The sequence below is a fragment of the Pseudomonas sp. GL-B-19 genome (genome assembly GCF_019956415.1).
Taxonomy (GTDB): Bacteria; Pseudomonadota; Gammaproteobacteria; order Pseudomonadales; family Pseudomonadaceae; genus Aquipseudomonas.
On the sequence record NZ_JAHBDK010000043.1, the window covers coordinates 1 to 48,001 of the forward strand.

The window sequence follows — 48,001 nt, forward strand, 5'->3', positions numbered from 1 at the left end:
TGCCGCGCTGCTGGAAGGCACGCACCGCAGGACGTTGCTGGGTATTGCACAGGTGGTGATGCTTGGCGAGCTGGCGGTGAACAAGGCGCTGGATAACGTCGATCCTGCTGCATAACCCTGTGGGAGCGAGCCTGCTCGCGATAGCGGTGGGTCCGTCAATGAAGATGCTGGATGGGCCTGCCTCATCGCGAGCAGGCTCGCTCCCACAGTATTTCCGGGGTACCTGAAGTCGTTGCGTACACCGCTGAACCTGTGGGAGCAGGGCTTGCCCGCGATAGCGGTGGGTCAGTCGATGAAGATGGTGGATGGGCCGGCCAAGTCCGGGCCAAAAAAAGGCGCCCCGAAGGACGCCAAAAAATTCACCTCTTTCCAAAGGAGCAAGGAGCTTCTAAAGGTGAATAGTGGAGACGCGGTAAACCTAAAGAATCGCCAACGGATACTCGACAATCACCCGCACTTCATCCAGATCCGACTCGAACGCCGTGGCGCGGGTAGTGGCCTGGCGCAGACGCAGTGACATGTCTTTCAACGAGCCACTCTGCACTACGTATTTGACTTCGATATCACGCTCCCAGCGCTTCTGATCGGTCAGCGGATTGCCGTCGGCATCGCGGCGCATGTACACGCTGTTGGCGTTGGAATAGTCGGCGTCAGTGCCGCGGGCGTAACGGGTCATTAACGACAAACCGGGCACGCCATAGGTGGTCATGTCGAGGTCGTAACGCGCCATCCACGAACGCTCCTTGGGCGCGTTGAAGTCGCTGTACTGGAGGGAGTTGTCGAGGAAGATCGAGTCGGACTGACGCAGGTAGTCGAAGTCGTCATTACCGTTGTTGCGCTGGTGGGATAATGCGACGGAGTGGGCGCCGAGTTTCACGCCGACCCGGCCGCTCCAGATGTTGTTGTCAAACTTGCCGAGCAACTGTTTGCCTTCATCGACCGCCTTGTAATAGTTAAGGCCGCCAAACAGCGACAGCTCATCCGACAGCGGGTAAGTCCATGCGGTGCCTGCGTAGTGTTGATTCCAGGCATCCTTGAGGCGGCTGGAATACAAACTGAAACTGAGGTTGTTGTTCAACGCGTAGTCGCCGCCGTAGTAACTGGCCCACGGTGAGTTAACCGGACCGCCATAGAAGGTCTCAAAGTTTTCGCGCATGTCGCTGGACACCGGTTGGCTCATGGCATGCAAGCGACCGCCCTGAACCGTCAGATCTTCGATGCTGTTGTTAGTGGCCGTGACGCCTCGGAAACTTTCCGGAAGCAATCGAGAGTCACCTGCCGCAACCACCGGGGTGGCGGGGAACACGTCGCCGACTTTTATCACCGTGTCAAAGGCCCGAATTTTGGCGGCGCCACCCACCTTGGTGTATTCGTCCTGTGCCTGGCCGTCACTGTCTACCGGAAGCATGTCGAACGAACTGTCGCCACCGTTGCGACCGTCACCGGTATCGAGTTTCAAGCCGATCATCGCAAATGCATCGACACCGACCCCGACGGTGCCTTGGGTAAATCCGGACTCGTATTCGCTGATGATGGCGTGGGCCCAGGTTTCGGAGTACCCATTGCCGGTCGGACTGGACTGGCCTTTGCGGTAATCACGATTGAAGTAGAAGTTGCGGTTGAGTACCGTCAGGCTGCTGCCTTCGATAAATCCCTCGGCTTTATCTTGCGCCAAGACCATGGACGGCCCTGAGCCGACCACTACAGCCAAAGCGGCCATCGACATTTTTATAGTGTTATCCATCAATCACTCCTTGGGTTCCGGCAGAACGGCAACGTGCTTCGGCTTGGTTTTTTCGTTCGGCGGGCAATGGCCCACCGGCATGGTTGCCGGGTGACATCGTTGCAATCTGCGGATAACACGAAGGTGATGGGGTAATTACAATCTCGTCATGTGGATGCCACACGAACTTCAGCGAACCCTTGTAGGAGTGAGCCTGCTCGCGATAGCGGACTGTCAATCAAGCATGTGTTGACTGATACGCCGCTATCGCGAGCAGGCTCACTCCTACAGTGGTTTTGGGTGTACTTGGCGTTTGTGAACACCACTGAAACCTGTGGGAGCGAGCTTGCTCGCGAAGGCGGTGGGCCAGATAACGAAGATATTGACTGACCTGAAGCCTTCGCGGGCAAGCCACGCTCCCACAGGTTTGGTGTCATGCACAGAATCTGTGATCATCCCGATTACTGTGGGAGCCGGGCTCGCCCGCGAAGAGGCCATCCCAAACGCTTGCGATGGTGAATGCCACAAAAACAAAAACGGCACCCGAAGGTGCCGTTTCTGTTTTCTACCGAGTGTCGCCTAAGCGATCAACCCGCCAACCCGGCTTGCTGAACCAGGACCAGCAATGGCTGCGGATACAGACCCAGGAAGAACGCCAGTGCCGCGATGGCCAGCAGCATCACGCCGCCTGCACGTTGTTCCCAGTGCAGTTGCGCATCGTGGCGACGCAGGTTCGGCTCGATCAGGAACAGAGTGACCATCACACGCAGGTAGTAGAAAACGCCGATGGCGCTACCCAGTACCAGGGAACCGACCAGCCACCACTGATGGGACTCGACGCCGGTAGCGATGATGTAGAACTTGCCGATGAAGCCCGCGGTCAGCGGGATACCGGCCAGGGACAGCATCATCACGGTCAGCACGGCGGTCAGGTACGGGCGGCGCCAGAACAGGCCGCGGTATTCGTACAGGGCATCGGCGTCACGGCCGTTGTACGGCGAGGACATCAGGGTGATCACGCCGAAGGCGCCGAGGCTGGTGATCACGTAGGTGACCAGGTACACGCCGATGGCTTCCACGGCCAGACCCTTGCTCGCCACGAGGGCGATCAGCAGGTAACCGAAGTGCGCGATGGACGAGTAACCCAGCAGACGCTTGAGGTTGCTCTGGGTCAGTGCCAGCAGGTTACCGAACAGGATCGACGCGATGGCGATGATGGTCAGTACGTCACTCAGCACACCGCTGCTTGCCGCTGGCGAGATCTGGAACAGACGCACCATCACCGCGAACACGGCAACTTTGGAAGCGGTGGCCAGGAACGCGGCCACCGGTGCCGGAGCACCTTCGTACACGTCCGGAGTCCAGAGGTGGAACGGCACCAGCGACAGCTTGAACGCCAGACCGATCAGCATCATGCCCAGGCCCAGTTGCGCCAGCGAGCTTGGCAGACCAGTAGCCGCCAGCGCCTGGCCGATACCGACGAAGCTCAGGCTGCCCGAATCGGCGTACAGCAGCGCCATACCGAACAAGATGAACGCGGAACCGGCGGCCGACAGCACCATGTACTTGATACCGGCTTCCAGCGAACGCTTGTTGAAGAAGGCATAGGCCACCAGACCATAGACCGGCACCGACAGCAGTTCCAGACCAACGAACAATCCGGCCAGGTGCTGCGCGCTGACCAGAACCAGGCCACCGGCGGCGGACATCAGGATCAGCAGGTACAGTTCTTCACGGTTGCCCGGGTAACCCGAACCGCCATCGCCGAGGTAGGCGTGGGCGAGAGTCACACAAGCGAGAGTGGCGACCAGAATCAGCGCCATGTACAAGCAAGCGAAGCTATCGATTTGCAGCAACGGGGTCACGGCCAAAGGCGCGACTTTCAAGGCTGGCAGGATCGACAACAGCGCCAGGTTCAGACCTGCCACCGAAATCAGGAAGGTCTGCGAGTGGTTGCGGCGCCAGGCAATCGCCAGCATCACCACGATGATCGTGGCGCTGGTGATCAACAACGGCGCTAGCGCGATAAAGTGTTGAGTCGTGAATTCCATAGCGCTCTTACCGGGCCGAAGCGAGTTGAGTGAAGGCGGTGCCGAGCCACTGCTGCACGCCATGCATCGTCGCGGCAGAGGTATCGAGGAACGGTTGCGGGTACACGCCGATGTAAATCAGCAGCGCCGCCAGCCCGACCACCATGATCAGTTCGCGACCATCCATGCCATGCATCACCGCGTCCGACTTGGACGCGCCGAAGTAGGCACGGTGAATCATGATCAGCGAGTAGACCGAACCGAACACCAGGCCGGACGTCGCGATCACGGTGATCCACGGCGAAGTGGGGAAGGTGCCGATCAGGATCAGGAACTCACCGACGAAGTTACCGGTCGCCGGCAAGCCCAGGGAGGCCGCCGCGAAGAACAGGCTGACGCCTGGCAGGTAGGCGATCTTCGACCACAGGCCACCCATTTCGCGCATGTCGCGAGTGTGAGTGCGCTCGTAGAGCTGGCCACACAGGATAAAGAGTGCCGCGGCCGAAAGGCCGTGCGCGAGCATCTGCATCACCGCGCCCTGCAGCGCCAGTTGGCTGCCGGAGTAGATGCCGATCAGCACGAAGCCCATGTGCGAAACGCTGGAGTACGCTACCAGACGCTTGATGTCAGTTTGCGCGAACGCCAGGAACGCACCGTAGAAGATCCCGATCAGACCCAGGGCCATGGCGAACGGCGCGAACTCGGCCGAAGCATTCGGGAACAGCGGCAGGGCGAAACGCAGCAGACCGTAAGCCGCCGTCTTCAGCAAGATACCGGCCAGGTCGACCGAACCTGCCGTTGGCGCCTGGGCGTGAGCGTCAGGCAACCAGGAGTGGAACGGTACGACAGGCAGCTTGACCGCGAAGGCGATGAAGAAGCCGAGCATCAGGATGTACTCGGTGGTCATCGACATCTTGGTTTTCAACAGGTCGGCGTAGTTGAAGGTAATCACGCCGGTGTCGTTGAAGTTGACCAGGACCAGACCCAGGATCGCCACCAACATGATCAGGCCGGATGCCTGAGTGAAGATGAAGAACTTGGTCGCCGCGTAGATCCGGGTTTTCTTGCCGTCCGAAGAACTGTGACCCCAGAGCGCGATGAGGAAGTACATCGGCACCAGCATCATTTCCCAGAAGAAGAAGAACATGAACAGGTCGAGGGCGAGGAACACGCCGACGACACCGCCCAGGATCCACATCAGGTTCAGGTGGAAGAAGCCAACGTGACGTTGAATTTCTTTCCACGAGCAGAGGACCGAGAGCACGCCCAGCAGACCGGTCAGCATGATCATCAGCAGCGACAGGCCGTCGAGGGCCAGGTGCACGCTGATGCCAAAGCGCTCGATCCAGATGTGCTTGAACTCAAGCGCCCAGGTCGGATCGGCGCCAGGCGCCGGGGCAAATGAATAGTCACCGTTGGCCCACAGCCAAAGGCCGAGGGAGAGCAACAGGGACATGGTGATCAGCGCAATCCAGCGGGGGAGGGTGGCGCCGAAGCGCTCACCCATCCAGCACAGCAGGCCGCCGATGAAGGGGATCAGGATTAGCCAAGGCAGAATCATGACGGGCTCAATTCCTTTCGCAAGTTCGCAAGGTTCATATTCAGACCGCTACCAGCACGATGGCGCCGATGACCAGCACGGAGCCGGCTGCCATCGATGCCGCGTACCAACGCAGTTGACCGGTTTCGGTACGGCTCAGGGCGGTGTGACCACCTTTGGCCATACGCGGAATCAGACCGATGGTCTGGTCGAGCGGGTCTCTGCGCAGTACGTGGCTGATCGCCAGGTATGGCTTGACGAACAGTTTGTCGTAGATCCAGTCGAAGCCCCAGGCAGCGAACCACCAGGCCGAAAGGAAGCGGCCGATACCGCTGTTGGCGATTGCAGTGACGAAGCGACGCTTGCCGAGGAACAGCAGCGCGGCCAGCAGGATACCGGCCAGGGCGATGGCGCCCGAAGCGATTTCCAGACTGTGCTTGGCTTCGCCGCCGGCATGGCCGACGCTTTCCGGCAGCACACCGTGCAGTGGCGGAACGATCATGGCGCCGACGAAGGTCGACAGTACGATCAGCACCGACAGTGGCAGCCAGTGAGCAATGCCGTGACCGGCGTGCGCTTCAGTCTTCGCTTCACCGTGGAACGCGATGAAGATCAGGCGGAAGGTGTACAGCGAAGTCATGAACGCGCCGACCAGACCTGCGTACAGCAGACCGTGGTTGCCGCTGGCGAACGCTTCCCAGAGGATTTCGTCCTTGGAGTAGAAACCTGCGGTCACCAGTGGCAAGGCAGACAGTGCCGCACCGCCGACGATGAAGCTGGTGTAGGCCAGCGGCAGTTTCTTCCACAGGCCGCCCATCTTGAAGATGTTCTGCTCGTGGTGGCAGGCAACGATCACCGAACCGGATGCAAGGAACAGCAGCGCCTTGAAGAAGGCGTGGGTCATCAGGTGGAAGATCGCGCCGTCCCAGGCACCAACGCCCAGGGCCAGGAACATATAGCCGATCTGGCTCATGGTCGAATAGGCGAGGATACGTTTGATGTCGGTCTGGACCAGTGCGGCAAAACCCGCCAGCACCAGGGTCACGCCGCCGACGATGCCGACGAGGTGCAGAATGTCCGGCGCCAACGCAAACAGGCCGTGAGTACGGGCGATCAGGTAAACGCCAGCGGTCACCATGGTCGCAGCGTGGATCAGTGCCGAAACCGGGGTAGGACCGGCCATCGCATCCGCCAGCCAGGTTTGTAGTGGCAGTTGCGCGGATTTACCGACAGCGCCGCCCAGCAGCATCAGGGTGGCCATGACCATCCAGAAGTCGCCGGCCTGGAATTTCTGCGGTGCCAGCACCAGCAGTTCCTGGACGTTCAGCGTGCCCAGTTGGGCGAACAGGATGAACAGGCCGATGGCCATGAACACGTCGCCGATACGGGTCACGATGAAAGCCTTGAGTGCCGCGTTACCGTTGTTGCGGTTGCTGTAGTAGAAACCGATCAACAGGTACGAGCACAGGCCCACGCCTTCCCAGCCGAAGTACAGGAACAACAGGTTATCGCCCAGGACCAGGAACAGCATGCTGGCGATAAACAGGTTGGTGTAGGCGAAGAAGCGCGAGTAACCGGCTTCACCGCGCATGTACCAGGACGCGAACAGGTGGATCAGGAAGCCGACGCCGACCACCACACCTAGCATGGTCACGGACAGGCCATCCAGGTACAGCGTGAAGCTCGGCGTAAAGCCTTCCACCGCCATCCACTGCCACAACACCTGAGTGAAGTGGCCGCCTTCCGGCGGGGCGACGTTGAATTGCCAGATCACGTAAGTCGCGACGATGGCAGACAGGCCGATGGAACCGACGCCAATCAGCGCCGACAGGTTTTCCGAGAGGCGGCCGCGTGAGAACGACAGCAGCAGGAAACCTATGAGTGGGAATACGAAAGTCAGATAGAGAAGATTCATCCGCGCATCTCGCTGGCAGCGTCGATATCGAGAGTGTGGAAGCGGCGGTACAGCTGCAACAGAATCGCCAGGCCAATACTGGCCTCGGCGGCTGCCAGGCTGATCACCAGGATGAACATGATCTGTCCATCCGGCTGCGCCCAGCGGCTACCGGCAACGATGAACGCCAGTGCGGAGGCATTCATCATGACCTCCAGGCTCATCAGCACGAAGAGAATGTTGCGGCGGACCATCAGGCCGACCAGACCGAGGCAGAACAGGATGCCGGCGACCGCCAGACCATGCTCCATAGGGATAGCAGGCATCGTCATTGCTCCTTGGCTTCGTTGCGGCCCAAGTGGAACGCCGTGACGGCTGCAGCGAGCAGCAACATCGAGGCGAGTTCGACCACCAGCAGATACGGACCGAACAGGCTGATGCCCACGGCCTTGGCGTCTACGGTGGTGTGGCCGACGGCCAGACCGCTGGAATGGCTGAACAGCACATACAGCAGTTCACCCAGCAGCAATGCGCCGAGAATCACCGGGCCGAGCCAGATACCGGGCTTGAGCCAGACGCGCTCTTGCTGAGCCGAGGCCGGGCCCAGGTTCAGCATCATCACCACGAACACGAACAGCACCATGATGGCGCCAGCGTAGGCGATCACTTCCAGTACACCGGCAAACGGTGCGCCGAGGGCGAAGAACGTCATGGCCACGGCGATCAGCGAAATGATCAGGTAGAGCAGGGCGTGCACAGGGTTGGTGTTGGTGATCACGCGAAGCGTGGACACCACAGCGATACCCGATGCGAAATAGAAAGCGAATTCCATCTTTCTTCCTTAAGGCAGCAAGCTCTTCACGTTGATCGGCTGGGCTTCGTTTTGCGCGGAGCCTTTCGGCTTCCCGGCAATCGCCATACCTGCAACACGATAGAAGTTGTAATCAGGGTTTTTGCCGGGGCCGGAGATCAGCAGATCTTCTTTCTCGTACACCAGGTCCTGACGTTTGAACTCGGCCATCTCGAAATCCGGTGTCAGCTGGATCGCGGTGGTCGGGCAGGCTTCCTCGCAGAGGCCGCAGAAAATGCAGCGCGAGAAGTTGATGCGGAAGAAGTCCGGGTACCAGCGACCGTCTTCGGTTTCAGCTTTCTGCAGCGAGATACAGCCAACCGGGCACGCCACGGCGCACAGGTTGCAGGCTACACAACGCTCTTCGCCATCAGGGTCGCGGGTCAGGACGATACGGCCACGGTAGCGCGGCGGCAGGTACACGGCTTCTTCCGGGTACTGCAGCGTGTCGCGCTTGCGGAAGGCGTGGCCGAAAATCATCACCAGGCTGCGAAGCTGGGTGAAGAAGCCATGCACGATGTCAAATATGTACTTCATGATTCTCTATCCTCACTGAGCCGCGACGGCGGGCGTGTTGAGCAACACGATCGCAGCGGTCACCAGCATGTTGACGAGGGTCAGCGGCAGGCAGAACTTCCAGCTGAAGTCCATCACTTGGTCATACCGTGGGCGCGGAATCGAAGCGCGCAACAGGATGAAGATCATGATGAAGAACGCGGTTTTCAGCGCGAACCAGATGAACGGGATCTGCGGCAGAATGCCGAACGGACCGTGCCAGCCACCGAAGAACAAGGTCACCAGCAGCGCCGAAATCAGCACGATGCCGATGTACTCGCCGACGAAGAACATGCCCCATTTCATGCCGGCATATTCAATGTGGTAACCGTCGGCCAGTTCCTGTTCCGCTTCCGGCTGGTCGAACGGGTGACGGTGAGTCACGGCGACGCCAGCGATGAAGAAGGTCAGGAAACCGAAGATCTGCGGAATGATGAACCATAGGTTCTGGGCCTGGTAATCAACGATGTCGCGCATGTTGAACGAGCCGGCCTGGATCACGATGCCCATCAACGACAGGCCCATGAACACTTCGTACGACACAGTTTGCGCCGAGGCCCGCAAGCTGCCTAGCAGGGCGAACTTGTTGTTACTCGACCAACCGGCGAACAACACCGCGTAGACCGACAGACCGGCCATGGCGAAGAAGAACAGGATGCCGATGTTCAGATCCGCCACGCCCCAAGTCGGGGTGATCGGGATGATCGCGAAGGCAATCAGCAGGGCGCTCATGGCCACGACCGGTGCCAGGGTGAAGATCATCTTGTCGGCGAACGGTGGGGTCCAGTCTTCCTTGAAGAACATCTTGATCATGTCGGCTGCGATCTGGAACGCGCCGAACGGGCCGACGCGGTTTGGACCGTAACGGTCCTGCCAGAGGGCGAGCAAACGACGCTCGACCCAGCTCAACAGCGCGCCGCACACCACCACGGCGAGCAGAATCACGATGGCCTGAATGACTGCGATGATCACGTCGATCACTTCAGGAGTGAACCAAGTCATTGCGCTGCCTCCTGCAGACCGTCAACGGATTTGCCAAAGATCGCTGGCGGAATGCCGGCGATGCCCGCAGGCAATGCAACCAGACCGGCACCCAGCTCTTCATTGATGCGCAGCGGCAGACGCAGGGTCTGACCAGCAACGTTCAAGCTCAGCATAGCGCCGTCATTGACACCCAGACGATCAGCTTCGGATTTGGCCAAAGCGACATAAGCGGCCGGGATGCGTTCCTGAACCGGCGCGGCTTTCGAAGAGTTCTCTTCGCTGCCCAGCAGGTGGAAGAACGGCACAACTTGCCAGGTGCCCGGAGCCGGGTTGAACGCACGCGGAACAGCGGCGAACCAGTTCAGCGAATCACCGGTGCTTTCGATCAGGCGGGTGCCCGGGTCGCCAGCGCGGATGTGACCACCGACTTCGTCCTGGAACTTGTTCCAGGCTTGTGGCGAGTTCCAGCCCGGAGACCAGGCGAACGGTACTTGCTGACGCGGTTCGACCGAGCCCGAGTAACCTTCCATCGAGAAGTTGAACGCGGTGTCGTTGTCTTGCGGAGTACGCGGTTCGTGCACGTTGATGTCGGCACGCATGGCGGTACGACCGGAGTAACGCAGCGGTTCGCGGGCCAGTTTCATGCCCTTGATGCGGAACGAGGCGGACGGTGCGGCATCAACGATACGCGCCAGTTGCGGCGTGCTTGAAGCGACGGCAGCGGTGACGTGGTCCAGCTGGGTCCAGTTGATCGGCTGGTTCAGCAGGGTCGCGCGCAGGGCATGCAGCCAGCGCCAGCCTTCGTGAACCAGGATGCTGGCGTCCATGTATTTCGGATCGAAGACCTGGAAGAAGCGCTGGGCGCGACCTTCCTGGCTGACCAAAGTACCGTCGCCTTCGGCGAAGCTGGCGGCTGGCAGAACCAGGTGCGCGCGATCGCTGGTGGCGGTTTTCTGATGGTCGGCAACGATCACCACTTTCGCGGCGGTCAGGGCGGCATCAACCTTGGCTTTGTCGGTGCGGGTGTACAGATCGTTTTCCAGCACGACGATGGCGTCGGCACGGCCGTCGATCACCGCTTGCAGCGCGGCGTCGACCGAGTCACCACCGAGCATGGCCAGGCCGAGGCTGTTGGCCTCTGGCACGATCAGGCTGATGGAACCGTTCTTCTCGCGCAGCTTCAGGGCTTTGGCGATGTTTGCAGCCGCTTCGATCAGCGCCTTGGAACCCAACGAGGTACCGGCAATGATCAATGGGCGCTTGGCCGCGAGCAGGGCGTCAGCGATGCGCTTGGCCAGTTCGAGGGCTTCAGCATCCAGGCCTTCAACCGCTGGGGCGCTGGCGTCGAGCGCGTGAGCCACGGCGAAACCGATGCGGGCCAGGTCGTCTGGCGCAGCGTGAACGCATTCTTCGGCGATGTCGTCGAGCTTGGTTTCAGCCAGGCTGGCGATGAACAGCGGGTTCAGAGCGTTCTGACCGATGTTCTTCACCGCAGCGTCGAGCCAAGGTTGAACGCGCATGGCGTCGGCCATGTCTTCAGCTTTGCCTTTGACCGATTGACGCAGGGACAGGGCCATGCGCGCAGCGGTCTGGGTCAGGTCTTCACCGAGGACGAAGATTGCATCGTGGTCTTCGATGTCGCGCATGTTCGGGATCGGCAGCGGGCTGTCTTTCAACACCTGCATGACCAGACGAATGCGTTCCAGCTCAGCGGCTTCGATACCGGAGTAGAAGTGCTCGGCGCCCACCAGCTCGCGCAACGCGTAGTTGCTTTCGAGGCTGGCACGTGGCGAACCGATGCCGACGATGTTGCGACCGCGCAACAGGTCAGCGGTTTTATCCAGTGCTTCGTCGAGGCTCAGCTTGGTGCCGTTGGCCAGCAAAGGCTGACGCGGGCGATCTTCGCGGTTGACGTAGCCATAGCCGAAACGGCCACGGTCGCACAGGAAGTACTGGTTTACCGAACCGTTGAAACGGTTTTCGATACGACGCAGTTCACCGTAGCGCTCGCCCGGGGAAATGTTGCAGCCGCTGGAGCAACCATGGCAGATGCTCGGCGAGAACTGCATGTCCCACTTGCGGTTGTAGCGCTCGGAGTGAGTCTTGTCGGTGAACACACCGGTCGGACAGACCTCGGTGAGGTTGCCGGAGAACTCGCTTTCCAGTACGCCGTCTTCTACGCGACCGAAGTACACGTTGTCGTGGGCGCCGAACACACCGAGGTCGGTGCCGCCGGCGTAATCCTTATAGAAGCGCACGCAGCGGTAGCAAGCGATGCAGCGGTTCATTTCGTGGGAAATGAACGGGCCCAGTTGCTGGTTCTGGTGGGTACGCTTGGTGAAGCGGTAACGGCGCTCGTTGTGGCCGGTCATTACCGTCATGTCTTGCAGGTGGCAGTGACCGCCTTCTTCACAGACCGGGCAGTCGTGAGGGTGGTTGGTCATCAGCCATTCAACGACGCTGGCGCGGAATACTTTCGCTTCTTCGTCGTCGATGGAGATCCAGCTGCCGTCGGTGGCGGGGGTCATGCAGGACATGACGATCCGACCACGCTTGTCGTTTTCGTCGGTGTACTGCTTGACCGCGCACTGGCGGCAAGCGCCAACGCTGCCAAGGGCTGGGTGCCAGCAGAAATACGGGATATCGAGGCCTAGCGACAGACATGCCTGTAACAGGTTGTCTGCCCCATCGACTTCGAGCTCTTTGCCGTCTACGTGGATAGTGGCCATGGTTCAAAGTTCTTCGTTGGCCCGGTGTCAGCGGGCGTGGCTAATGGAATCTTGTATTCGCGTGAATCAACACAGCCGTTCAAGGCGTCATCACACGAGAAGGAGAAGGGCACGGACCCTTCGCCTTTTTAAGCGTTTACGCGCCGACTACGATCGGCCTTGCCAGAGGCGGGACGGCGGCGCTGGTAGGCGCGATGCCGGCTTCGAACTCTGGACGGAAGTATTTGATTGCGCTGCCCAACGGCTCCACGGCGCCCGGTGCGTGAGCACAGAAGGTCTTGCCAGGGCCGAGGAAGCCGACCAGACCCAGCAGGGTCTCGATATCGCCGGCTTGCCCTTCACCGTTCTCGATGGCGCGCAGGAGCTTGACGCTCCACGGCAAACCGTCACGGCACGGGGTGCAGAAGCCACAGGATTCGCGGGAGAAGAACTCTTCCATGTTGCGCAGCAAGGACACCATGTTGACGCTGTCGTCCACCGCCATGGCCAGGCCGGTACCCATACGGGTGCCAACCTTGGCGATGCCGCCGGCATACATTTGTGCATCCAGGTGTTCCGGCAACAGGAAACCGGTACCGGCGCCGCCAGGCTGCCAGCACTTGAGCTTGTAACCGTCGCGCATGCCGCCGGCGTAGTCTTCGAACAGCTCGCGACCGGTGACGCCGAATGGCAGTTCCCACAGCCCAGGGTTCTTGACCTTGCCGGAGAAGCCCATGAGCTTGGTGCCCATGTCTTCACTGCCTTCACGGGCCAACGATTTGTACCAGTCCACGCCGTCGGCAATGATCGCCGGCACGTTGCACAGGGTTTCAACGTTGTTCACGCAGGTCGGCTTGCCCCACACGCCAACGGCGGCAGGGAAGGGCGGCTTGGAGCGCGGGTTGGCGCGGCGGCCTTCGAGGGAGTTGATCAGTGCGGTTTCTTCACCGCAGATGTAACGCCCGGCGCCGGTGTGGACGAACAGCTCGAAATCGAAGCCGCTGCCCAGAATGTTTTTACCCAGCAGGCCTGCTGCCTTGGCTTCTTCTACGGCACGGTTGAGGTGCTTGGCGGCGGTGGTGTATTCGCCACGCAGGAAGATGTAGCCCCGGTAGGTTTTCAGCGCGCGGGCACTGATCAGCATGCCTTCGATCAGCAGATGGGGCAGTTGCTCCATCAGCATGCGGTCTTTCCAGGTGTTCGGCTCCATTTCATCCGCGTTGCACAGCAGGTAGCGGATGTTGATGGATTCGTCTTTGGGCATCAGGCCCCACTTAACGCCCGTGGGGAAGCCTGCACCGCCGCGACCTTTCAAGCCCGAATCCTTCACGGTCTGGACGATATCGTCCTGAGCCATGTCGGCGAAGGCTTTGCGCGCAGCGGCGTAACCGTTCTTGGCCTGGTACTCGTCGAGCCACACGGCTTCGCCGTCGTCACGCAGACGCCAGGTGAGCGGGTGAGTCTCGGCCGACCGCTTGATGCGGTTGGCAGGGCCGAAGGAAGTCAGGGTCATACGTAGCCCTCGAGCAATTTGGCAACGCCGGCAGGCTGCACATCACCGAAAGTGTCGTCGTCGATCATCAACGCCGGTGCCTTGTCACAGTTGCCGAGGCAGCAGACCGGCAGCAGAGTGAAACGACCGTCGGCGGTGGTCTGACCCAGGCCGATGCCAAGCTTGCTCTGGATTTCGCTGACCACGGATTCGTGGCCGCCGATGTAGCAGACCATGCTGTCGCAGACGCGAATGATGTGACGGCCAACCGGCTGACGGAAGATCTGGCTATAGAACGTCGCCACGCCTTCTACGTCGCTGGCCGGGATGCCGAGGATCTCGCCGATGGCGTACAAAGCGCCATCCGGCACCCAGCCACGTTCCTTCTGGACGATCTTCAGGGCTTCGATCGACGCCGCGCGCGGGTCTTCGTAGTGATGCAACTCGTGCTCGATGGCCGAGCGCTCGGTTTCACTCAAGGTGAAACGGTCTGTCTGGATAAGCGTGCTGTTCATGCTTAGCGGTCCACGTCGGCCATAACGAAATCGATACTACCCAGGTACGCGATCAAGTCCGCGACCATGCTGCCTTTGATCACCGAAGGGATCTGCTGCAAGTGCGGGAAGCTTGGGGTACGAATCCGGGTGCGGTAGCTCATGGTGCCGCCATCGCTCGTCAGGTAATAACTGTTGATGCCCTTGGTCGCTTCGATCATCTGGAAGGATTCGTTGGCCGGCATGACCGGGCCCCACGAAACTTGCAGGAAGTGCGTGATCAGGGTCTCGATGTGTTGCAGGGTGCGCTCTTTCGGCGGCGGCGTGGTCAGCGGGTGATCCGCCTTGTACGGGCCTTCCGGCATGTTGCGCATGCACTGGTCGATGATCTTGATGCTCTGGCGCATTTCTTCGACGCGCACGATGCAGCGATCGTAGGCATCGCCATTTGCGGCCAGCGGCACTTCGAATTCGAAGTTCTCATAACCGGAGTACGGACGCGCCTTGCGCAGGTCGAAGTCGCAACCGGTGGCGCGCAGGCCGGAACCAGTGACACCCCATTCCAGGGCTTCCTTGGTGTTGTAGTCGGCGACGCCGATGGTCCGGCCACGCAGGATGCTGTTGTCCAGGGCGGCTTTCTGGTATTCGTCCAGACGCTTTGGCATCCACTCGACGAAGTCTTTCACCAGTTTTTCCCAGCCGCGCGGCAGGTCGTGAGCGACGCCACCAATGCGGTACCAGGCCGGGTGCAGACGGAAACCGGTAATGGCTTCGATCACCGTGTACGCCTTCTGACGGTCGGTGAACGTGAAGAACACCGGGGTCATGGCGCCGACGTCCTGGATGTATGTGCCCAGGAACAGCAGGTGGCTGGTGATCCGGAAGAATTCGGCCATCATGATGCGGATGACGTCGACCTTCTCCGGCACCTTGATGCCGGCCAGCTTCTCGACCGAGAGCACGTACGGCAGGTTGTTCATCACGCCGCCGAGGTAGTCGATACGGTCGGTGTACGGGATGAAACTGTGCCAGGACTGACGCTCGGCCATCTTCTCGGCACCACGGTGGTGGTAGCCAACGTCCGGCACGCAGTCGACGATCTCTTCACCGTCCAGCTGCAGGATGATGCGGAACGCACCGTGCGCGGAAGGGTGGTTAGGGCCGAGGTTGAGGAACATGTAGTCCTCGTTCGCACCGGAACGCTTCATACCCCAGTCTTCAGGCTTGAAGCGCGCGGCTTCTTCCTCAAGCTGTTGCTTGGCGAGGTTCAGGGTGAACGGGTCGAACTCGGTGGCACGGGCCGGGAAGTCCTTGCGCAGCGGGTGACCTTCCCAGGTCGGCGGCATCATGATGCGGGTCAGGTGCGGGTGGCCGGCAAAGTTGATGCCGTACATGTCCCACACTTCACGCTCGTACCAGTTGGCGTTCGGCCAGATGCCGGTCACGGTCGGCACGCTGAGGTCGCTCTCGGACAAGGCGACCTTGATCATTACGTCACTATTACGTTCGATCGACATCAAGTGATAAAACACAGTGAAGTCGACGCCGTTAGGCAGCCCTTGACGCTTGGTGCGCAGACGCTCGTCCACGCCGTGCAGGTCATAGAGCATGACGTACGGCTTAGGCAGGTTACGCAGGAAGGTCAGGACTTCGACGAGTTTGGCACGCGCAACCCAAAGCACCGGCATGCCGGTGCGGGTTGGCTGGGCGGTGAACGCCTCGGGGCCAAAACGGTTGTTCAGTTCGACGACCACATCCTGGTCGTCTGCCTTGTAAGGCGGGATGTACAGAGCACTGCCTGTAGTCATGGTTATTTATCGCTTTCGGTCAACGTAAAGAATGAAGCCAGGTTCTCGTTCTATAAAAGAAGCAGGTCTGGATCAGACTTCGTCGGGGCTGCGCAGGTTGGTGACTGCGATTCGCTGTTCGCGGCGCTTTTCCTTCTCGGAAGGCATCTCGGCGCGGTATACGCCTTGATCGCCGACGACCCAGGAAAGCGGGCGACGCTCCTGTCCAATCGACTCTTGCAAGAGCATCAAGCCTTGCAGAAAAGCTTCAGGACGGGGCGGGCAGCCAGGCACGTAGACGTCCACGGGCAGGAACTTGTCCACCCCTTGAACGACAGAGTAGATGTCGTACATGCCACCGGAGTTGGCGCACGAACCCATGGAAATAACCCATTTAGGTTCGAGCATTTGCTCGTAGAGACGCTGAATGATCGGCGCCATCTTGATGAAGCAGGTACCGGCGATAACCATGAAATCCGCCTGACGCGGCGATGCCCGGATAACCTCGGCGCCGAAGCGCGCGATGTCGTGGGGCGCCGTGAAGGCGGTGGTCATTTCCACGTAGCAGCACGAAAGACCGAAGTTATACGGCCACAGGGAGTTCTTGCGCCCCCAGTTGATCGTGCCGTTAAGCACGTCTTCGAGCTTGCCCATGAAAATGTTTTTGTGGACTTGATCTTCTAACGGATCGGAAACGGTTTCCCGTTCGCCAATCGGATACTGCTCGTTAGGAGCATCGGGGTCGATCCTGGTGAGATTGTATTGCATTGCCAAAGCCTCATTGTTTCAGCTTCGCTTGTCGCTTACGACGAGCTTCCGGAGCCCAGTCAAGGGCGCCCACTCGGAATAGGTAGACAAGGCCTGCCAACAGAATTGCTATGAAAACGAGAGCTTCGACGAATCCGGTCCAGCCGCTTTCGCGGACGGACACAGACCATGCAAAGAGAAAAAGGGCTTCGATATCGAAGATCACGAAGAGCATCGCGACGAGATAGAATTTGGCTGAGAGCCGCAGACGGGCGCCACCTGTAGGCAGCATGCCGGATTCAAACGGTTCGTTTTTGCTGCGACCCCAGGCTTTTGACCCGAGGAGGCTGGAGACGCCGAGCATGAAGGCGCATAGGCCGACGACGCCCAGAAGGAAAATGGCAAAGCCCCAGTTGTGGGCCATGAGTCCTGTCGCTTCGGGCATGCTGGTAATCCTTAACAGAGAGCAAAGGTCTCTGAGCTTGAAAAAGTAACAACGCAGTGACGATATGTCGCAGCAATCAATCCCGCTGATTTTATGGCTAAACACCCAGCAAGTAAAATTCCTATAGCGAAATTATTTATAGGATTAAGGACATAGCGCACCTCCAAAGCCCCGCAGCCCATGCATGGCGGGCATTAGCCGGCTTTTCATCAATATTGTTTTGTCGGAAATGTAACGAACATAGTTGCGCCTAAATGATAATCAATATTGTTTGTGATGGTTTTTAAACTGATTAGCGGGGTAAGAGTCGGGAAGTTGTCTTTTTTGCGCGTTACTGCAAGTAGCGGCAGTGAATGTTTTAGCGGATTTTTCTGACAACGATATCGCGCTGGATCAATGTTTTGCCGCAACACAGAGAGTGTAGGAGCTGGCTTGCCAGCGAATAGGTCCGACAGTCATGCGCTGAATGAACGGACGCCTTCGCTGGCAAGCCAGCTCCTACAAGGATGGGTGAAATCGCAGGCAAAAAAACGCCCCGGACCAGTCGGGGCGTCAGATGTGCAGCGTTGCGGTTAGCTTTCTATCCGGTCCGCAACGGCCGTTTACTCAGGCGAAGCAGATCAGTGGAACTGTTCTTCTTCAGTCGAACCGGTCAGTGCGGTTACCGAAGACGAGCCACCTTGAATCACAGTGGTCATGTCGTCGAAGTAGCCGGTGCCCACTTCCTGCTGGTGAGCCACGAAGGTGTAGCCCTTCGAAGCGTCAGCGAACTCCTGCTCTTGCAGCTTCACGTAGGCAGTCATGTCGTTGCGGGCGTAGTCGTGCGCCAGGTTGAACATGCTGTGCCACATGTTGTGAATGCCGGCCAGGGTGATGAACTGGTGCTTGTAACCCATGGCGGACAGTTCGCGCTGGAACTTGGCGATGGTCGCGTCGTCCAGGTTTTTCTTCCAGTTGAAGGAAGGCGAGCAGTTGTACGACAGCAGTTGGTCCGGGTATTCCTTTTTGATCGCTTCAGCGAAGCGGCGAGCCTCGTCCAGATCCGGCTTGGCGGTTTCGCACCAGATCAGATCGGCGTACGGAGCGTAAGCCAGGCCGCGAGCGATGGCCTGGTCCAGACCGGCGCGCACTTTGTAGAAGCCTTCCTGGGTACGTTCGCCGGTCACGAATGGCTGGTCGTACGGGTCGCAGTCGGACGTCAGCAGGTCAGCTGCGTTAGCGTCGGTACGGGCCAGGATGATGGTCGGAGTACCGGCAACGTCAGCTGCCAGACGGGCAGCGGTCAGCTTCTGTACGGCTTCCTGGGTAGGAACCAGTACCTTGCCGCCCATGTGGCCGCATTTTTTCACGGAGGCCAGTTGGTCTTCGAAGTGAACGCCGGCGGCGCCTGCTTCGATCATGCTCTTCATCAGCTCGTAAGCGTTCAGTACGCCGCCGAAACCGGCTTCAGCGTCAGCCACGATTGGAGCGAAGTAGTCGATGTAACCTTCGTCGCCCGGGCCTTTGCCGGCTTTCCACTGGATCTGGTCAGCACGACGGAACGAGTTGTTGATGCGCTTGACCACGGTTGGAACCGAGTCCACCGGGTACAGCGACTGGTCTGGGTACATCGATTCGGCGGAGTTGTTGTCCGCGGCTACTTGCCAGCCCGACAGGTAGATCGCCTGGATACCGGCTTTGACTTGTTGTACAGCCTGGCCGCCGGTCAGGGCGCCCATGCAGTTGACGAAATCTTTCTCGGGACGGAAGGAAGGCTTGGCGCCCTGGGTGACCAGGTTCCACAGCTTCTCGGCGCCCAGTTTTGCAAAGGTGTGCTCAGGTTGAACCGAGCCACGCAGGCGGACGACGTCAGCAGCGGAGTAAGCGCGTGTCACGCCTTTCCAGCGTGGGTTTTCAGCCCAATCTTTTTCGAGGGCTGCAATTTGCTGTTCGCGTGTCAGTGCCATGGAGATAAACCTCGTCGCGTCTTTTACGGAAAGTTGTTCTGCGGTGGAAAATTCATGCGCTCGCTGACCAGAAGCTTGGGTGGTCAAGTCGGATTCGGCGGGGTAGCGACGGGATGAACGATGGGCTCGAGGGGAAGTGAGCAGGTAAGGGCAAGCTGTTGAGCGCATTCGGGCATCGTGGGCCTTGGTGCGAACCTCAGTGTAGTGCCGGGTTACCTAATTACGCTTCCGTCCCTCGGGACAACTTCGTTCCAGTCGGCAACCTCGTCAAACACACCTTGTGGGCGGTACAGACACGAAGCGGCTCGCGGGATAGGTGCGAGCATCGCTTCGAAGGCCCTTGCCAGGGCCCCTGATTAGCGGGAGCGAGGCCATCATGCCTTTGCTTTTTTCGATCGTCAAACGTTTTGTAGTGCTTTTTTTCAGGCACTACATCTTTGGTCTAATACGACTAATCAGTCAGTTTCCGGTGCTTTAGTCCAAAGTATCGACTTTCACCCGCAGGGTCATGTCATCCCGGCCCTGAGTCGCATAGCTGCGGGTCCTGGCCTGTTTGTCGGCCAGGTTCTGCTGGTTGACGCCGGCCAGCGTAATCCATTCGCCGAGGCGGCCTGTGACGGTTGTGTCGGTACTTTGTACGTTCACTACATCGGAACGTTCCTGGCTAATGCGGTCACGATTGGTGCTGATCGCCAAGTGAACGATTTCACCGGTGACGCTGGCGGTGACGTAGAAGCCCTGAGTGACGTTGCGGTATTCGGGGCGGCTGCGCAAATCACCGTAAGAGTCGGTCTGCGCGCTCGTGAGCGGAACGCTCTGGCCGACCTGAATCAGTGCAGGTGTGCCTTCGCTGGCCTGAATCTGCTGGACTCCGCCGTCACGGCTGGCGGTGCTGCGATGGATGATTCGGGTCTGGTTCGGCTTGGCGCCGTTTACCGAGTAACCCTGATTGTCCTGGTAGTTGTTGTCACTGGTGTCGACGGTGATCAGCAGGCGCTTGGCGGCGACATCGAGTTGGCCGATCAGGGCTTTAAGTTCGTCGATCTTGCGTTGATCCGCGTTGACGATCAGCTGATTGCCATAAGCGCTGACCTGGCCTTCGTTGCCAATGAAATCCTGCGCCACGGACAGCAAGTCGGCGCTGGTGCGGAAGTTCAGGGGTACGATTTCGGTGGCGGCCATGGCTGAAAAACTGCAGGTCAGTAGCAGGGTGGTGAGCAGTGTGCGTAGGGACATATCCGTTATCTCCGACTTCTAATGCCTTGATAGTGCCAGTTTGTCGGCCCGGCGTGGCGCAAGTTGAATCGTAGACAGCAAAACGCCCCGGCATCCGAAAATGGCGGGGCGTTTTGTGGTGTTCTCTGTGGCGAGGGGGCAAGCCCCCTCACCACAGGGTTTCAGGCCGAGTGACGCACCATGTCCACATGCGGAATCCCGGCTTCCAGGAATTCCTCGCTGAGAATGTGAAAACCCAGGCGCTCATAGAACGCCGTTGCCTGAACCTGCGCGCTGAGCATTTGCTGCTTCAGTCCACGCTTCTCGGCTTCACCAATCACCGCATGCATCAGCGCATCGCCGACCTTCAGGCCGCGCCAGTCCTTGAGCACCGAAACCCGGCCGATGTGACCATCGGGCAGCAGGCGAGCAGTGCCAATCGGAAAGTCGCCTTCGAAGGCCAGGAAATGCACCGCGGTGGCGTCATCGGCATCCCATTCCAGCTCGGGCGGAACGGATTGCTCGGCGATGAATACCGTCTCACGAATGCGCCGGATCTCGGCGTTATCCTTTTGCCAGTCTGCGACACTTACGTGAATTTTATTCATCAGCAAACCCCAGGCTTCCTTGCTTGATCAGTTCGCACAGCAGGCCGCGACCGTCTTCGTCGGCCAGCCACTCGCCAAGGTTGTCGATGTGCAGCGCATCGGCGGCGCAGATCAATTTCAGCAGTTCGCGCAGCTTGCCCGGCAGATAACGGCTCTGGCCGCTGGCGAACAGCAGCAGGTCGTCATCGACTTCGGACCAGGCAAGGCGAGCGCTTGGGTTGCGGATCAAGACTGCACCTTGCTCAAGGCTGGCGAGCAGGTCGTCTTCCTCGATTTCTTCCGGACCTACCACGAGTTCCGGGTAGCGCGGCTCGGTCATGAACTGGCCGAACCAGGTCAACAGCAGGCGCTCGTCGCTCATGTGCTCGGCCAGCAGGGCTTTGAGCCGATCAAGGGCATCGTGCTGGATCTGGTGTGGATCAGCCGCGGGCAGCGCGTCGGCGTCGGTGTAGCGCTCTTCGTCCGTCAGGAACTGGCTGAGGAAGTCGGTGAAGTGGGTCAGCACTTCAGCGGCGCTCGGCGCGCGGAAACCGACGGAGTACGTCATGCAGTCATCGACGGCCACGCCGCAGTGGGCCAGGCGTGGTGGCAGATACAGCATGTCGCCCGGTTCCAGGATCCACTCATCGGTGGCTTCGAAGTCAGCGAGGATGCGCAGGTCTGCGTGTGGCAGCAGGGCGCTCTCGGAGTTGCACATCTGGCCAATTTTCCAGTTGCGCTTGCCGTGGCCTTGCAGCAGGAATACATCGTAGTTGTCGAAGTGCGGACCGACGCTGCCACCTGGGGCGGCGAAGCTGATCATCACGTCGTCGACGCGCCAGCTCGGCAGAAAGCGGAACTGTTCCAGCAGTTCGCTGACTTCAGGCACAAACTGATCGACCGCTTGTACCAGCAAGGTCCACTCGCGTTCCGGCAGTTTGCTGAATTCGTCTTCCGCGAACGGGCCGCGGCGCAATTCCCAAGGACGCTCGCCGTGCTCGATCACCAGGCGCGATTCGACTTCTTCTTCCAGTGCCAGACCGGCCAGTTCGTCGGCGTCGATCGGGCTTTCGAAATCAGGAATCGCCTGGCGGATCAGCAGCGGTTTTTTCTGCCAGTAGTCGCGCAGGAATTCACGCGCCGTGATGCCGCCCAGAAGTTGAAGAGGAATATCAGGATTCATGTGTAACCTATTGAAAAAAAGCACTTTTGAGACGGGAATAAAAACGCCCGGCGCGGCCGGGCGTTTCAAACATGTCCAGCGGTCAATCAGATGCGTTTGGCTTGCTCTACAGCGTTACCGATGTAGTTCGCCGGGGTGAGCAGTTTCAGCTCGGCCTTGGCGGCGGCTGGCATGTCCAGGCCGTCGATGAAAGTTTGCAGCGCTTCTGGGCTGATGCCCTTGCCGCGCGTCAATTCTTTCAGTTTTTCGTACGGGTTTTCGATGTTGTAACGGCGCATCACAGTCTGTATCGGCTCGGCCAAAACTTCCCAGCATGCATCCAGGTCAGCAGCGATTTTCTGAGCGTTGAGCTCAAGCTTGCTGATGCCTTTGAGGCTCGCTTCGTACGCGATCACGCTGTGGGCGAAGCCGACACCGAGGTTGCGCAGTACGGTAGAGTCTGTCAGGTCACGCTGCCAGCGGGAGATTGGCAGCTTGCTCGCCAAGTGCTGGAACAGTGCGTTGGCGATGCCCAGGTTGCCTTCGGAGTTTTCGAAGTCGATCGGGTTGACCTTGTGCGGCATGGTCGACGAGCCGATTTCGCCAGCGATGGTGCGCTGTTTGAAATAACCCAGGGAGATGTAGCCCCAGATGTCGCGGTCGAAGTCGATCAGGATGGTGTTGAAGCGCGCGATAGCGTCGAACAGCTCGGCAATGTAGTCGTGCGGTTCGATTTGCGTGGTGTACGGGTTGAAGCCCAGACCCAGTTCGTCTTCGATGAAGGCGCGGGCGTTTTCTTCCCAGTCGATCTCAGGGTAGGCCGACAGGTGAGCGTTGTAGTTGCCGACAGCGCCGTTGATCTTGCCCAGCAGCGGAACGGCAGCGACCTGAGCGATTTGACGCTCCAGACGGTAAACCACGTTCGCCAGCTCTTTGCCCAGGGTGGTCGGCGAAGCCGGCTGACCGTGGGTGCGCGATAGCATTGGCACGTCAGCGAAGCGGATGGCCAGTTCGCGGATGGCTTCGGCGGTTTGGCGCATCAGCGGCAGCATCACGTCATCACGGCCTTCGCGCAGCATCAGGGCGTGGGACAGGTTGTTGATGTCCTCGCTGGTGCAGGCAAAGTGGATGAATTCGCTGACGGCAGCCAGTTCCGGCAGTTTGGCCGCTTGCTCTTTGAGCAGGTATTCAATGGCTTTAACGTCGTGGTTGGTGGTGCGCTCGATCTCTTTGACGCGCTCGGCGTGTTCCAGAGAAAAGTTTTCCGCCAGGGTGTTCAGCACAGCGTTGGCTTCGGCGGAGAACGCCGGTACTTCGCTGATGGCAGAGTGAGCGGCCAGACGCTGGAGCCAGCGTACTTCAACCAGGACGCGAGCACGGATCAGACCGTATTCGCTGAAAATCGGGCGCAGGGCCTGGGTTTTGCCGGCGTAGCGGCCGTCAACAGGGGAAACCGCAGTGAGCGAAGAAAGCTGCATGGGGTGTTCTCGGACAGTCGGGCAACGAAATGGGGCGCGTATCATACATGAAAAAATCCGCCGGTCCGTTGCCAACTGACCGGCGTATTACGCGTAATGCAGAGTAAATAGTTGTCTGCGCGACTTATTCGTTACGCATCAAGGGGTAAAGCTCTTTCAGCAACTTGCGGCGGCTGATCACCAGTTGCCAACGATGTCCGCCCAACTGCCGCCACAGGCGCGCCGAGCGAATCCCGGCCAGCAACAGGGCGCGGATTTTCGAGGCATTGCTCGGCTGCTGCAGGTTGCGCATGTCGCCGTGGACCTGAATCCGTTGGCGCAAGGTGCTCAGGGTGTCCTGGTACAGCGCGCCGCATGCGGCGATCACGTTTTCATGGGCTGGGCCGAAGTGTTCGACCTGGGATTGGATCTGCGGCAAGCGCTTGCCAATCACCTCCAGCATGTCGCCGCGCTTGGCCAGCTGACGCTCCAGGCCCAGCATCGCCAGTGCGTAACGCAAGGGCTCACGCTGAAGGGCGCTCGGGTCACGCTCAAGTGCGCCGACCAGGGCGCGATAACCTTCGCGCAGATTGATGTCATCACCGCCGTAGACTTCCAGCGTGTCCTTGGGGTCGCGAATCAGCAGGCTGCCGAGCATGCAGGTCAGGCCGGCTTCAGAGGTCTGGCCGCTCTTGGCAATCTTGTCGACGAGGACGGCGGCGAGAAACACGCCGCCCAGCGCCGTCAGTTGCTCCTGGGTCGGGCTCATTGTTGCTGGCCTTTGCTGGTCCATGGCTCGGCAATTTCGATCACTCCGCCTCCCAGGCAGATTTCACCGTCATAGAACACCACGGACTGGCCTGGGGTGACCGCGCGTTGCGGGTCATCGAAGGTTGCGCGGTAGCCGGTGGCGGTTTTCTCCAGCGTGCACGGCTGATCGCTCTGGCGATAGCGGACCTTGGCGGTCAGCTTGCGCGGTGCGGTCAAATCAATCGGGTTGACCCAATAGATGTCCGAGGCGAGCAGGGCACGGGAGAAGAGGTAAGGATGGTCATTGCCCTGGCCAACGATCAGCTCGTTGTGTTCCAGGTCCTTGATCAGCACGTACCACGGCTCGTCACTGGCGTCTTTCAAGCCGCCGATGCCCAGGCCCTGGCGCTGGCCGATGGTGTGGTACATCAAACCGTGGTGACGGCCGATCACTTCGCCTTCGGTGGTCTTGATTTCGCCGGGTTGCGCGGGCAGGTACTGCTTGAGAAAGTCGCTGAAGCGGCGTTCGCCGATGAAGCAGATGCCGGTGGAGTCCTTTTTCTTCGCAGTCGCCAGCTCGTATTTCTCGGCAATCGCGCGCACTTCGGGCTTTTCCAGTTCGCCGACCGGGAACAGGGTCTTGGCGATCTGTTCGCCGCCAACGGCGTGCAGGAAGTAGCTCTGGTCTTTGTTCGCGTCCAGGCCCTTGAGCAATTCGGTGCGGCCATCGATATCGCGGCGGCGCACGTAGTGGCCGGTGGCGATCAGGTCGGCACCCAGCATCATGGCGTAGTCGAGGAACGCCTTGAACTTGATCTCGCGGTTGCACAGGATGTCCGGGTTTGGCGTGCGCCCGGCCTTGTATTCGGCCAGGAAGTGCTCGAACACGTTGTCCCAGTACTCGGCGGCGAAGTTGGCGGTGTGCAGTTTGATACCAATTTTGTCGCACACGGCTTGAGCGTCCGCCAGGTCGTCCATGGCGGTGCAGTATTCCGTTCCATCGTCTTCTTCCCAGTTCTTCATGAACAGGCCTTCCACCTCGTAGCCCTGCTCGATCAGCAGGAGGGCGGAAACGGAAGAGTCCACGCCGCCGGACATACCGACAATGACGCGCTTCTTTTGTGTGTCAGAAGGGGCTGGATCACGCATAGGGATTCAATGAGTGTCTTGAAAAAGGACGCGATTCTAACAGGCCGGAGCCCGCAAGGCTAAAGAGAAGGGCGGATCAGTTCGAGACCGAAGTGTTTACCGTCCAGATAATCATCAATGCAGCGGATGATCAGCTCACTGCGCCAGTTTGCGCGCTGTTCCAGCAGTTCGTCACGCGTCAGCCACTTGGCGCCGACGATGCCGTCATCCAGCTGATAGTCCGGGTGGTGTTTGAGCGGTTTTGCGATGAAACAGACCCGTTGGTAAGTCACGCCGTTGCTGGGGGCGGTGTAGAGGTAAATGCCGACGACGCCGGTCGGCTCGACGTCCCAGCCGGTTTCTTCGAGGGTTTCGCGGATGGCGGCTTCGGTCAGCGTTTCGTCCGGGTCCAGGTGGCCGGCCGGTTGATTGAGCACAACGCGGCCGTGTTTGAGTTCTTCGACCATCAGGAAGCGACCGTTGTCTTCGACGATGGTGGCGACAGTGATGTGGGGTAGCCAATCCATGAAATGCCCTCAATTTTGATTGTTGAAACACGAACCCTGTAGGGGCTGGCTTGCCAGCGAAGGCGTCAGGTCAGTCAATAGAGATGTTAAATGATTAGCCGCTGTCTCGGGTAAAGCCGACCAAGAGCGGTCATTTACCGGTGTCAACCTGACGTCTGTTCGGGTTTCGAAGTCAGAGTTGTCGATTCAGAAGTCCCGCTGGGCTTTAAAGGTCGTTCGTTACGAAGATAGCTGAACAAAACAACGCGAGCCCGTGAGGCGATGGCCTCACAGGTTGGCTGGTAAAACAGAGCACTAGGCTAATAAGTGAGCGCCTGACATGTGCCCTGTGCGGACAAAGCCCTACTCACCATTAATCGTGTAAGTAAGGTCTGTTTCAGCTGGCGCAATACTTTGCTGAAGTACGATATCACCATTGCAAACAAGCGTTACCGTACGTGGGTGGACAGACTCCGCGATGTTAATGTGGAATTTGTTCATCACGTTGCTCTGTAAACGATTATTAGGCAGCTTGAAACGCTGAACGCCATTCTCGGATTCCACCCACAGCTGGCAGTCGGTTGAGGTCAGCGTGCTGCTGTCATCTGCATAAAGAAAGCCATAGGCTCCGTGCAAGGCGGGGTAAATGTAGCTTTGCAGTTCTCCTTGCGGATCGAAATAACCAACCAATGTCGTGACGGGTACGCCAGACGCTTGTGGGCGACGTTCAACACTCAGATCTTTCAGCTGCACTCGTTCGCTCCAGCGATCGCCATCAGAAATGTAGTATTTCTTGACCCCCTGCGATAGCTGAATGCTCAGGCCATTAATGTAAAGCTGTGTGTTATAGGTAGCATTATGATCAATAGTGATAACACGTTGATTATTTGCCTGTGAGGCTGGCGGAACATGAATGGACGAAGCCCAGTTGCCATCCCACATCGCTACATTGAGTACCTGGTAGTTGGCCAGCAGACTAATCAAATTAGATTCGGTCAGGTTGTTGGTGGGTGCAGTGACCCGCGTCATGCTCATATCCAAAACAATGCATTCACTCCAGATCGAACCGTTCGAAATATAATTGGTTTTCAAACCTCGGACTACTGAAATGACCTGGCCGTTGATATAGAGCTGGCTGTTGTACCCGGCCCGATGATCGACGCTTATCACACATTGATTGTTGGCCTGAGAGGCAGGTGGAACAAAGATGGATTGGGTCCAGTTCCCATCCTCCATAAACACCTTTACCATTTGACTCTTATTGAATAGCGCCGAGAGGGTGTCTTCACTCAGGTCGTTATTAGAAGCAGTGATCGGTCTGACGATGTCAAGCCTGTGATCATAGTGCTCCATGCGCTGGGTGGCCGGATCCCATTTGCGAAAACCTGTGGGTGAGTCGGACGCGAATACCACTTTGCTTTCCAGAAACGCCTGGATGATTGTCGCCGTGTATGGGGTGTAAAGAGTGTAGCGGTTAAGCCGGGACATCGGCTCGCCACCGGCCATCGAATCACGCCCGAAAGCCCGACCATGGAAGGGCGGTTGGCATGTGCCTTCATGGCAAGCGTCCTGATCGGTGGATGTCGGCCAGAAGTTGGGGATGAACTTACAATGGTTCGAGTCCCATCCCCAGGTTGAGTTGATCTCGTTGGCAGCTTGGTGCACAGAACCGTTAAAGCCGCCAGGGAAGTGCCCCAACCCATAATTGTGCCCCAGTTCATGGCTAAACTCGTTACCCAATGAACTGTCGAGGGTCACCATGCCCGCGCCACCCGAACCACCATGCACCTGAATACCGTTGGAGTATTTTCCCTGGCTGTTGTGAGCTGTGAGTTGAGCGGCTGTATAAGGGGTCCATTCGCCTCGGCCTGCCGAGCAGTTGACACCGTAGTTAGCATGGTTGATACCGAGTGAGATCAGTTCCTTGCCAATAACCCCCCGCATTGTGCCGCTATGCCATCCCCCCTCGCTCGGATCAAAATCCGTGAGCAACGTACCATCAGCTAACATCACCTCGGGTAGATAGAGCGACTGATACTGGCTCACAATCATGCGTGTCACCGGGACTGTCTGGAAATATTCCCTGTGTGCATTGGGATCCTTTGCAAAGGCGTAAGCGTCACGCGGCGCCGTGAGCATGCCGATGTCGATGGTATTGATGAGCAGCTCGGTGGTGGCGCCGACCCATATATCATTCAATTGCCCAGTCAAACTGTCGCTGTCAAAGCGCAGGTTAATGCCGGGCTTGATCCACTCGGCTGGAATTTCGACACTCCAGGTGTTTTCGGCATAGATGATCCCTTGGTTTTCCAGCTCGCCATCACGGACCCATCGTCCTGAGATAAACTTGAACTGATGGGCCTGTCCCACAGAGATCGATACCTCCTGATCTCTGTATAAAATAATCGAGTTGTAGCCGGCGCTGGACCGGGCACGCACCACCTTTCCTTCCAGGGTCGAACTGTTTGGCAGGTAAATATCTCTCACCCAGTTGCCATCTGAGGTTTGAATCTCGACCAAGGCGTTTTGTTGCAGCTTTTCCAGCAGGAAATTCCCGGACGGATCTCCCAGTTTATTAATTTCGCTGCCGCGGTTGATCGTGTAAGTGGAGCCTGGTGGCGGAGTGAAATCTATCTCATCATCCGGTAAATCATCAATGTAGTAGGCCGTTTTAGGCAGTTGATCAGGGCTGTTCAGTATTAGCGGGCCAAACTGTGTCCCATCGCTGTTGGTAATCGTGACCTGCAAAGTATTAACGCTGCTCAACGGTTTTACCATGAGTAAGGTTTTGCGCTTTGCAATTAGATGAGGCTGGCGGTCGTCGGGCTTGGGCGATGCCGGAAAGATTTGGCTTTGGGCGAACTTGATATTGGCCGCAAGTGTCCCCTGCAAGTCATTGGAGGGTTCATTGGTGTTGAAAACCAGTTTATCTGCACTCATTACAGTGTTGTCGTTCTGCACGACTTGGTTTTTCGGTTGCATGACTAAACCTCCTGATTAGGACTCTAATTTTCCTGAACAGCACATGGCGCACTGCTTGAGTTTTATCCTAGAGTTGTCAGTTGGTTGAATTCAATGTTGTTGCGAGTCTGAAATCGGATAGCCAAATACATTTGAATTTATGCGGGGTAGTGCAATACTCAAGTTTTTTTGAGTGTCTTGAATCGAATGATGAGTGTATTTTATTTATACCAACTGAAGCTGGATGGAAATAAATTAGTCCATAAAACTCTGTCTAGAGTTCGTCCAATTAGTCTGTGTGTTTACTTTAATTGCAGCCTGCACGCGGGTAGCTACGGTGAAGTCCAGAAAGAACGTCGGCAGCGCCAGGATATGAATCGAGAAAAAAGAAAAGCGCCGACGTTGCCGCCGGCGCTTCGATATTGCGATGTATCACGATGTGTTTTTGCATCAAAAAGGTTTGATGCAAAAATACCTTTAAACACCGGCCCTTGAGGGCGCCCGCTCACAAACGATATACCTCAGGTATACGTTCAGTGACCGGGCTTCTTGCATCCTTACAACCTTAAACCAGCGCAGCAACTGCTGCGTTGAAGGTTGCGCTCGGACGCATGGCTTTGCTGATCAGCTCGGCATCGGCGTGGTAGTAACCACCGATGTCCACTGGCTTGCCCTGAACGGCGTTGAGCTCGGCAACGATGGTTGCTTCGTTCTCGGCCAGGGTTTTGGCCAGAGTCGTGAACTGCGCTTGCAGTGCCGCGTCTTCAGTCTGGGCCGCCAGGGCTTGAGCCCAGTACAGCGCCAGGTAGAAGTGGCTGCCGCGGTTGTCGATGTTGCCGACTTTGCGCGATGGCGACTTGTTGTTGTCCAGGAACTGGCCGGTGGCCTGATCCAGGGTCTTGGCCAGAACCAGCGCCTTAGGGTTGTTGTAGGTCACACCCAGGTGCTCAAGGGAAGCGGCCAGGGCCAGGAACTCGCCCAGGGAATCCCAGCGCAGGAAGTTTTCTTCCAGCAGTTGTTGAACGTGCTTCGGTGCGGAACCGCCAGCGCCGGTTTCGAACAGACCGCCGCCATTCATCAGCGGAACGATCGACAGCATCTTGGCGCTGGTGCCCAGTTCCATGATCGGGAACAGGTCAGTCAGGTAGTCGCGCAGTACGTTGCCGGTCACCGAAATGGTGTCCTTGCCTTCGCGAGTGCGGTCCAGGGTGAACTTCATCGCGTCGACTGGTGCCATGATCTGGATGTCCAGGCCGGACGTATCGTGATCCTTCAGGTAAGCCTGAACTTTCTCGATCACTACGCCGTCGTGAGCGCGCATCGGGTCCAGCCAGAAAATCGCTGGCGTGCTGCTTGCGCGAGCGCGGTTGACGGCCAGTTTGACCCAGTCCTGGATTGGCGCGTCTTTGGTCTGGCACATGCGGAAGATGTCGCCGGCTTCAACCGATTGCTCCAGCAGCAGGGTGCCTTTGCTGTCGGTAACGCGGACAACGCCGTTGGCCTTGATCTGGAAGGTCTTGTCGTGCGAACCGTACTCTTCGGCTTTTTTCGCCATCAGACCAACGTTTGGCACGCTGCCCATGGTGGTTGGGTCGAAAGCGCCGTTTGCCTTGCAGTCTTCGATGACCGCCTGGTAGATGGTCGCGTAGCAGCGATCCGGGATCACAGCCTTGGTGTCGTGCAGCTGGCCGTCAGTGCCCCACATTTTGCCGGAGTCACGGATCATTGCCGGCATCGAGGCGTCGACGATGACGTCGCTCGGCACGTGCAGGTTGGTGATGCCTTTGTCGGAGTTGACCATGGCCAGCGACGGACGAGCGGCGTAGACCGCCTGAATGTCGGCTTCGATGGCAGCTTGCTGTTCAGCCGGCAGGGCTTTGATGCGAGCGTACAGGTCGCCGATGCCGTTGTTCAGGTTGAACCCGATCTGTGCCAGCACGTCAGCGTGCTTGGCCAGTGCGTCTTTATAGAACTCGGCAACGATCTGGCCGAACATGATCGGGTCGGAGACCTTCATCATGGTGGCTTTGAGGTGAACCGACAGCAGCACGCCTTTGGCTTTGGCGTCTTCGATCTCGGCAGCAATGAAGCTGCGCAGAGCGTTTTTGCTCATGACCGCGCAATCGAGAATCTCACCGGCTTGTACGGTGGTTTTTTCTTTCAGGACGGTGGTAGTGCCGTCTTGAGCGATCAGTTCGATTTTGACGGCGTCAGCGGCTTCGATCAGGGCAGCTTTTTCGCTGCCGTAGAAATCACCGGTGCTCATGTGCGCGACGTGAGACTTGGAGTCCGCAGCCCAGGCGCCCATTTTGTGCGGGTGCTTGCGCGCGTAGTTCTTGACCGACAGCGGTGCGCGACGATCGGAGTTGCCTTCGCGCAGAACCGGGTTCACGGCGCTGCCCTTGATTTTGTCGTAGCGCGACTTGGCGAGCTTGTCGGCGTCGCTGGTCACGGTTTCCGGGTAGTCAGGAAGTGCGAAACCCTGGGCTTGCAGTTCTTTGATTGCCGCTTGCAGCTGCGGAACAGAGGCGCTGATGTTTGGCAGCTTGATGATGTTGGCTTCAGGCGTAACGGCCAGGTCGCCCAGTTCGGCGAGGTGGTCGGCTACGGCTTTGTCACCCAGTTGCTCGGGGAAGCTGGCCAGAATGCGTCCTGCAAGAGAGATATCGCGGGTTTCAACGGCGATATCAGCCGAGGCGGTGAACGCCTCTACGATAGGCAACAGTGAATAGGTGGCGAGGGCTGGGGCTTCGTCGGTGAAGGTATAGATGATCTTCGAGCGGGTGGGCATATTCGGATTAACTCTCTCTTCTTTGCTAAAGCGTGCGCAGAAACTCGAGGGGCGCCGGGTAAGCGCGTTCGTTCAAAGTCATCCATGAGCCGAATATCGAGATTTCGTTGCTGTGATGTTGGGTGCATCAGTAGGGCGTCAAGCGTTCGGGCTGCGGTAACAGACCGGCTTTTCCGGCGGAAAGGCTCATCATAGAGCCGTCCAGCCTTCGTGACCCTTTAGTCAGCGGCGGCATTATACATAGGTAGCTGGCAATCTGCCGATGGTTCATGCATGACAATTCTCGTCCATTGGTCTAAAGGTCGCAGGGGCGAGTGGGGCGTAGAGTCATTCGTCGTGCTTGAGTTTGGCGCTTTTCCCTTTGCTTTCAGGCTTGTAGCCCGCGAGTCATGCAGCTTTGCGGCAGATGGATGGAACATAGGGTTTGCGCGCCGATTTAACTGGGTTACGCTCGAACGAAGCCAGATGTTCAATCCAAACAATGGAGTTCAGCATGGGATACAAGAAGATTCAGGTTCCAGCCGTCGGCGACAAAATCACCGTCAATGCGGACCATTCTCTCAATGTTCCTAACAACCCGATCATTCCCTTCATCGAAGGCGATGGTATTGGTGTTGATATCAGCCCGGTCATGATCAAGGTTGTCGATGCTGCTGTTAAGAAGGCTTACGGCGGCGAGCGCAAAATTTCCTGGATGGAAGTCTACGCCGGGGAGAAAGCGACTCAGGTTTACGATCAGGACACCTGGCTACCTCAGGAAACCCTGGACGCGGTCAAGGATTACGTGGTTTCCATCAAGGGCCCTCTGACCACTCCGGTCGGTGGCGGCATTCGTTCCCTGAACGTGGCCCTGCGTCAGCAACTCGACCTTTATGTGTGCCTGCGCCCTGTGCGCTGGTTCGAAGGCGTGCCTAGCCCGGTGAAAAAGCCAGGCGACGTCGACATGACGATCTTCCGTGAGAACTCGGAAGACATCTACGCCGGTATCGAGTGGAAAGCCGGTTCGCCAGAAGCGACCAAAGTCATCAAGTTCCTCAAAGATGAAATGGGTGTCACCAAGATCCGTTTCGACGAAAACTGCGGTATCGGCATCAAGCCGGTTTCGCTGCAAGGCACCAAGCGTCTGGCGCGCAAGGCCTTGCAGTATGTGGTCGACAACGATCGCGACTCGCTGACCATCGTGCACAAAGGCAACATCATGAAGTTCACCGAAGGTGCCTTCAAGGAATGGGCCTACGAAGTGGCCGCTGAAGAGTTCGGCGCGACCCTGCTCGACGGTGGTCCGTGGATGCAGTTCAAGAACCCGAAAACCGGCAAGAATGTCATCGTCAAGGATGCCATCGCCGACGCCATGCTCCAGCAGATCCTGCTGCGCCCGGCCGAGTACGATGTAATCGCGACCCTGAACCTGAACGGCGACTACCTCTCCGACGCACTGGCGGCAGAAGTGGGCGGTATCGGTATTGCACCGGGCGCCAACCTGTCCGACACCATTGCCATGTTCGAAGCGACCCACGGTACTGCGCCGAAGTACGCCGGCAAGGATCAGGTCAACCCGGGTTCGCTGATCCTGTCTGCTGAAATGATGCTGCGCCACATGGGCTGGACCGAAGCGGCGGATCTGATCATCAAGGGCACCAACGGAGCGATCTCCGCCAAGACCGTGACCTATGACTTCGAACGTCTGATGGATGGGGCGACGCTGCTGTCTTCGTCTGCGTTTGGTGATGCGCTGATCTCGCATATGTAAGCGAATCGGCACTAAAAAAACCGCCTTCGGGCGGTTTTTTTATGACTGGATGACGGGTTGCGTCAGCTCGACACTTTTTCTTCTTCGATAATAGGCACTGCCCGTTCGGTTTCTGCAGCCGTGATTTTTACGGCATGCAGCCCTTTGGGGCCCTGCACGATATCGAAGTTTACAGCTTGCCCAGCCTTGAGCGTTTTGTAGCCGTCCATCTCGATGGCCGAATAGTGGGCAAAGAAATCGATGTCCTTGCCATCCTCGTCACGACCTTCTCTGGCGTCGGTGTTAATGAAACCGAATCCCTTGGCATTGTTGAACCATTTCACCTTGCCGACTGACATGCTCATATCCCTCTGCAACAGACTCCATCACTGGAGTATCATCCAGTACATCCGCAGCCGGTCTCTATAATTAATATTGACTCCGCGGACCTTTTTTACCCACTGTGGGCTCTATTGGTTGTAACACCGTTTTTCCGATAGTCAAGGTGACCGGGCGGTCAGTGTTGAAATCGTCCATAACCGCCCCCACCACTGTATTAGCACAACTGACGAACCTTTCTTTCCATGCATGCAATCAGCCAGATTCGACTAACATTCAATCAGGATCGCCCGACTCTCCAGAAAGATCGCCCGGAGGAACACGACGACGATTCCGCAGGCATTGCTGTTCAGGAGGCGAAGCCTGCGTTACAGGCACCGCCGATGTACAAGGTGGTTTTGTTCAACGATGACTACACACCGATGGATTTCGTCGTCGAAGTGCTCGAGGTGTTTTTTAACCTGAATCGCGAGCTGGCGACCAAGGTCATGCTGGCCGTCCATACAGAAGGACGGGCAGTATGTGGAGTGTTTACCCGCGACATTGCCGAGACAAAGGCCATGCAGGTCAACCAGTACGCCAGGGAAAGCCAGCATCCGCTACTCTGTGAAATCGAGAAGGACGGTTAATCGCCGACCACTTGGGTATGAGGTGAAGCTATGTTAAACCGCGAGCTCGAAGTCACCCTCAATCTAGCCTTCAAGGAGGCTCGTTCGAAGCGTCATGAGTTCATGACTGTCGAACATCTCCTGCTGGCCCTATTGGACAATGAGGCTGCCGCCACCGTTTTGCGTGCCTGCGGCGCAAACCTCGACAAACTCAAGCATGACCTGCAGGAGTTCATCGACTCCACCACGCCATTGATCCCCGTTCATGATGAGGATCGCGAAACCCAGCCAACCCTGGGCTTCCAGCGTGTACTGCAGCGTGCTGTTTTCCACGTACAGAGCTCGGGCAAGCGTGAAGTGACTGGCGCCAACGTGCTGGTCGCCATTTTCAGTGAGCAAGAGAGTCAGGCAGTGTTCCTGCTGAAACAGCAGAGCGTTGCGCGCATTGATGTCGTCAACTACATCGCTCATGGCATTTCCAAAGTGCCTGGGCATGGCGATCACTCTGAAGGTGAGCAAGATATGCAGGACGACGAGGGCGGTGAGTCTTCTTCTTCTGGCAATCCTCTGGATGCTTATGCCAGCAACCTCAATGAACTCGCGCGCCAGGGTCGAATCGATCCATTGGTAGGCCGTGAGCTGGAAGTCGAGCGCGTTGCGCAGATTCTGGCGCGTCGCCGAAAAAACAATCCGCTGCTGGTGGGCGAGGCGGGCGTGGGTAAAACCGCGATTGCCGAAGGCCTGGCCAAACGCATTGTCGACAACCAGGTGCCGGACCTGCTGGCCAACAGCGTGGTGTACTCCCTCGACTTGGGCGCGTTGCTGGCCGGGACCAAATACCGTGGCGATTTCGAGAAGCGCTTCAAGGCGCTGCTCAATGAGCTGAAAAAACGTCCGCAGGCGATCCTGTTCATCGACGAAATCCACACCATTATCGGTGCGGGTGCCGCGTCAGGTGGCGTCATGGATGCCTCGAACCTGCTCAAGCCGCTACTGTCCTCGGGTGATATCCGTTGCATCGGTTCGACCACGTTCCAGGAGTTTCGCGGGATCTTCGAGAAGGACCGTGCCTTGGCCCGGCGCTTCCAGAAGGTCGATGTGTCGGAGCCTTCGGTGGAAGACACCATTGGCATCCTGCGCGGCCTGAAAGGTCGTTTCGAAGCGCACCACAACATCGAATACAGTGATGAGGCGCTGCGTGCGGCTGCTGAGCTGGCTTCGCGTTACATCAATGACCGGCACATGCCGGACAAGGCCATCGACGTCATCGACGAGGCGGGCGCCTATCAGCGTCTGCAACCGATCGAGAAGCGCGTAAAACGCATCGAAGTGCCTCAAGTCGAGGACATCGTTGCGAAAATCGCGCGGATTCCGCCTAAGCACGTCACCAGTTCCGACAAAGAACTGCTGCGTAACCTTGAGCGTGACCTGAAGCTGACCGTATTTGGCCAGGATGCCGCCATCGACTCGTTGTCGACGGCGATCAAACTGTCCCGTGCCGGCCTCAAATCGCCTGACAAGCCTGTCGGTTCGTTCCTGTTCGCAGGGCCGACCGGTGTCGGTAAAACCGAAGCGGCGCGTCAGCTGGCCAAGGCGTTGGGCATCGAGCTGGTTCGCTTCGACATGTCCGAGTACATGGAGCGCCACACCGTATCGCGTCTGATCGGTGCGCCTCCAGGTTACGTCGGGTTCGATCAGGGCGGACTGCTGACCGAAGCCATCACCAAGCAGCCTCACTGCGTGCTGTTGCTCGATGAAATCGAGAAGGCGCATCCGGAAGTCTTCAACCTGCTGCTGCAGGTCATGGACCACGGTACGCTGACCGATAACAACGGGCGCAAAGCGGATTTCCGTAACGTGATCGTCATCATGACGACCAACGCCGGTGCCGAAACAGCGGCGCGTGCTTCGATCGGTTTCACCCATCAGGACCACTCGTCCGATGCGATGGAAGTGATCAAGAAGAGCTTCACGCCAGAGTTCCGCAACCGTCTGGACACCATTATCCAGTTTGGTCGCCTCAGCCATGAGGTCATCAAAAGCGTGGTGGACAAGTTCCTCACCGAGCTTCAGGCGCAGCTGGAAGACAAGCGCGTGCAGCTGGAAGTGACGGACGCAGCGCGCAGCTGGCTGGCAGCGGGTGGCTACGACACAGCAATGGGTGCGCGTCCAATGGCGCGTTTGATCCAGGACAAGATCAAGCGTCCACTGGCCGAAGAGATCCTCTTTGGCGAACTGGCCGACCATGGCGGTGTGGTGCATATCGATCTGAAGGACGGCGAGCTGACCTTCGAGTTCGAGACCACGGCTGAAATGGCCTGACGTTAAATCGCGACAAAGCAAAAGGCGCCGAGAGGCGCCTTTTTGCTGTCTGGAGAACACCCGAGATCAACTGTAGGAGCTGGCTTGCCAGCGATAGCTATGGATCAGGCAACACTAATACAAGACATGCCGACGCCTTCGCTGGCAAGCCAGCTCCTACATGGGGTCGGCGTGCTGCATCAAATCGCAGGCAAACAAAAACGCCCGGCAGAGCCGGGCGTTTTGTATTGACTTGATTAGCGAGCGCGGTAAGTGATGCGCCCTTTGCTCAAGTCATAGGGCGTCAGCTCGACGCGCACTTTGTCACCGGTAAGAATACGAATGTAGTTCTTGCGCATCTTGCCGGAGATATGCGCGGTTACGACGTGCCCATTTTCCAACTCCACACGAAACATGGTGTTGGGCAGGGTGTCGACGACAGTGCCTTCCATTTCGAAGCTGTCTTCTTTCGACATGCAGTAAAGCCCTCGGTGTCCAATGAATGGCCCGGTGCAACTGCGCCAGGCAAAAGCGGCGTGCATTGTGCCCGAAAAATGGGGTTTAAGCCAAGGGGTTCTAGTTCAGGATGACCCAGCGTTGATTAATCAGCAGCTCGATAGGCCGATATTGGGTCTTGTAGCTCATTTTTTTGCAGTTTTTGATCCAGTAGCCGAGGTAGACGGCGTCCAGTCCGAGGCGGCGTGTCTCGCCGATCTGCCAGAGAATCGCGTAACGCCCCAGGCTGCGGCGTTCTTCGCCGGGTTCGTAAAAGGTATACACCGCCGACAGACCGTTCGGCAGTAAGTCGGTGACAGCCACCGCCAGCAGTCGCCCCTCGAGACGAAATTCGTAGAAGCGCGAGAACGGCAGGTCGCGCACCAGGAAGGTCGCGAATTGATCGCGACTTGGCGGGTACATGTCACCATCGGCGTGACGCTGTTCGATATAGCGCTGATAGAGGCCGAAATACTCTTCGGTGAACTGTGCTCTGGAAGGGCGAACCTGCAGGTCGGCATTTCGTTTGAAAATGCGTTTCTGTTGGCGGTTGGGGGTAAATTGCGCCACAGGGATGCGCGCTGGCACGCACGCATTGCAGTTCTGGCAATGTGGCCGGTAAAGATGATCGCCACTGCGACGAAAACCCATTTCAGACAAATCTGCGTAGACATGCACATCCATGGGCTGGCTTGGGTCGAGGAACAGGGTTGTAGCCTGTTCATCTGGCAGATAGCTGCAAGAGTGGGGCTGAGTGGCATAGAACTTCAAACGCGCCAACTCGGTCATGATCAACCCTCGGAATAAGCTTTGATTGGGGGCGTTCATTCTCAATGAGTTTCACCGCCGCGAAACTCGTTGAGAGCGCCCCCTAAGTGTAAGCCACGCGCGCAAAAGTCGCTCAGCAAACCCAGGTTGCGCGATTGGGTTGATCCAGATGCTGCGCCAGGTAGCCAGCAAATTCGCGGCGGGGAATCGCCCGTGCGCCGAGGCTGTGCAGATGATCGGTCGGCATCTGGCAGTCGATCAGCACAAAACCCGAGTCTTTCAGATGTCGCACCAGTGTGGCAAAGCCATATTTGGACGCATTGTCGGCGCGGCTGAACATGGACTCACCAAAAAACAGTTGGCCCATGGCCAGGCCGTAGAGCCCGCCAACCAGCTCGTCCTGCTCCCAGACTTCCACCGAATGCGCGTGACCACGCCTGTGCAGTTCTATGTAAGCGTCTTGCATGGCCTGGGTGATCCAGGTGCCATCGGCGTAATCGCGCGGGGCTGCGCAAGCGCGGATGACGGCGGCGAAATCCTGATCGAAGGTCACTTGATAGCGCTGTTGGCGCAGCAATTTCGCCAGGCTGCGGGAAACGTGCAGTTCGTCGGGAAACAACACGGTGCGCGGATCCGGCGACCACCAGAGAATCGGCTGGCCTTCGGAGAACCATGGAAAGCAGCCGTGGCGATAGGCCTGAATCAGACGATCGGCAGACAGATCGCCCCCGGCAGCCAGGAGCCCGTTGGGGTCGCGCATGGCTTTTTCCAGCGGGGGAAAGGTCAGGGTATTGCGTTGTAACCAAGTCAGCATGGCATCCGGGCTTGCAGAAGGGGAGGGTGGTGGCGGGCTGATGGGCCCGCCGTAAAGTGTGCCGTTAAACGCCGGGAATGTCGTCGAGGTATTTCTCGGCGTCCAGCGCGGCCATGCAACCGGCCCCGGCCGACGTGACGGCTTGGCGGTAAACATGATCGGCGACATCGCCGGCGGCAAACACGCCTGGGATTGCGGTGGCGGTGGCGTCGCCTTCGTTGCCGCTTTTGACTCGCAGATAGCCATCGCGCATGGCCAGCTGATCGACAAACAGATCGGTGTTGGGTTTGTGGCCGATGGCGATGAACACCCCGGCCAGCGCCAATTCGCGGGTTTCGCCGGTCTGGCTGTCGCGCAGGCGGGCGCCGGTCACGCCGCTGGTATCGCCCAGCACTTCATCCAGATTCTGATTCCAGTGCAGGCGAATATTGCCGTTGGCCGCCTTTTCGAACAGTTTGTCCTGGAGAATCTTTTCCGAGCGCAACTTATCGCGGCGGTGAATCAGATGGACTTCCTTGGCGATGTTCGACAGGTACAAGGCTTCTTCAACAGCGGTATTGCCGCCACCGACCACTGCCACCACCTGATTGCGGTAAAAGAAGCCGTCGCAGGTGGCGCAGGCTGAAACGCCCTTGCCGGCGAACTTCTCTTCCGAGGGCAACCCCAGATATTGCGCCGAAGCGCCGGTGGCGATAATCAGGGCGTCACAGGTGTAGGTGCCGCCGTCGCCGATGAGTTCGAATGGGCGTTGTTGCAACTTGGCGGTATGGATGTGGTCGTAAACGATCTCTGTGTCAAAGCGTTCGGCGTGTCTTTGCATGCGTTCCATCAGCACCGGGCCGGTGAGGCCTTCGACGTCGCCGGGCCAGTTGTCGACTTCGACGGTGGTGGTGAGCTGGCCACCTGCCTGTATGCCGGTAATGACAACGGGTTTGAGGTTAGCGCGGGCGGCATAAACGGCTGCGCTGTAACCGGCAGGGCCGGAACCCAGAATGATCAGACGTGAATGCTTCGCTTCGCTCATAAAAACACCTCATAAGCCTTTGTCACGAAAGAGAATGCATGCTCAAATTGACCGCACGTCAAGGTGCTTTTGGCTATGCTATACCCAGTGTCTCAAGCATGGCGTCGGACGGACAAACCCGTACAATGCCTGCGTGCAAGGGGGGTTGTAACAAAATAAGCAGTGCACGCCGTGTTTATAAAACACTGGGTGCAGTGTTAAAAGTAGTCCCGGTTGCGCCTGTTAACTTTTTTACCTGCCTGGATTGGGCAGTTTTTATAGTCATTCAACAGATGGACGCGCCCCAGGCGCAGGAAAAGTAACGTTTTGAAGAAATCCACGGCAGCACCCAAAACAGTCGTTCCGCTCTGGCGCCAGCATTTGCACTACCGGCTCAAGGAAGGTGCATTGATCGCCATTGGCGCCTTGTGCCTGTTCCTGATGATGGCCTTGCTGACTTACGGCAAGGACGATCCGGGCTGGAGCCATAACAGCAAGATTGATGACGTGCAGAATTTCGGCGGCCCGGCCGGTTCTTACAGCGCCGACATCCTGTTCATGGTGCTGGGCTACTTCGCCTACATTTTCCCGTTGTTGCTCGCGGTCAAGGTCTATCAGATCTTCCGTCAGCGCCACGAACCTTGGCAGTGGAGCGGCTGGCTGTTCTCCTGGCGCCTGATTGGCCTGGTGTTTCTGGTACTGTCGGGTGCTGCGCTGGCGCACATCCATTTCCATGCCGCCACGGGTCTGCCGGCAGGTGCCGGTGGTGCGTTGGGTGAAAGCCTCGGCGATCTGGCCAGGAACGCGCTGAACATCCAGGGCAGCACACTGTTGTTCATCGCGCTGTTCCTGTTCGGTCTGACGGTGTTTACCGACCTGTCGTGGTTCAAGGTGATGGACCTCACCGGCAAGATCACCCTCGACCTGTTCGAACTGTTCCAGGGCGCGGCTAATCGCTGGTGGGCGGCCCGTAACGAACGCAAGCAACTGGTGGCGCAACTGCGTGAAGTCGACGATCGCGTGAATGAGGTGGTCGCGCCAACCGTCACCGACAAACGCGAGCAGGCCAAGGTCAAGGAACGCCTGATCGAACGTGAGCAAGCCCTGAGCAAGCACATGTCGGAACGCGAGAAGCAGGTGCCGCCGGTCATTGCACCAGCGCCGCCGAAACCGGCTGCACCGAGCCAGCGAGTGGAAAAAGAGAAACAGACGCCGTTGTTCGTCGACAGCGCCGTGGAAGGCACCTTGCCGCCGATCTCGATTCTCGACCCCGCGGAAAAGAAACAACTCAATTACTCGCCCGAATCCCTGGCTGCGGTTGGCCATTTGCTGGAAATCAAGCTCAAGGAATTTGGCGTCGAAGTCTCGGTGGATTCGATTCACCCAGGCCCGGTGATTACCCGTTACGAAATTCAGCCGGCCGCTGGTGTGAAGGTCAGCCGCATCTCCAACCTGGCGAAAGACCTGGCGCGTTCCCTGGCCGTGACCAGCGTGCGTGTGGTTGAAGTGATTCCGGGCAAGACTACCGTCGGTATCGAGATTCCTAACGAAGACCGGCAGATCGTGCGCTTCTCCGAAGTGCTGTCGACCCCCGAGTACGACAACTTCAAGTCGCCGGTCACCCTGGCCCTCGGTCACGACATCGGCGGCAAGCCGGTCATCACCGACCTGGCAAAAATGCCGCACTTGCTGGTGGCCGGTACCACCGGTTCCGGTAAGTCGGTGGGCGTGAACGCGATGATCCTGTCGATCCTGTTCAAGTCTGGCCCGGAAGACGCCAAACTGATCATGATCGACCCGAAAATGCTTGAACTGTCGATCTACGAAGGCATTCCGCACCTGTTGTGCCCGGTCGTGACCGATATGAAGGACGCGGCCAACGCCCTGCGCTGGAGCGTGGCGGAGATGGAACGCCGCTACAAGCTGATGGCGAAGATGGGCGTGCGTAACCTGTCCGGCTTCAACGCCAAGGTCAAGGAAGCCCAGGACGCCGGCACGCCGCTGACCGACCCACTGTACAAGCGCGAAAGCATTCACGATGAAGCACCGCTGCTGACCAAGTTGCCGACCATCGTCGTGGTCGTCGACGAGTTCGCCGACATGATGATGATCGTCGGCAAGAAGGTTGAAGAACTGATCGCCCGTATCGCCCAAAAGGCCCGAGCTGCCGGTATCCACTTGATCCTCGCCACCCAGCGTCCGTCGGTGGACGTGATCACCGGTCTGATCAAGGCCAACATTCCGACGCGTATGGCGTTCCAGGTATCGAGCAAGATCGACTCCCGGACCATCATCGATCAGGGCGGCGCCGAGCAGCTGCTGGGTCACGGTGACATGCTCTACATGCCGCCGGGCACCAGTCTGCCGATTCGTGTTCACGGCGCGTTCGTGTCCGATGACGAGGTTCACCGCGTGGTGGAGGCCTGGAAGCTGCGCGGCGCGCCGGAATACAACGACGACATCCTCGCCGGTGTCGAAGAAGCCGGCAGCGGCTTTGAGAATGGCGGTGGTGGTGGCGATGATGATGCCGAAACCGATGCGCTTTACGACGAAGCGGTGCAGTTCGTCCTGGAAAGCCGTCGTGCGTCCATCTCTGCGGTTCAGCGCAAACTGAAAATCGGCTACAACCGCGCCGCGCGCATGATCGAAGCCATGGAAATGGCCGGGGTCGTGACGTCCATGAACACCAACGGTTCGCGTGAAGTCCTGGCCCCGGGCCCGGTGCGCGACTGATTTGAATCGCCTCCTTGAATTGAAAAGCGGTGGCGCACACGCGCCGCCCGATCCCCCACGAATGTTATGAGGACTCCCATGCGTCTTATCCGCATGCTGTTGCTGCCGGTACTGGCTTTGACCACGCTCCAGGCTAACGCCGATGACAAGGACGTGGCGCGCCTGACCCAATTGCTGGAAAAATCCCAGACATTGACTGCCCGTTTCTCCCAGCTGACCCTCGATGGCAGCGGCACCCAGTTGCAGGAAACCGCTGGCGAAATGTCGTTGCAGCGTCCGGGCCTGTTCTACTGGCATACCAATGCGCCGGCTGAACAAACCATGGTCTCCGACGGCAAGAAGGTCACCCTGTGGGACCCGGATCTGGAACAGGCCACGATCAAGAAACTCGATCAACGCCTGACCCAGACGCCTGCACTGCTGTTGTCCGGTGACGTGTCCAAGATCAGCCAGAGCTTCGACATCAGCGCCAAGGAAGCTGGCGGCGTGATCGACTTCACCTTGAAGCCCAAGACCAAGGACACCCTGTTCGACAGTCTGCGCCTGTCGTTCCGCAATGGCTTGGTCAACGACATGCAGATGATCGACAGTGTCGGCCAGCGCACCAATATTCTGTTCACTGGCGTGAAGGCCAACGAGCCTATCCCGGCCTCCAAATTCAAGTTCGATATCCCCAAGGGTGCGGACGTGATCCAGGAATAAAACGCAAAACCTGTAGGAGCGAGCCTGCTCGCGAAGAGAGTGTCAGTCGCCATCAATGTTGTCTGACACACCGCATTCGCGAGCAGGCTCGCTCCCACAGGGGCCCGGCGGTGTTCAAGTTATTGGTTGATAGTCAGTGAGGTTTCGCAAGTAGTGATGGACCTGTTTCGCAGTGCCCCGATAGCTCAGCCCTTGGCCGCCCGCTTGCGTGCGGCCAATCTGGATGAGTACGTCGGCCAGGAACACCTGCTCGCTCGCGGCAAGCCTTTGCGCGAAGCCCTGGAGCAGGGTGCCCTGCATTCGATGATTTTCTGGGGGCCGCCGGGCGTGGGCAAAACCACCCTGGCGCGGTTGCTGGCGGAAGTCTCGGATGCGCACTTCGAAACGGTCTCTGCCGTGCTGGCCGGTGTGAAGGAAATCCGTCAGGCGGTGGAAATCGCCAAGCAACAGGCCGGGCAGTACGGCAGGCGCACCATTTTGTTTGTCGATGAAGTGCACCGCTTCAACAAGTCGCAGCAGGATGCTTTCCTGCCGTACGTTGAAGACGGCACGCTGATTTTCATCGGCGCGACCACCGAAAACCCCTCATTCGAACTCAATAACGCGTTGCTCTCCCGGGCCCGCGTCTATGTGCTCAAAAGCCTCGACGAAGCAGCCCTGCGCAAGTTGGTGCATCGCGCACTGACCGAAGAACGTGGCCTGGGCAAGCGGCAGCTGACCCTCAGCGATGAAGGTTTCCAGATGCTGCTGTCCGCCGCCGATGGCGATGGCCGGCGGCTGCTGAATTTGCTGGAAAACGCCTCGGACCTGGCCGAAGACAACAGCGAGATCGGCGTCGATCTGCTGCAAAGTCTGCTCGGTGATACCCGCCGACGTTTCGACAAGGGCGGAGAAGCGTTTTACGACCAGATTTCCGCGCTGCACAAATCCGTACGCGGCTCCAATCCCGACGGTGCGCTGTATTGGTTTGCACGGATGATAGACGGCGGTTGCGATCCGCTGTATCTGGCCCGGCGCGTGGTGCGCATGGCCAGCGAAGACATCGGTAATGCCGACCCGCGCGCCCTGAGCCTGTGCCTGGCAGCGTGGGAGGTGCAAGAGCGCCTGGGCAGCCCCGAAGGTGAGTTGGCGGTGGCCCAAGCCATCACGTATCTGGCCTGCGCGCCGAAAAGCAACGCGGTGTACATGGGCTTCAAGGCAGCGATGCGCAGCGCCACCGAACACGGTTCGCTGGAAGTGCCGCTGCACCTGCGTAACGCTCCGACCAAACTGATGAAACAACTCGGTTACGGCGACGAATACCGTTACGCCCATGATGAGCCGGATGCCTACGCGGCAGGCGAAGATTATTTCCCGGAAGAACTCGAACCGCAGCCGTTCTATCAGCCGGTGCCACGCGGCCTGGAGTTAAAGATTGGCGAGAAGCTCAATCACCTCGCCCAGCTTGACCGTTTAAGTCCCCGGCAGCGGAGAAAATAGTGATTCCATTGGTCATTGCGGTGTCCATCGGCGGTGTCGCCGGCACGCTGTTGCGTTTTGCCACCGGAAACTGGATCAACGCTAATTGGCCGCGGCACTTCTATACCGCGACGCTGGCCGTTAATATCGTGGGCTGTTTGCTGATCGGCGTTCTATACGGTCTGTTTTTGATACGCCCGGAAGTGCCGTTTGAGGTGCGCGCCGGGTTGATCGTCGGCTTCCTCGGAGGGCTGACGACTTTTTCATCCTTTTCACTGGATACGGTGCGCTTGCTGGAAAGCGGGCAAGTGCCGCTGGCTTTGGGCTATGCGACGCTCAGCGTATTCGGCGGGCTGCTTGCCACCTGGGCCGGCCTGTCCTTGACCAAACTTTGATAAACGAGAAACCGACATGCTCGATTCCAAACTGTTACGTAGCAACCTTCAGGACGTAGCGGACCGCCTGGCATCCCGCGGCTACACGCTGGATGTTGCGCGCATCGAAGCGCTGGAAGAACAGCGCAAGACCGTCCAGACCCGCACCGAAGCACTGCAGGCTGAGCGTAATGCCCGTTCCAAATCCATCGGTCAGGCCAAGCAGCGCGGCGAAGACATCGCGCCACTGATGGCTGACGTCGATCGCATGGCCAACGAATTGAGCGCCGGTAAAGTCGAGCTGGACGCGATCCAGACCGATCTGGATTCGATCCTGCTGGGCATTCCGAACCTGCCGCACGAATCGGTACCGGTTGGTGATGACGAAGACGGCAATGTTGAAGTGCGCCGCTGGGGCACCCCGAAGGCGTTCGATTTCCCGGTTCAGGACCACGTTGCCCTGGGCGAGAAATACGGCTGGCTGGACTTCGAAACCGCCGCCAAGCTGTCGGGCGCCCGTTTCGCCCTGCTACGCGGCCCGATCGCTCGCATGCACCGCGCACTGGCGCAGTTCATGATCAACCTGCACATCAACGAACACGGTTACGAAGAGGCTTACACGCCTTATCTGGTTCAGGCCCCGGCGCTGCAAGGCACTGGCCAACTACCTAAGTTCGAAGAAGACCTGTTCAAGATCGCTCGCGAAGGCGAAGCCGATCTGTACCTGATCCCGACGGCTGAAGTGTCGCTGACCAACATCGTCGCTGGCGAGATCGTCGATTCGAAACTGCTGCCGATCAAGTTCGTGGCCCACACGCCATGCTTTCGCAGTGAAGCCGGCGCGTCGGGTCGTGACACCCGCGGCATGATTCGCCAGCACCAGTTCGACAAAGTCGAAATGGTCCAGATCGTTGAACCGTCGACGTCGATGGAAGCGCTGGAAGGCCTGACCGCCAACGCCGAGAAAGTCCTGCAACTGCTGGAGCTGCCTTACCGCACCCTGGCGCTGTGCACCGGCGACATGGGCTTCAGCGCGGTCAAGACTTACGACCTGGAAGTGTGGATTCCGAGCCAGGGCAAGTACCGCGAGATTTCGTCGTGCTCCAACTGCGGCGATTTCCAGGCCCGTCGTATGCAAGCGCGTTTCCGCAACCCGGAAACCGGCAAGCCTGAACTGGTTCACACCCTCAACGGTTCTGGCCTGGCGGTCGGTCGTACCTTGGTGGCTGTGGTGGAAAACTATCAGCAGGCCGACGGTTCGATCCGTGTGCCTGAAGTCCTGAAGCCGTACATGGGTGGCCTTGAGGTCATCGGTTAAATGAACTATCTGCCGCTGTTTCACAACCTGCGCGGCAGTCGTGTGTTGGTTGTCGGTGGGGGGGAAATTGCCTTGCGCAAATCCCGCCTGCTGGCCGATGCCGGTGCGCTGCTGCGGGTGGTTGCACCTGAAATCGAACCGCAACTGCGCGAACTGGTTGCCGGCAGCGGTGGCGAGTGCCTGTTGCGCGGTTATGCCGAGACGGATCTGGACGGTTGCGGGCTGATCATTGCCGCCACCGACGACGAGCCGTTGAACGCGCAAGTCTCCGCCGATGCCCATCGGCGTTGTGTGCCGGTCAACGTCGTGGACGCGCCGGCCCTGTGCAGCGTGATCTTTCCGGCGATTGTTGATCGTTCGCCCTTGATTATTGCGGTGTCCAGCGGCGGCGATGCGCCGGTGCTGGCACGGTTGATCCGCGCCAAGATTGAAACCTGGATACCGTCCACGTACGGCCAACTGGCGGGTCTGGCGGCGCGTTTTCGCGGCCAGGTCAAACGCCTGTTTCCGGACGTACAGCAGCGCCGGGCGTTCTGGGAAGATGTTTTCCAGGGCCCGATTGCCGACCGGCAACTGGCCGGGCAGGGCGCCGAAGCCGAGCGTCTGCTGCAAGTAAAAATCGAAGGTAAAGCGCCAGAAGCCACCGGTGAGGTCTACCTGGTGGGCGCCGGGCCCGGTGATCCCGACTTGCTGACGTTCCGTGCCTTGCGCCTGATGCAACAAGCCGACGTGGTGCTGTATGACCGTCTGGTGGCCCCGGCGATTCTGGAACTGTGCCGTCGCGATGCCGAGCGGATCTATGTCGGCAAGCGTCGCGCCGACCACGCTGTACCGCAGGATCAGATCAACCAGCAATTGGTGGACCTGGCCAAACAGGGCAAGCGGGTTGTGCGGCTGAAGGGCGGTGATCCGTTCATCTTCGGTCGCGGCGGTGAAGAGATCGAAGAACTGGCGGCCCAGGGCATCCCGTTCCAAGTGGTGCCGGGTATCACGGCGGCCAGCGGTTGCGCGGCGTATGCCGGGATTCCGCTGACCCACCGCGATTACGCGCAGTCGGTGCGGTTTGTCACCGGGCATTTGAAGGACGGCTCCACCGATCTGCCATGGGCCGACCTGGTCGCGCCGGCGCAGACGTTGGTGTTCTACATGGGGCTGGTGGGGTTGCCGGTTATCTGCGAGCAGTTGATCAAGCACGGTCGCGGGGCAGACACCCCGGCGGCGTTGATCCAGCAGGGCACCACGGTCAATCAGCGGGTGTTTACCGGCACGTTGGCGGATTTGCCACGGTTGGTGGCGGAGCATGAAGTGCATGCGCCGACGTTGGTAATCGTTGGGGAAGTGGTGCAATTGCGCGAGAAACTGGCGTGGTTTGAAGGGGCTCAGGGGCAAGTCTAGAGACCGCGTCGCTGCCATCGCGAGCAGGCTCACTCCCACATTGGATCTGTGTCGTTCACAAATCCCCTGTAATTGGATGGACTCGCCCACGCCGAGGCGTCAATGCGCCACGGTGGCAGTCTAAGAAGCCAACGGCAGCGAGGGCGAGTCCATGAAAAAGAATACGACGCTTAAACAGTCCCTGTCTTCAACCGATGTGTCGGCCTGTACGA

The 48,001-nt window shown here is 58.6% G+C and carries 40 protein-coding genes; 11 read left to right on the plus strand and 29 right to left on the minus strand.

The window, feature by feature from the left end; all coding sequences use genetic code 11:
- Positions 1–115 (plus strand): DUF6124 family protein (locus KGB06_RS30135; protein WP_411741856.1); only part of this gene is annotated, 115 nt, incomplete at its 5' end.
- A 303-nt stretch (positions 116–418) separates the two neighbouring features.
- On the opposite strand, the gene KGB06_RS18370 is transcribed toward KGB06_RS30135, so the two are convergent.
- From KGB06_RS18370 to KGB06_RS18485, 24 genes are all read right to left on the minus strand, one after another.
- The gene (locus tag KGB06_RS18370; RefSeq protein WP_223518213.1) at positions 419–1,744 is read right to left on the minus strand and encodes an OprD family porin; all 1,326 of its coding nucleotides are present in this window, start codon (positions 1,742–1,744) and stop codon (positions 419–421) included.
- Between the two features lie 566 nt (positions 1,745–2,310).
- Positions 2,311–3,774, minus strand: coding sequence for an NADH-quinone oxidoreductase subunit NuoN (gene nuoN, locus KGB06_RS18375; protein WP_223518214.1), 1,464 nt, complete (start codon positions 3,772–3,774; stop codon positions 2,311–2,313).
- 7 nt (positions 3,775–3,781) lie between these two features.
- A complete protein-coding gene (gene nuoM / locus KGB06_RS18380; RefSeq protein WP_223518216.1) occupies positions 3,782–5,314 on the minus strand; it encodes an NADH-quinone oxidoreductase subunit M in 1,533 nt (510 codons plus the stop codon).
- A 40-nt stretch (positions 5,315–5,354) separates the two neighbouring features.
- Complete coding sequence (gene nuoL / locus KGB06_RS18385; RefSeq protein ID WP_223518218.1) at positions 5,355–7,208, minus strand: NADH-quinone oxidoreductase subunit L; 1,854 nt, start codon at positions 7,206–7,208, stop codon at positions 5,355–5,357.
- A complete protein-coding gene (gene nuoK, locus KGB06_RS18390; protein WP_007946416.1) occupies positions 7,205–7,513 on the minus strand; it encodes an NADH-quinone oxidoreductase subunit NuoK in 309 nt (102 codons plus the stop codon). Before nuoK ends, nuoL begins: the two co-directional genes overlap by 4 nt.
- Positions 7,514–7,515: 2 nt before the next feature.
- Positions 7,516–8,019 (minus strand): NADH-quinone oxidoreductase subunit J, encoded by a 504-nt coding sequence (gene nuoJ / locus KGB06_RS18395; protein ID WP_223518219.1) that lies wholly within the window; start codon positions 8,017–8,019, stop codon positions 7,516–7,518.
- 9 nt (positions 8,020–8,028) lie between these two features.
- The gene (gene nuoI, locus KGB06_RS18400; protein WP_007946418.1) at positions 8,029–8,574 is read right to left on the minus strand and encodes an NADH-quinone oxidoreductase subunit NuoI; all 546 of its coding nucleotides are present in this window, start codon (positions 8,572–8,574) and stop codon (positions 8,029–8,031) included.
- A 12-nt stretch (positions 8,575–8,586) separates the two neighbouring features.
- Entirely contained in the window at positions 8,587–9,594 is a 1,008-nt protein-coding gene (gene nuoH / locus KGB06_RS18405; RefSeq protein ID WP_223518220.1) for an NADH-quinone oxidoreductase subunit NuoH, read from the minus strand.
- The gene (nuoG, locus tag KGB06_RS18410; RefSeq protein WP_223518223.1) at positions 9,591–12,305 is read right to left on the minus strand and encodes an NADH-quinone oxidoreductase subunit NuoG; all 2,715 of its coding nucleotides are present in this window, start codon (positions 12,303–12,305) and stop codon (positions 9,591–9,593) included. The genes nuoH and nuoG overlap by 4 nt, the downstream gene beginning before the upstream one ends.
- A gap of 136 nt (positions 12,306–12,441) precedes the next feature.
- Positions 12,442–13,797 carry an NADH-quinone oxidoreductase subunit NuoF gene (gene nuoF / locus KGB06_RS18415; RefSeq protein WP_223518225.1) on the minus strand — a complete coding sequence of 452 codons (1,356 nt, stop codon included), beginning with the start codon at positions 13,795–13,797 and terminating at the stop codon, positions 12,442–12,444.
- Entirely contained in the window at positions 13,794–14,291 is a 498-nt protein-coding gene (nuoE, locus tag KGB06_RS18420; protein ID WP_008020715.1) for an NADH-quinone oxidoreductase subunit NuoE, read from the minus strand. The genes nuoF and nuoE overlap by 4 nt, the downstream gene beginning before the upstream one ends.
- A gap of 2 nt (positions 14,292–14,293) precedes the next feature.
- Positions 14,294–16,078 (minus strand): NADH-quinone oxidoreductase subunit C/D, encoded by a 1,785-nt coding sequence (gene nuoC, locus KGB06_RS18425; RefSeq protein ID WP_223518227.1) that lies wholly within the window; start codon positions 16,076–16,078, stop codon positions 14,294–14,296.
- Between the two features lie 72 nt (positions 16,079–16,150).
- On the minus strand, positions 16,151–16,825 hold the full coding sequence (locus tag KGB06_RS18430) for a NuoB/complex I 20 kDa subunit family protein (RefSeq protein ID WP_007946424.1): 675 nt from the start codon (positions 16,823–16,825) through the stop codon (positions 16,151–16,153).
- A gap of 10 nt (positions 16,826–16,835) precedes the next feature.
- Positions 16,836–17,249, minus strand: a complete 414-nt coding sequence (locus tag KGB06_RS18435; protein WP_003223812.1) for an NADH-quinone oxidoreductase subunit A — start codon at positions 17,247–17,249, stop codon at positions 16,836–16,838.
- A gap of 620 nt (positions 17,250–17,869) precedes the next feature.
- On the minus strand, positions 17,870–19,195 hold the full coding sequence (aceA, locus tag KGB06_RS18440; RefSeq protein WP_007946425.1) for an isocitrate lyase: 1,326 nt from the start codon (positions 19,193–19,195) through the stop codon (positions 17,870–17,872).
- A gap of 474 nt (positions 19,196–19,669) precedes the next feature.
- Positions 19,670–20,431 (minus strand): secretin N-terminal domain-containing protein, encoded by a 762-nt coding sequence (locus KGB06_RS18445; RefSeq protein ID WP_223518229.1) that lies wholly within the window; start codon positions 20,429–20,431, stop codon positions 19,670–19,672.
- A gap of 161 nt (positions 20,432–20,592) precedes the next feature.
- Entirely contained in the window at positions 20,593–21,018 is a 426-nt protein-coding gene (locus tag KGB06_RS18450; RefSeq protein WP_223518245.1) for a GNAT family N-acetyltransferase, read from the minus strand.
- Positions 21,011–22,180: a cupin domain-containing protein gene (locus KGB06_RS18455; RefSeq protein ID WP_223518247.1), complete on the minus strand. Its 1,170-nt coding sequence runs from the start codon at positions 22,178–22,180 to the stop codon at positions 21,011–21,013. The genes KGB06_RS18450 and KGB06_RS18455 overlap by 8 nt, the downstream gene beginning before the upstream one ends.
- A gap of 86 nt (positions 22,181–22,266) precedes the next feature.
- Complete coding sequence (gene purB / locus KGB06_RS18460; protein WP_150778306.1) at positions 22,267–23,637, minus strand: adenylosuccinate lyase; 1,371 nt, start codon at positions 23,635–23,637, stop codon at positions 22,267–22,269.
- A gap of 124 nt (positions 23,638–23,761) precedes the next feature.
- Entirely contained in the window at positions 23,762–24,385 is a 624-nt protein-coding gene (gene hflD, locus KGB06_RS18465; RefSeq protein WP_223518249.1) for a high frequency lysogenization protein HflD, read from the minus strand.
- Positions 24,382–25,515, minus strand: a complete 1,134-nt coding sequence (mnmA, locus tag KGB06_RS18470) for a tRNA 2-thiouridine(34) synthase MnmA (RefSeq protein WP_223518251.1) — start codon at positions 25,513–25,515, stop codon at positions 24,382–24,384. The genes hflD and mnmA overlap by 4 nt, the downstream gene beginning before the upstream one ends.
- A 59-nt stretch (positions 25,516–25,574) precedes the next feature.
- Positions 25,575–26,021: an NUDIX hydrolase gene (locus tag KGB06_RS18475; RefSeq protein WP_223518254.1), complete on the minus strand. Its 447-nt coding sequence runs from the start codon at positions 26,019–26,021 to the stop codon at positions 25,575–25,577.
- 342 nt (positions 26,022–26,363) lie between these two features.
- Positions 26,364–28,982, minus strand: coding sequence for a M66 family metalloprotease (locus KGB06_RS18480; protein WP_223518262.1), 2,619 nt, complete (start codon positions 28,980–28,982; stop codon positions 26,364–26,366).
- A 544-nt stretch (positions 28,983–29,526) separates the two neighbouring features.
- Positions 29,527–31,752: an NADP-dependent isocitrate dehydrogenase gene (locus KGB06_RS18485; protein ID WP_223518274.1), complete on the minus strand. Its 2,226-nt coding sequence runs from the start codon at positions 31,750–31,752 to the stop codon at positions 29,527–29,529.
- A 493-nt stretch (positions 31,753–32,245) separates the two neighbouring features.
- On the opposite strand from KGB06_RS18485, the gene icd reads away from it, so the two are divergent.
- Positions 32,246–33,502, plus strand: coding sequence for an NADP-dependent isocitrate dehydrogenase (gene icd / locus KGB06_RS18490; RefSeq protein ID WP_223518276.1), 1,257 nt, complete (start codon positions 32,246–32,248; stop codon positions 33,500–33,502).
- A gap of 62 nt (positions 33,503–33,564) precedes the next feature.
- Here the strand turns inward: icd and KGB06_RS18495 are convergent, their stop codons facing one another.
- Positions 33,565–33,840, minus strand: coding sequence for a cold shock domain-containing protein (locus KGB06_RS18495; protein WP_223518279.1), 276 nt, complete (start codon positions 33,838–33,840; stop codon positions 33,565–33,567).
- 225 nt (positions 33,841–34,065) lie between these two features.
- Between KGB06_RS18495 and clpS the strand changes: the two genes are divergently transcribed.
- Complete coding sequence (gene clpS / locus KGB06_RS18500; RefSeq protein WP_020799529.1) at positions 34,066–34,449, plus strand: ATP-dependent Clp protease adapter ClpS; 384 nt, start codon at positions 34,066–34,068, stop codon at positions 34,447–34,449.
- Between the two features lie 30 nt (positions 34,450–34,479).
- The gene (clpA, locus tag KGB06_RS18505; RefSeq protein ID WP_046032479.1) at positions 34,480–36,750 is read left to right on the plus strand and encodes an ATP-dependent Clp protease ATP-binding subunit ClpA; all 2,271 of its coding nucleotides are present in this window, start codon (positions 34,480–34,482) and stop codon (positions 36,748–36,750) included.
- Positions 36,751–36,986: 236 nt separating this feature from the next.
- Here clpA and infA read toward each other — a convergent pair whose 3' ends face one another.
- The 4 genes from infA to trxB all read right to left on the minus strand — a co-directional run bounded on the left by infA (position 36,987) and on the right by trxB (position 39,830).
- Positions 36,987–37,205, minus strand: a complete 219-nt coding sequence (gene infA, locus KGB06_RS18510) for a translation initiation factor IF-1 (protein WP_002553999.1) — start codon at positions 37,203–37,205, stop codon at positions 36,987–36,989.
- A 100-nt stretch (positions 37,206–37,305) separates the two neighbouring features.
- Positions 37,306–38,013 carry an arginyltransferase gene (locus KGB06_RS18515; RefSeq protein ID WP_223518282.1) on the minus strand — a complete coding sequence of 236 codons (708 nt, stop codon included), beginning with the start codon at positions 38,011–38,013 and terminating at the stop codon, positions 37,306–37,308.
- 112 nt (positions 38,014–38,125) lie between these two features.
- A complete protein-coding gene (aat, locus tag KGB06_RS18520) occupies positions 38,126–38,806 on the minus strand; it encodes a leucyl/phenylalanyl-tRNA--protein transferase (protein ID WP_223518287.1) in 681 nt (226 codons plus the stop codon).
- Positions 38,807–38,870: 64 nt separating this feature from the next.
- Positions 38,871–39,830: a thioredoxin-disulfide reductase gene (gene trxB / locus KGB06_RS18525; RefSeq protein ID WP_223518290.1), complete on the minus strand. Its 960-nt coding sequence runs from the start codon at positions 39,828–39,830 to the stop codon at positions 38,871–38,873.
- A 38-nt stretch (positions 39,831–39,868) separates the two neighbouring features.
- On the opposite strand from trxB, the gene KGB06_RS18530 reads away from it, so the two are divergent.
- The 7 genes from KGB06_RS18530 to cysG all read left to right on the plus strand — a co-directional run bounded on the left by KGB06_RS18530 (position 39,869) and on the right by cysG (position 47,789).
- Positions 39,869–40,132, plus strand: coding sequence for a hypothetical protein (locus tag KGB06_RS18530; protein ID WP_223518292.1), 264 nt, complete (start codon positions 39,869–39,871; stop codon positions 40,130–40,132).
- Positions 40,133–40,136: 4 nt separating this feature from the next.
- The gene (locus tag KGB06_RS18535; protein ID WP_223518294.1) at positions 40,137–42,542 is read left to right on the plus strand and encodes a DNA translocase FtsK; all 2,406 of its coding nucleotides are present in this window, start codon (positions 40,137–40,139) and stop codon (positions 42,540–42,542) included.
- 78 nt (positions 42,543–42,620) lie between these two features.
- Positions 42,621–43,244, plus strand: a complete 624-nt coding sequence (gene lolA / locus KGB06_RS18540) for an outer membrane lipoprotein chaperone LolA (RefSeq protein ID WP_223518296.1) — start codon at positions 42,621–42,623, stop codon at positions 43,242–43,244.
- Between the two features lie 156 nt (positions 43,245–43,400).
- Complete coding sequence (locus KGB06_RS18545; RefSeq protein WP_111448954.1) at positions 43,401–44,723, plus strand: replication-associated recombination protein A; 1,323 nt, start codon at positions 43,401–43,403, stop codon at positions 44,721–44,723.
- Entirely contained in the window at positions 44,723–45,097 is a 375-nt protein-coding gene (gene crcB, locus KGB06_RS18550) for a fluoride efflux transporter CrcB (RefSeq protein WP_223518297.1), read from the plus strand. The genes KGB06_RS18545 and crcB overlap by 1 nt, the downstream gene beginning before the upstream one ends.
- Positions 45,098–45,113: 16 nt before the next feature.
- Positions 45,114–46,394, plus strand: a complete 1,281-nt coding sequence (gene serS / locus KGB06_RS18555) for a serine--tRNA ligase (RefSeq protein ID WP_223518300.1) — start codon at positions 45,114–45,116, stop codon at positions 46,392–46,394.
- Positions 46,395–47,789, plus strand: coding sequence for a siroheme synthase CysG (cysG, locus tag KGB06_RS18560; protein WP_223518302.1), 1,395 nt, complete (start codon positions 46,395–46,397; stop codon positions 47,787–47,789).
- Positions 47,790–48,001 lie beyond the last annotated feature (212 nt).

Excerpts from the sequence above, each read along its gene's own strand:
- KGB06_RS18475 (WP_223518254.1), bottom strand. The coding sequence starts at position 26,021 with ATGGATTGGCTACCCCACATCACTGTCGCCACCATCGTCGAAGACAAC.
- icd (WP_223518276.1), top strand. The coding sequence starts at position 32,246 with ATGGGATACAAGAAGATTCAGGTTCCAGCCGTCGGCGACAAAATCACC.
- KGB06_RS18495 (WP_223518279.1), bottom strand. The coding sequence starts at position 33,840 with ATGTCAGTCGGCAAGGTGAAATGGTTCAACAATGCCAAGGGATTCGGT.
- nuoK (WP_007946416.1), bottom strand. The coding sequence starts at position 7,513 with ATGCCTGCTATCCCTATGGAGCATGGTCTGGCGGTCGCCGGCATCCTG.
- serS (WP_223518300.1), top strand. The coding sequence starts at position 45,114 with ATGCTCGATTCCAAACTGTTACGTAGCAACCTTCAGGACGTAGCGGAC.
- cysG (WP_223518302.1), top strand. The coding sequence starts at position 46,395 with ATGAACTATCTGCCGCTGTTTCACAACCTGCGCGGCAGTCGTGTGTTG.
- hflD (WP_223518249.1), bottom strand. The coding sequence starts at position 24,385 with ATGAGCCCGACCCAGGAGCAACTGACGGCGCTGGGCGGCGTGTTTCTC.
- KGB06_RS18485 (WP_223518274.1), bottom strand. The coding sequence starts at position 31,752 with ATGCCCACCCGCTCGAAGATCATCTATACCTTCACCGACGAAGCCCCA.
- KGB06_RS18545 (WP_111448954.1), top strand. The coding sequence starts at position 43,401 with ATGGACCTGTTTCGCAGTGCCCCGATAGCTCAGCCCTTGGCCGCCCGC.
- infA (WP_002553999.1), bottom strand. The coding sequence starts at position 37,205 with ATGTCGAAAGAAGACAGCTTCGAAATGGAAGGCACTGTCGTCGACACC.
- nuoI (WP_007946418.1), bottom strand. The coding sequence starts at position 8,574 with ATGAAGTACATATTTGACATCGTGCATGGCTTCTTCACCCAGCTTCGC.
- aat (WP_223518287.1), bottom strand. The coding sequence starts at position 38,806 with ATGCTGACTTGGTTACAACGCAATACCCTGACCTTTCCCCCGCTGGAA.
- nuoM (WP_223518216.1), bottom strand. The coding sequence starts at position 5,314 with ATGATTCTGCCTTGGCTAATCCTGATCCCCTTCATCGGCGGCCTGCTG.
- nuoL (WP_223518218.1), bottom strand. The coding sequence starts at position 7,208 with ATGAATCTTCTCTATCTGACTTTCGTATTCCCACTCATAGGTTTCCTG.
- nuoH (WP_223518220.1), bottom strand. The coding sequence starts at position 9,594 with ATGACTTGGTTCACTCCTGAAGTGATCGACGTGATCATCGCAGTCATT.
- KGB06_RS18455 (WP_223518247.1), bottom strand. The coding sequence starts at position 22,180 with ATGAATCCTGATATTCCTCTTCAACTTCTGGGCGGCATCACGGCGCGT.
- nuoC (WP_223518227.1), bottom strand. The coding sequence starts at position 16,078 with ATGACTACAGGCAGTGCTCTGTACATCCCGCCTTACAAGGCAGACGAC.
- KGB06_RS18450 (WP_223518245.1), bottom strand. The coding sequence starts at position 21,018 with ATGAATAAAATTCACGTAAGTGTCGCAGACTGGCAAAAGGATAACGCC.
- nuoE (WP_008020715.1), bottom strand. The coding sequence starts at position 14,291 with ATGAACAGCACGCTTATCCAGACAGACCGTTTCACCTTGAGTGAAACC.
- KGB06_RS18480 (WP_223518262.1), bottom strand. The coding sequence starts at position 28,982 with ATGCAACCGAAAAACCAAGTCGTGCAGAACGACAACACTGTAATGAGT.
- purB (WP_150778306.1), bottom strand. The coding sequence starts at position 23,637 with ATGCAGCTTTCTTCGCTCACTGCGGTTTCCCCTGTTGACGGCCGCTAC.
- nuoF (WP_223518225.1), bottom strand. The coding sequence starts at position 13,797 with ATGACCCTGACTTCCTTCGGCCCTGCCAACCGCATCAAGCGGTCGGCC.
- KGB06_RS18530 (WP_223518292.1), top strand. The coding sequence starts at position 39,869 with ATGCTCAAATTGACCGCACGTCAAGGTGCTTTTGGCTATGCTATACCC.
- KGB06_RS18515 (WP_223518282.1), bottom strand. The coding sequence starts at position 38,013 with ATGACCGAGTTGGCGCGTTTGAAGTTCTATGCCACTCAGCCCCACTCT.
- KGB06_RS18370 (WP_223518213.1), bottom strand. The coding sequence starts at position 1,744 with ATGGATAACACTATAAAAATGTCGATGGCCGCTTTGGCTGTAGTGGTC.
- mnmA (WP_223518251.1), bottom strand. The coding sequence starts at position 25,515 with ATGCGTGATCCAGCCCCTTCTGACACACAAAAGAAGCGCGTCATTGTC.
- nuoJ (WP_223518219.1), bottom strand. The coding sequence starts at position 8,019 with ATGGAATTCGCTTTCTATTTCGCATCGGGTATCGCTGTGGTGTCCACG.
- clpS (WP_020799529.1), top strand. The coding sequence starts at position 34,066 with ATGCATGCAATCAGCCAGATTCGACTAACATTCAATCAGGATCGCCCG.
- KGB06_RS18445 (WP_223518229.1), bottom strand. The coding sequence starts at position 20,431 with ATGTCCCTACGCACACTGCTCACCACCCTGCTACTGACCTGCAGTTTT.
- nuoN (WP_223518214.1), bottom strand. The coding sequence starts at position 3,774 with ATGGAATTCACGACTCAACACTTTATCGCGCTAGCGCCGTTGTTGATC.
- clpA (WP_046032479.1), top strand. The coding sequence starts at position 34,480 with ATGTTAAACCGCGAGCTCGAAGTCACCCTCAATCTAGCCTTCAAGGAG.
- aceA (WP_007946425.1), bottom strand. The coding sequence starts at position 19,195 with ATGGCACTGACACGCGAACAGCAAATTGCAGCCCTCGAAAAAGATTGG.
- KGB06_RS18435 (WP_003223812.1), bottom strand. The coding sequence starts at position 17,249 with ATGCCCGAAGCGACAGGACTCATGGCCCACAACTGGGGCTTTGCCATT.
- trxB (WP_223518290.1), bottom strand. The coding sequence starts at position 39,830 with ATGAGCGAAGCGAAGCATTCACGTCTGATCATTCTGGGTTCCGGCCCT.
- lolA (WP_223518296.1), top strand. The coding sequence starts at position 42,621 with ATGCGTCTTATCCGCATGCTGTTGCTGCCGGTACTGGCTTTGACCACG.
- nuoG (WP_223518223.1), bottom strand. The coding sequence starts at position 12,305 with ATGGCCACTATCCACGTAGACGGCAAAGAGCTCGAAGTCGATGGGGCA.
- KGB06_RS18430 (WP_007946424.1), bottom strand. The coding sequence starts at position 16,825 with ATGCAATACAATCTCACCAGGATCGACCCCGATGCTCCTAACGAGCAG.